This is a genomic window from Methanococcoides sp. LMO-2, from assembly GCF_038432375.1.
In the GTDB taxonomy this organism is placed as follows: domain Archaea; phylum Halobacteriota; class Methanosarcinia; order Methanosarcinales; family Methanosarcinaceae; genus Methanococcoides; species Methanococcoides cohabitans.
This window is the reverse complement of the sequence record NZ_JBCAUS010000007.1, coordinates 228163-285833: the sequence shown is the minus strand read 5'-3', so window position 1 is coordinate 285833 and position 57671 is coordinate 228163. Positions and strand designations below refer to the sequence as shown.

50 protein-coding genes and 1 tRNA gene (2 of these 51 only partly in view) are annotated in these 57671 nt (G+C 44.6%); 30 read left to right on the top strand and 21 right to left on the bottom strand.

Annotation, left to right across the window (positions count from 1 at the left end; all coding sequences use genetic code 11):
• A protein-coding gene (locus WOA13_RS11360; protein WP_342128007.1) for a stage II sporulation protein M crosses the window boundary here: on the top strand, nucleotides 1-706 show its 3' portion. Its footprint begins 362 nt before the window's first position; 706 of the gene's 1068 nt are visible here — the last part of the coding sequence; its start codon lies beyond the left edge, outside the window; the stop codon is at nucleotides 704-706.
• A 47-nt stretch (nucleotides 707-753) separates the two neighbouring features.
• Here the strand turns inward: WOA13_RS11360 and WOA13_RS11355 are convergent, their stop codons facing one another.
• Nucleotides 754-1782 carry a methionine synthase gene (locus tag WOA13_RS11355; RefSeq protein WP_342128006.1) on the bottom strand — a complete coding sequence of 343 codons (1029 nt, stop codon included), beginning with the start codon at nucleotides 1780-1782 and terminating at the stop codon, nucleotides 754-756.
• A 194-nt stretch (nucleotides 1783-1976) separates the two neighbouring features.
• Here WOA13_RS11355 and WOA13_RS11350 point away from each other — a divergent pair, with 194 nt between their 5' ends.
• Complete coding sequence (locus tag WOA13_RS11350) at nucleotides 1977-3002, top strand: CobW family GTP-binding protein (RefSeq protein ID WP_342128036.1); 1026 nt, start codon at nucleotides 1977-1979, stop codon at nucleotides 3000-3002.
• Nucleotides 3003-3089: 87 nt separating this feature from the next.
• On the opposite strand, the gene WOA13_RS11345 is transcribed toward WOA13_RS11350, so the two are convergent.
• From WOA13_RS11345 to WOA13_RS11320, 6 genes are all read right to left on the bottom strand, one after another.
• The gene (locus tag WOA13_RS11345) at nucleotides 3090-3497 is read right to left on the bottom strand and encodes an inorganic diphosphatase (RefSeq protein ID WP_342128005.1); all 408 of its coding nucleotides are present in this window, start codon (nucleotides 3495-3497) and stop codon (nucleotides 3090-3092) included.
• A gap of 77 nt (nucleotides 3498-3574) precedes the next feature.
• On the bottom strand, nucleotides 3575-3856 hold the full coding sequence (locus WOA13_RS11340) for a DUF1294 domain-containing protein (protein WP_342128004.1): 282 nt from the start codon (nucleotides 3854-3856) through the stop codon (nucleotides 3575-3577).
• A gap of 44 nt (nucleotides 3857-3900) precedes the next feature.
• Nucleotides 3901-5604, bottom strand: a complete 1704-nt coding sequence (gene argS, locus WOA13_RS11335) for an arginine--tRNA ligase (RefSeq protein WP_342128003.1) — start codon at nucleotides 5602-5604, stop codon at nucleotides 3901-3903.
• Between the two features lie 24 nt (nucleotides 5605-5628).
• Nucleotides 5629-6873, bottom strand: a complete 1245-nt coding sequence (prf1, locus tag WOA13_RS11330; RefSeq protein WP_048204315.1) for a peptide chain release factor aRF-1 — start codon at nucleotides 6871-6873, stop codon at nucleotides 5629-5631.
• 177 nt (nucleotides 6874-7050) lie between these two features.
• Nucleotides 7051-8001, bottom strand: a complete 951-nt coding sequence (gene twy1, locus WOA13_RS11325) for a 4-demethylwyosine synthase TYW1 (protein WP_342128002.1) — start codon at nucleotides 7999-8001, stop codon at nucleotides 7051-7053.
• A gap of 92 nt (nucleotides 8002-8093) precedes the next feature.
• Entirely contained in the window at nucleotides 8094-9806 is a 1713-nt protein-coding gene (locus WOA13_RS11320) for a DNA-directed DNA polymerase II small subunit (RefSeq protein WP_342128001.1), read from the bottom strand.
• A 162-nt stretch (nucleotides 9807-9968) separates the two neighbouring features.
• On the opposite strand from WOA13_RS11320, the gene WOA13_RS11315 reads away from it, so the two are divergent.
• Nucleotides 9969-10523: a signal peptidase I gene (locus tag WOA13_RS11315; RefSeq protein WP_342128000.1), complete on the top strand. Its 555-nt coding sequence runs from the start codon at nucleotides 9969-9971 to the stop codon at nucleotides 10521-10523.
• 79 nt (nucleotides 10524-10602) lie between these two features.
• Here WOA13_RS11315 and WOA13_RS11310 read toward each other — a convergent pair whose 3' ends face one another.
• Nucleotides 10603-11838, bottom strand: a complete 1236-nt coding sequence (locus WOA13_RS11310; protein ID WP_342127999.1) for an ORC1-type DNA replication protein — start codon at nucleotides 11836-11838, stop codon at nucleotides 10603-10605.
• Between the two features lie 785 nt (nucleotides 11839-12623).
• On the opposite strand from WOA13_RS11310, the gene mfnA reads away from it, so the two are divergent.
• The 3 genes from mfnA (at nucleotide 12624) to WOA13_RS11295 (ending at nucleotide 16565) form a co-directional block, all read left to right on the top strand.
• Nucleotides 12624-13760 carry a tyrosine decarboxylase MfnA gene (gene mfnA / locus WOA13_RS11305; RefSeq protein WP_342127998.1) on the top strand — a complete coding sequence of 379 codons (1137 nt, stop codon included), beginning with the start codon at nucleotides 12624-12626 and terminating at the stop codon, nucleotides 13758-13760.
• A 298-nt stretch (nucleotides 13761-14058) separates the two neighbouring features.
• Nucleotides 14059-15162, top strand: a complete 1104-nt coding sequence (locus WOA13_RS11300) for a CBS domain-containing protein (RefSeq protein WP_342127997.1) — start codon at nucleotides 14059-14061, stop codon at nucleotides 15160-15162.
• Between the two features lie 8 nt (nucleotides 15163-15170).
• Nucleotides 15171-16565, top strand: a complete 1395-nt coding sequence (locus WOA13_RS11295; protein ID WP_342127995.1) for a TraB/GumN family protein — start codon at nucleotides 15171-15173, stop codon at nucleotides 16563-16565.
• Nucleotides 16566-16631: 66 nt separating this feature from the next.
• On the opposite strand, the gene WOA13_RS11290 is transcribed toward WOA13_RS11295, so the two are convergent.
• The 5 genes from WOA13_RS11290 to WOA13_RS11265 form a co-directional block, all read right to left on the bottom strand.
• Entirely contained in the window at nucleotides 16632-17219 is a 588-nt protein-coding gene (locus WOA13_RS11290; protein WP_342127994.1) for a transglutaminase-like domain-containing protein, read from the bottom strand.
• A gap of 125 nt (nucleotides 17220-17344) precedes the next feature.
• Nucleotides 17345-18238, bottom strand: a complete 894-nt coding sequence (gene fhcD, locus WOA13_RS11285; RefSeq protein ID WP_048206247.1) for a formylmethanofuran--tetrahydromethanopterin N-formyltransferase — start codon at nucleotides 18236-18238, stop codon at nucleotides 17345-17347.
• A gap of 123 nt (nucleotides 18239-18361) precedes the next feature.
• The gene (locus WOA13_RS11280) at nucleotides 18362-18508 is read right to left on the bottom strand and encodes a hypothetical protein (protein WP_342128040.1); all 147 of its coding nucleotides are present in this window, start codon (nucleotides 18506-18508) and stop codon (nucleotides 18362-18364) included.
• A gap of 336 nt (nucleotides 18509-18844) precedes the next feature.
• Nucleotides 18845-20557, bottom strand: coding sequence for a hypothetical protein (locus WOA13_RS11270; protein WP_342127993.1), 1713 nt, complete (start codon nucleotides 20555-20557; stop codon nucleotides 18845-18847).
• Nucleotides 20481-21359 carry an ion transporter gene (locus tag WOA13_RS11265; RefSeq protein ID WP_342127992.1) on the bottom strand — a complete coding sequence of 293 codons (879 nt, stop codon included), beginning with the start codon at nucleotides 21357-21359 and terminating at the stop codon, nucleotides 20481-20483. Before WOA13_RS11265 ends, WOA13_RS11270 begins: the two co-directional genes overlap by 77 nt.
• Nucleotides 21360-21553: 194 nt before the next feature.
• On the opposite strand from WOA13_RS11265, the gene WOA13_RS11260 reads away from it, so the two are divergent.
• The 6 genes from WOA13_RS11260 (at nucleotide 21554) to WOA13_RS11235 (ending at nucleotide 26132) form a co-directional block, all read left to right on the top strand.
• On the top strand, nucleotides 21554-22225 hold the full coding sequence (locus WOA13_RS11260) for a winged helix-turn-helix domain-containing protein/riboflavin kinase (RefSeq protein ID WP_342127991.1): 672 nt from the start codon (nucleotides 21554-21556) through the stop codon (nucleotides 22223-22225).
• Nucleotides 22226-22229: 4 nt separating this feature from the next.
• Nucleotides 22230-22949, top strand: coding sequence for a 3,4-dihydroxy-2-butanone-4-phosphate synthase (ribB, locus tag WOA13_RS11255; protein WP_342127990.1), 720 nt, complete (start codon nucleotides 22230-22232; stop codon nucleotides 22947-22949).
• Between the two features lie 81 nt (nucleotides 22950-23030).
• Nucleotides 23031-23105: transfer RNA gene (locus WOA13_RS11250), tRNA-Pro, on the top strand.
• 332 nt (nucleotides 23106-23437) lie between these two features.
• The gene (locus tag WOA13_RS11245) at nucleotides 23438-24283 is read left to right on the top strand and encodes a metallophosphoesterase family protein (protein WP_342127989.1); all 846 of its coding nucleotides are present in this window, start codon (nucleotides 23438-23440) and stop codon (nucleotides 24281-24283) included.
• A gap of 170 nt (nucleotides 24284-24453) precedes the next feature.
• The gene (locus WOA13_RS11240; protein ID WP_342127988.1) at nucleotides 24454-25335 is read left to right on the top strand and encodes an ABC transporter ATP-binding protein; all 882 of its coding nucleotides are present in this window, start codon (nucleotides 24454-24456) and stop codon (nucleotides 25333-25335) included.
• A gap of 5 nt (nucleotides 25336-25340) precedes the next feature.
• A complete protein-coding gene (locus tag WOA13_RS11235) occupies nucleotides 25341-26132 on the top strand; it encodes an ABC transporter permease (protein WP_048206242.1) in 792 nt (263 codons plus the stop codon).
• Between the two features lie 34 nt (nucleotides 26133-26166).
• On the opposite strand, the gene WOA13_RS11230 is transcribed toward WOA13_RS11235, so the two are convergent.
• Nucleotides 26167-26364: a hypothetical protein gene (locus tag WOA13_RS11230; protein WP_342127987.1), complete on the bottom strand. Its 198-nt coding sequence runs from the start codon at nucleotides 26362-26364 to the stop codon at nucleotides 26167-26169.
• 103 nt (nucleotides 26365-26467) lie between these two features.
• Here WOA13_RS11230 and WOA13_RS11225 point away from each other — a divergent pair, with 103 nt between their 5' ends.
• Nucleotides 26468-27025 carry a flavodoxin family protein gene (locus tag WOA13_RS11225; protein ID WP_342127986.1) on the top strand — a complete coding sequence of 186 codons (558 nt, stop codon included), beginning with the start codon at nucleotides 26468-26470 and terminating at the stop codon, nucleotides 27023-27025.
• A 285-nt stretch (nucleotides 27026-27310) separates the two neighbouring features.
• Here the strand turns inward: WOA13_RS11225 and WOA13_RS11220 are convergent, their stop codons facing one another.
• Nucleotides 27311-27880: a hypothetical protein gene (locus WOA13_RS11220; RefSeq protein ID WP_342127985.1), complete on the bottom strand. Its 570-nt coding sequence runs from the start codon at nucleotides 27878-27880 to the stop codon at nucleotides 27311-27313.
• A 161-nt stretch (nucleotides 27881-28041) separates the two neighbouring features.
• Here WOA13_RS11220 and WOA13_RS11215 point away from each other — a divergent pair, with 161 nt between their 5' ends.
• Nucleotides 28042-28296: a hypothetical protein gene (locus WOA13_RS11215; protein WP_342127984.1), complete on the top strand. Its 255-nt coding sequence runs from the start codon at nucleotides 28042-28044 to the stop codon at nucleotides 28294-28296.
• 41 nt (nucleotides 28297-28337) lie between these two features.
• Here the strand turns inward: WOA13_RS11215 and WOA13_RS11210 are convergent, their stop codons facing one another.
• Together WOA13_RS11210 and WOA13_RS11205 are read right to left on the bottom strand one after the other, a co-directional pair.
• Entirely contained in the window at nucleotides 28338-29753 is a 1416-nt protein-coding gene (locus tag WOA13_RS11210) for a DUF2254 domain-containing protein (protein ID WP_342127983.1), read from the bottom strand.
• 196 nt (nucleotides 29754-29949) lie between these two features.
• Nucleotides 29950-30159, bottom strand: a complete 210-nt coding sequence (locus WOA13_RS11205; RefSeq protein WP_342127982.1) for a hypothetical protein — start codon at nucleotides 30157-30159, stop codon at nucleotides 29950-29952.
• Nucleotides 30160-30348: 189 nt separating this feature from the next.
• Between WOA13_RS11205 and WOA13_RS11200 the strand changes: the two genes are divergently transcribed.
• Together WOA13_RS11200 and WOA13_RS11195 are read left to right on the top strand one after the other, a co-directional pair.
• Nucleotides 30349-34560 carry an alpha-2-macroglobulin family protein gene (locus WOA13_RS11200; RefSeq protein ID WP_342127981.1) on the top strand — a complete coding sequence of 1404 codons (4212 nt, stop codon included), beginning with the start codon at nucleotides 30349-30351 and terminating at the stop codon, nucleotides 34558-34560.
• A 412-nt stretch (nucleotides 34561-34972) separates the two neighbouring features.
• Entirely contained in the window at nucleotides 34973-35239 is a 267-nt protein-coding gene (locus tag WOA13_RS11195; protein ID WP_342127980.1) for a DUF5684 domain-containing protein, read from the top strand.
• A gap of 331 nt (nucleotides 35240-35570) precedes the next feature.
• On the opposite strand, the gene WOA13_RS11190 is transcribed toward WOA13_RS11195, so the two are convergent.
• The 3 genes from WOA13_RS11190 to WOA13_RS11180 all read right to left on the bottom strand — a co-directional run bounded on the left by WOA13_RS11190 (nucleotide 35571) and on the right by WOA13_RS11180 (nucleotide 38522).
• Nucleotides 35571-36584, bottom strand: coding sequence for a hypothetical protein (locus tag WOA13_RS11190; RefSeq protein ID WP_342127979.1), 1014 nt, complete (start codon nucleotides 36582-36584; stop codon nucleotides 35571-35573).
• Between the two features lie 238 nt (nucleotides 36585-36822).
• Nucleotides 36823-37410, bottom strand: coding sequence for a hypothetical protein (locus WOA13_RS11185; protein WP_342127978.1), 588 nt, complete (start codon nucleotides 37408-37410; stop codon nucleotides 36823-36825).
• An 11-nt stretch (nucleotides 37411-37421) separates the two neighbouring features.
• Nucleotides 37422-38522 carry a phospholipase C/P1 nuclease family protein gene (locus WOA13_RS11180; RefSeq protein WP_342127977.1) on the bottom strand — a complete coding sequence of 367 codons (1101 nt, stop codon included), beginning with the start codon at nucleotides 38520-38522 and terminating at the stop codon, nucleotides 37422-37424.
• A gap of 650 nt (nucleotides 38523-39172) precedes the next feature.
• Here WOA13_RS11180 and mutS point away from each other — a divergent pair.
• The 13 genes from mutS to WOA13_RS11115 all read left to right on the top strand — a co-directional run bounded on the left by mutS (nucleotide 39173) and on the right by WOA13_RS11115 (nucleotide 55160).
• A complete protein-coding gene (gene mutS, locus WOA13_RS11175; protein WP_342127976.1) occupies nucleotides 39173-41833 on the top strand; it encodes a DNA mismatch repair protein MutS in 2661 nt (886 codons plus the stop codon).
• Nucleotide 41834: 1 nt separating this feature from the next.
• Nucleotides 41835-43694, top strand: coding sequence for a DNA mismatch repair endonuclease MutL (gene mutL / locus WOA13_RS11170; RefSeq protein WP_342127975.1), 1860 nt, complete (start codon nucleotides 41835-41837; stop codon nucleotides 43692-43694).
• A 60-nt stretch (nucleotides 43695-43754) separates the two neighbouring features.
• The gene (locus WOA13_RS11165) at nucleotides 43755-44771 is read left to right on the top strand and encodes a cobalt-precorrin-5B (C(1))-methyltransferase (RefSeq protein ID WP_342128035.1); all 1017 of its coding nucleotides are present in this window, start codon (nucleotides 43755-43757) and stop codon (nucleotides 44769-44771) included.
• Entirely contained in the window at nucleotides 44768-45352 is a 585-nt protein-coding gene (locus tag WOA13_RS11160) for a cobalt-precorrin-7 (C(5))-methyltransferase (protein ID WP_342127974.1), read from the top strand. The genes WOA13_RS11165 and WOA13_RS11160 overlap by 4 nt, the downstream gene beginning before the upstream one ends.
• Nucleotides 45353-45570: 218 nt before the next feature.
• Complete coding sequence (locus WOA13_RS11155; RefSeq protein ID WP_342127973.1) at nucleotides 45571-46266, top strand: energy-coupling factor ABC transporter permease; 696 nt, start codon at nucleotides 45571-45573, stop codon at nucleotides 46264-46266.
• Nucleotides 46263-46565, top strand: coding sequence for an energy-coupling factor ABC transporter substrate-binding protein (locus WOA13_RS11150; protein WP_342127972.1), 303 nt, complete (start codon nucleotides 46263-46265; stop codon nucleotides 46563-46565). Before WOA13_RS11155 ends, WOA13_RS11150 begins: the two co-directional genes overlap by 4 nt.
• Nucleotides 46566-46683: 118 nt before the next feature.
• Nucleotides 46684-47466: a cobalt ECF transporter T component CbiQ gene (gene cbiQ / locus WOA13_RS11145; protein WP_342127971.1), complete on the top strand. Its 783-nt coding sequence runs from the start codon at nucleotides 46684-46686 to the stop codon at nucleotides 47464-47466.
• A 17-nt stretch (nucleotides 47467-47483) separates the two neighbouring features.
• Entirely contained in the window at nucleotides 47484-48809 is a 1326-nt protein-coding gene (locus WOA13_RS11140) for an energy-coupling factor ABC transporter ATP-binding protein (RefSeq protein WP_342128034.1), read from the top strand.
• Nucleotides 48810-49038: 229 nt separating this feature from the next.
• Complete coding sequence (locus tag WOA13_RS11135; RefSeq protein WP_342127970.1) at nucleotides 49039-49443, top strand: CBS domain-containing protein; 405 nt, start codon at nucleotides 49039-49041, stop codon at nucleotides 49441-49443.
• Nucleotides 49443-50615 carry a cation:proton antiporter gene (locus WOA13_RS11130; protein WP_342127969.1) on the top strand — a complete coding sequence of 391 codons (1173 nt, stop codon included), beginning with the start codon at nucleotides 49443-49445 and terminating at the stop codon, nucleotides 50613-50615. Before WOA13_RS11135 ends, WOA13_RS11130 begins: the two co-directional genes overlap by 1 nt.
• A 52-nt stretch (nucleotides 50616-50667) precedes the next feature.
• The gene (locus WOA13_RS11125) at nucleotides 50668-51963 is read left to right on the top strand and encodes a PAS domain-containing protein (protein ID WP_342127968.1); all 1296 of its coding nucleotides are present in this window, start codon (nucleotides 50668-50670) and stop codon (nucleotides 51961-51963) included.
• 282 nt (nucleotides 51964-52245) lie between these two features.
• Nucleotides 52246-54924: a cation-translocating P-type ATPase gene (locus tag WOA13_RS11120; protein ID WP_342127967.1), complete on the top strand. Its 2679-nt coding sequence runs from the start codon at nucleotides 52246-52248 to the stop codon at nucleotides 54922-54924.
• A 92-nt stretch (nucleotides 54925-55016) separates the two neighbouring features.
• Entirely contained in the window at nucleotides 55017-55160 is a 144-nt protein-coding gene (locus WOA13_RS11115; RefSeq protein ID WP_342127966.1) for a hypothetical protein, read from the top strand.
• Nucleotides 55161-55280: 120 nt separating this feature from the next.
• Here the strand turns inward: WOA13_RS11115 and WOA13_RS11110 are convergent, their stop codons facing one another.
• Nucleotides 55281-56060 carry an ATPase domain-containing protein gene (locus WOA13_RS11110; protein ID WP_048206221.1) on the bottom strand — a complete coding sequence of 260 codons (780 nt, stop codon included), beginning with the start codon at nucleotides 56058-56060 and terminating at the stop codon, nucleotides 55281-55283.
• Nucleotides 56061-56592: 532 nt separating this feature from the next.
• Between WOA13_RS11110 and WOA13_RS11105 the strand changes: the two genes are divergently transcribed.
• Nucleotides 56593-57671, top strand: the 5' portion of a protein-coding gene (locus WOA13_RS11105; protein ID WP_342127965.1) for an S-layer protein domain-containing protein. Its footprint extends 961 nt past the window's final position; only the first 1079 of its 2040 coding nucleotides appear in the window; its start codon is at nucleotides 56593-56595; its stop codon lies off the right edge, out of view.

The window sequence follows — 57671 nt, the reverse complement described above, 5'->3', positions numbered from 1 at the left end:
TTTCAGGGAAATAATGTTTCGATCCCGTCACCCATTCTATTGCAGGATCATATCCGGTCTGGACAAGCCTTCCCCTATATTCCTATCATTCATAAGAAAGACAGCTGCACGCATCTATCCTGAGATCAGGCAATATCAAACAACTGAAAAGAAAAAAGATCCGAATTCCATCTGGAAGAAATGCAGTTATCACGGAGATGATTACAGGGCAGTTGCATTGATGCTCCCACTCATATTCCCTGTACTGACCTTACTCCTGAACGGAATTATAGCAGGGATCGTACTCGCACTTTTCCTTTTCAACGGGATACTCTGGGGAAGCCAGACAGCAGGATTGGCAGGTATTTTCCTGGGAGCTGATTTTGCCTTCGTATATTACCTTGCTTCAATATCCCCTCACGGGATCATCGAACTGCCTGTGATCTTCATAGCCACATCCCTTGCATACAGGTTTTCGAGAATACACTCGGAAGAGATCATAAGAGGAAATCTGTTCGAAGCTGAAAGTTATGAGGATATAAAAAAGGATATCAAAGTAATAGAGAATGTCACCAGAGCTTACCTGAGATCCGTATATATGTGGAAAACATTCTCAATTATGATCTTCTTGCTCCTTATAGCTGCATATATAGAGATACAGCTGACACCCCAAATATCGGGATATGTGTTCAAGATGGTGGGTCTTTTGAGTTACAATCTGATATGATCTAAGCTTTTTTTATCTGAAAGTATGCCCTTTCAGAACGAGGTACCTCATTTACAGAAGTTCTCGATACCTCTGGCAACATTGGTTAGCAGTTGTCCTGCAATCTCCTGTGTAGGCCAGGAACCAAGACCACAGTCAGGACCAACATACTTGATGCGTTCCCCGAATATGGAATAGGCCTTTTCAAGGCGCTTTGTGATGACATCCGGAGTTTCCATTTCAGTCACTATCTCAGGCAGGTATTGTGTGTCCTTCCAGACATTGGTGTTGTACTTCTCGTTCAGCACGGATGCAAGGTTGAAGATATCGGTCCTTGCAACACCCACTCGCAGGAAAGAATCGGTATCTTCCAGAACCTTCCTGTCGATAAGATCAAGGTATGAAGGATTTGCTGCGGATTCCACACCGATGACATTGATGTTCGGTGTATCGCATGGGATCTTATAATGAAGCGGTGAGTGAAGGTGGATCTCCACATCCATATTCTGCTTGCCTGCATAGGAAGTGGCGGTGGTAAGAGCTTCCACCAGTTCAGCATCTGTGAACATTATCTGCGGATTGATACCGATACTTGGCTCATCAATGGAAACCGTCCTGATGTTGAAGTTCTTTGCAGACTTAATGGAATTACTAATGAAACGGTCAATACTCACTGCCAGCAGGTTCAGGATGTCGGTATACTGGGTTCCCCCGAATTCTTTGAGATACAATTCAAGCGGACCTGTCACACAGACACGGACATCCGGCTTCTCCCCGGTCTTATCCCTGTACTCTGCAGCGGCCTCTTCTAAGATATCAAGCTCAAGGATACGTGCTTTGTCCTCTTTGACCTTGAAAGGTTCTTCCACGCATTCCGGATCATTGATGATGGACAGGAACTGCTGGTTCATATCCTGGAACTGTGGATAGGTGGCAACCTGCACACCTGCATCAAGCTTCTGGCTAAATGCCGAACCTATGACAGAGAACAGTTTCTCATCGTTGTTCCTCTTAGAAAATGCGCTTTCCATCCACTCCTTTGTTACACCTTCCGGTAGCGGATAACTTCCAATGTCGTCAAAGATCAGGTCGCTCATAGCTACCGTATGTGCGAGTATCATTTATAATGTTAGCGAAATGTTTTCTTCGGGAATACAACAAATAAGATGAACAAAGGACCGAAGATCAAACCTGCAAGTTTTATAAGTAAAGACTCCCAAGTTCAAAGGAAGCTTAAAAGAAAGTGATTTTCATACATACAATTCTACCACCGGTGAGATAATTGAAAATAATGATCATAGGCGGCTTCCTTGGAAGCGGTAAGACCACCACATTGCTAAAACTTGGCAAACACCTGAGCGAAACAGGCCATAAGATTGCGATAATCGTGAACGAGATCGGTGAGATCGGACTGGACGGCGATACCCTCTCAAGCACAGGTATTGTTACCGAAGAACTCACAAGCGGCTGCATCTGCTGTACCCTGAAGATCAGCATGGAATACACCCTTTCTCAACTTTCAGACGATTTCCAGCCTGACGTTATCATTATCGAGCCTACCGGTATCGCATTCCCCAGGCAGATCAAGGAAGACATCGCTCTTATGAAGATCGATGACCTGAGCTTTGCACCTATCGTGAACATCGTGGACGGAACCAGGTTCAACACCGAGATCAAGCAGACACCAAAGTTCATCGTGACACAGATAGAAGATGCTGAGATCCTCTGTATCAACAAGGTCGACATTGCAGAGAAAGAAAAGGTCGCAGAGGTCAGGAATTTCCTGGAGGAGATCAATCCCGAAGCAGAGGTCATCGAATTCTCCGCAAAGGAAGCCGACGAGAAGTTCCAGAGGCTCATCGACCTGCTGGCAGGCAAGAGCAAGGAAAGGGAAGCAAGGGAAGCCATCAACTCCATCGAAGCCTCCGAGGTCAGCTCCTATTCCGGCGAACTGGTCATCAAGGACTGTGAACTGGAAGAGCAAAAAGCGGAGAAGTACGCAACAGATGTACTGACTTCCATCAGCAAGCAGGTCAGGCTGATCAATCCCAACTTCGTGGGTCACATAAAGATTGCCATGGAATACCCCGGAACCCTCATGAAGGCCAGCATCACCTCTTCTGAGAGCGTTCCTAACATCGAGTTCTTTGAAACCAAAGGCAAAGATTGTAGCCTGAAGTTCCTCTCAGCGGTCACGAATGTGGAAAAAGAAGATCTTGTAAAGATCGTTGAGGGTACTATAAAGGAACACCTTTTGCAGGAAGAGATACCTTTCAGCAACAAGGTCAAGAATCTCCAGACCATCAACATCCTTTAAGGATAAGAAAGATCAAAGGAATTTTTGTGGAAAAGGAAGACCTTTTCCCTACTCTTTTTTGCAGAATAACAGCTCAATGAAAAGTTCTCACTCTTGTTCGAACAGTTCAATGCCTTCGAACCTGCATTCTGCAATTCTTCTTTCAAAGGTCAGATAACGGAACCTTTTGAACAGTGCATACATCCTGAAATACAATCCGAACAGCCTTTCGGAATACGGGTCCCCGAGATAGAACACTTTTTTATCGTCCTGGACCGAGTCATCCACAAACCTTACCACACCACCCGGACTGATCAGATTTACCAGGGTTCCCTGAGCAAGCCGGGGCCCCAGTACGATGGCATCTTCTTCCATCCCATCGTCTCCCAAGGTATCCTCAATGAAACCATAGTTGAAGATCGTGGGTATGGGAGAAAAAAGAACCCTTTTGTACCCGTCATCCACTTTCTGGTACTTGAAAAAGCTGAACTTTGGAGTTTCTATCCGAACCTTCATTGTCGGGTAATCAATTCTTTTTTTATAAAACACTTTTTAAATTGTTTCACCAGATATCGATTCACAAATGGATGATATCAAAGCAGTACCGGCAAAACATACTCAAAGAAGAGATAACCTTCCACGACAAATATCAAAGGCATCCCGATCCTGAACGTCGTATGCCTTGTCTTATGCCTGAACTTCTGCATTCCGGCTATGGAACCAATGCTTCCACCCAGCAATGCCCAGGTGAACAACGTCTTTTCCGGTGTCCTGTATTGACCTTTAACAGCCTTCTTTTTGTCAGAGTACATCAGCCAGAAAGAATAAGCATTTACTAAAAGAAGATACAGGAGAAGGTACATGTACAATTCCATATTCCATTCTCCTTAGTTTGTATGAATTTGTTTTCGTGTTTAACTTACATTGATTCCGGTGCACCAAGTCCCAGAGTATCCAGGGTGTTGGCGAGCACTATCCTTGCACAGTCCACAAGGGCCAGACGGCCTGCACGGACATCTTCTTCCTCGGCATTGAGGACGGATACGAAGCGGTAGAACTGGTTGAACGCATCTGCAAGTTCCCTTGCATAGATGGCAAGCATGTGAGGCTTCAGTTCCCTTGCACACTGGTCAAGTACGTTGTCGAACATTGCCATCTTCTTGATGAGAGCGATCTCGCTGTCTTCCACAAGAAGTGAAGCATTGATATCTGCCTCAGCGTTCCACAGCCCTTCATCCTTTGCCTTCTGAAGGATGCTGCATGCACGTGCATGTGAATACTGTACGAAAGGACCGCCCTGCTTCTCGAAGTCCAGTGCTTCCTTCCAGTCGAAGACCGTGGACTTCTCGGGTGAGACCTTCACGATGTCGTACCTGACAGCACCGATACCTACCATGTCCGCAACCTGCTTCTTGAACTCATCAGCCATCTCAGGGCGGCGCTTGTCCACTTCTTCCAGTGCCCGGGCCTTGACCTGATCGAGCAGCTCATCGGCGCTGATGAACTTTCCGCGCCTGGTGCTCATTGAGCCTTCAGGTAGTGAGACAAACTCGAAGATAACGACCTCAGGCTCCTTCTTGCCAATGGCGTTCAGTGTTGCACTGAGCTGGCCGGAGATCAGTTTGTGGTCTGCTCCAAAGACATCGATAATCCTGTCAGCACGCTCGCCCTTCCATTCGTGGTATGCGAGATCACGTGTGGTGTAAAGTGAAGTTCCATCGGAACGCTGGATGACAAGGGTCTTCTCGAAACCGTAATCCTTAAGGTCCACAACAAGGGCACCGTTATCGATCTCAGTACGTCCTGTGGCCTTGATCTCATCCACTATCCTTGAGACGTCACCGGACCTTATGAAACCGGACTCCTTGGGGAACTCGTCGTGAGCGACGTTCATCTTGCCAAGGGTCTCCTTGATACCTTCAACTGCACGACCTACAGCCTCGTCGAAGCGATTGATGGTCTCTTCATCGCCGCTCTCCACAAGCTGCATGAGCTTGTCAATCTCGGCAACCTTCTCAGGGTGTGCCTCAAGCTCGGCGTTGGCCTTGATGTAAACGTTTGCAATGGCATGGTCAGGCTTGGAGTCGTTGTCGAACTCGAAGCGTTCAAGGGCCCAGGATACAATTGCTATCTGGCGTCCCATGTCATTTACATAGTAGTGTAGCTCAACATCATATCCTGCACGTTTGAGGATACGACCGAGGGTATCACCGATGATGGAATTTCTTATATGACCTACGTGAAGCGGGCCGTTGGGGTTGGCGGAAGTGTGCTCAAGCAGGATCTTTCCTTCACGGAAATCGCCTCCGAATACATCCTTCTTTTCCCTGATGCCTGATACCACACCATCAATGAAACTGCGGCTGGCAGTGATGTTCAGGTAAGGGCCCATTGAATCTATCTTCCCGATATAGGAATTCTCAGGTATCACTACCTCGGAAACGATCCTGTCAGCAACATCCTTGGGGCTCTGCTTTGCAACAGATGCCAGCCTGAATGCGACCCTTGAAGAAAGGTCTGCATGCTGGGAGGGGCCAAGCTCCAGATCGTTCACTTCAAAACCTGCCGAACTGACAGCATTGTTCAGTACGGACGTAACCTGCTGTATGAAATCTAAGAACAAAATGATCACCTATGAATAACTAGATCAGATACCTGTGTTGAAACGCAGGATGGCGACGATACCACCAAAAGCATTCAAAAGCTGTGCACCCTCTTCGAAATCAGTGGAAATGAACTCTACCGTAGTACTCATCTGGTCACACATCTCGGACAGCTCATCCACGACATCGACCTTTTCCACAGACTCAAGATAGGACCCACATTTCGGGCAGTTACCAAGAGCTGTCTTTGAATCACCTGGCTTGAAATCACTGGTGGTCTTTTTCTCATAATCGCAAGAAGTACACCTGATGGTCTCCCTCTCGGCCCTTAGGTCTTCTGACACGAGCATTATATCGACAGCACCGATAATGAGATTCTCACGCACATTTTCCTCACCGTAGGTCGCTTTACCTGAATCTGATACCAGTTCCTGGAAGAACTGCTGCATGAGCTTCTTCTCTACCATCAGGTCAAGGTCTTCAAGCCTTTCACTTGCTGCATTCACAAGCTCTGATAGACCGGATTCATCGGTATATGCCACATCGAAAAGGCCGAGCATCTTCTTCTCTATCTCGTGGTGAAGGAAGTGACCGGATTCGAACTCCTCTTTTGTTGGTGAAGGACCGCCTACTAGCACGCCTTCAAAGTCCTTCTGGTCCACTGTGAGGAACACCTCACTTGCCGCATCACCTATACGCTTGTAGAAATCGTGTATTGCAATAAGCCTGAGCTGCTGGAACCTGTGGGCACTCTGTCCTCCCTTCCTCTGCTTACCCGGAACTGTGGAGGTCAGGTTTCGGTATGGTTCTATGTGTTTACCTACCAGAAGACCGATGGAAGCCTCACGCCTGTCGAGAACGAGCAGGCCATAGGTCTTTGCTTCTCTTAGCATCTCCTCTAACGGATCAAGGTAGAATGATGAATCACAGTGGTACCTGTATGTGATAATTGGCTGCGGAGGCTCAATGATGGTAGTCTCCATGTTAGTCTTGTTAGCGCCGATATCCACAGCACCTGTGAAATAGACGATACCGTTTTCCGGGACTGTCACATACCTGAGCCTGGACATGATGGACTCAATTGCACCCTGAACGTTCGTTTTTGTCAGCTTGGACTTAATGTTGGAAGCCTGACCGTGCTCTGTCTTGAGCTGTGCGACTACATCTGAAAGCTGCTTGTCAGGTGGGATGTAAAGGGAGATCAGTTCAGTACCACGACCTCGCTTGTCCCTTAACGATTCAAGTTTCTTTTTAAACTCGTATTTTTGATGTGAAGATTGGTCAGCCATTGTGGGAATACTCCATAATAAGGATCAATTGTGATTTAGATGCGCTGCATCCGGATAATTATGTTCCCCATGTGGAAACATATATGCTATTAGCTAGATGGATGTACCCTATGTGAACAAGGATATAAATATAGATTGTGACTGGTATCAGGACCGGAAATTCCGGATACCCGGACTTCAGTCAAGATAAGTAACTTTTCCGTCCTTAGAAAGCAAAGCTATGCGGCTTACTTCAACTTCATCTGCAATGGAATAACCAAGATGACCTGCAACCTCTTTAGCAAAACTGAGAACCTCTTCGTGTGAAGGCATTGCTTCACGGGGCAGGCGAGCCCTGGAAAAACCAAGATGCATGTATGCTTTGATCTCAACGTAATCCGGATCTGCTATCTCAATAAGACGTGCATAACCTTCAGGATCGATCATGTTGACTCCCTTTACAAGGGTTATGCGTATGGCCTTGCGGTTATCCTTCTTTCCAAGTATCTCCAGTGACCTGTTGATCTTGTCCCAGAGTTCAGGAGATTTCGGATTGCAGACCTTTTCATACGTTTCCCTGTCAGGAGCGTCAAGGCTCATGTACAGCTGGGAAGGCTCGATCCTTTCCATCATTTCAGGAACCGTACCGTTGCTTACAATAAAAGTGCTAAAGCCCTCTTTTTCGTACTCCTCCACAAGCTCAGGAAGGTACGGATACAGTGTCGGCTCCCCTGAAAGTGATATTGCAACGTGTTTGGGCTCGTTGGCTTCCTCCCAGCGCTCCCTTGGTGCAGAACCGCCAAATCCGGATATCAGTTTTCGCTGTGCCTTGATCGAAGACCCCACTATTTCCACTGGAGAATCCCAATTTTTTGGGAAAGATACTTCTGCCTCTGTAGGCCTCCAGCAGAACAGGCAACGCTGATTGCACCTTAACGTAGGTGTCATCTGCAAACAGCAATGTGAAGTGATACCGTAGAACCTGGACTTGTAACATTCTCCTTCGTTTTTCATGGAACGGCCAAGCCAGAGGCATGTCTTTACAGCAGAATGAGTACCTGCCAGACTGTATCCCTGCTTTTTCAGCAAGGCCTCAAAGTCTGGTATTTCAGGAATTGTCATAAGTTCTTCCTTATCTTTCGAGGACATCTGTTGCATACTTTCCTGTTGCACTATATATAGTGTTCGGAATTGAAAAAGATGTTAACAATTTTATGATGAAATGTGAATAAGGTCACCTTTCAGAAATGAAGCAGACTTGTCTTGAGAGTTGAAAGATCAACTAACGGGACCTGTGCAGGTGTTGGCATGACGTTCACCCTCTTCTGGAACTCGGTCTGTGACTGCCATGTACCTGAATTGATCGCAAGGACATTCTTGTATCTTCCAATACCGATGGTATGCACATGCCCACAATGGAGGATATCAGGCACCGGATCGATCACGAAATGGTCCTGCTTTTCCGGTGCAATGGAAACCCTGCTTCCGTATATAGGGGAAAGGTGCCTGCGCTTTAGCATCTCTATCATTGCCTTTTCCGGCTCCTGGTAGGAGACTCCGGGAACTGATGCCACCAGATCATCAATGGAACGACCGTGATACATCAGTACCTGCACACCGTCAAGGTCCACAAGTGCAGGATTTCCCACAAAGATCACCCTGTCCTCAAAAAGGGATGTGATACGCTCCGGGAAACGGGGCTGTGGCTCTGCCTGGCGTACTGCATCGTGATTTCCGGGTGATATTATAATCTGGATGTGTTCAGGTACCTGACTGAAGTACTCAGCAGCCTTTGCATACTGATCATAAATGTCAAGGATATCCAGTTCATGTTCCTGGCCAGGGAAGATACCGATGCCATCCACAAGGTCACCTGCTATAACAAGGAAACGAATGTCCTTTGAAAGCTCCCTCATCTGCTCATTGTCACTCTTTCCATTAAGGAAATCAAGGAAATTGCACCATTCCTCTTCAAGGAAGGTCGAACTGCCTATGTGGACATCGGAAGTGAAAACAGCCTTACCCCAGGTACCTTCTCTCCTGTGTGAGATGTTCGGAAGGTCAGGGAGAATTATCTTCTTAGCAACAATAAGACTACCGTCATTTGTCAGAGAACCTGTCACGCCGATGACCTCGTCCAGAATGATCTTACTGGCCTCCTCAAAAAGGTCCTTCTCTGCCTGATGCACAAGCACCAGAAAAGAACCCGTAGGATCTTCCAGCTGAAGCATCTTGTGCCCGTTGGCAGTGCTCCTTACCTCGGATACCATGCCGATGATAGAGACCTCACTATAATCACCGCCTCCACTTCGCCTCAAACCTCCGCCATGCTTGCGATTCTTGTTGAGGCTCTCTATCGGCCTGGCGGTGATCCTGCCGCGTATAAGATCACTGAGCTTGCTGTACCTGTTCCTGAAATACTGGACGAATTCCATGTATTCCCCCACGCAGGTGGACATGTCCGTAATATCAGACATGATGTTGATATTATTGCCAGCACCATTCCCATTCGTACCCGCTCCGGTGGACCTGTCAATTCCTCCACCGGACCCATACCCGACCGGGAACGAAGAAGAATATTTTTTGGAGCGGGGAGAAGCCGGGGAATTCATCACAGATGTGGTTCCGGGTGTGATCGTTGAAGATGATGCAACAGGGTCTGAGGTCTTTTCCTCAGAAATACCCTGCGAACTAACCGTAATCTGTGGACTAGCCTCCGTAAGTTGTTCCGGAGATTTTCCTGAGCCGTCTTTCAGGGTAGTTCCACATTCAGATTCAAAAGATAGTACGTCAATATGTTCTGCTTCAATGACGAAGATCGACTCATCCACGTGTTCAAGGACGTAGCAGACCAGGTCCTCTGGTAAGCTGTGAGATACTATAAGATCTGCAGCCTCAGGGCTGATCTGATAGCCGGCTTCCAAAAAGGCTTCCTGAACATCGATCTCTCTCATTTTCGGACCTGATCAAAATTTTTATTGAATTTTATTGAGCTTTGTCGGATTATCTCAGTGTTGTATCAAACAAAACTACTACTATAAAATAAATAGGCTACGTACCGAACGATCAAATACCAAATTTTTTAACTAATCAGTTTCTAATGTTCCCACGATAATATGGATATAAAAGCCTCATTCCACACATTCAGAACAAGTGATAAGTTCTGGATATCTTTGTCAAGGGATATTCTTTCTGTAATTCTGGCCGTTATGGCATTTGCGGTCGTCTCACAGGCTGTATTCGGAATGTGGACACCAATGGTTGCTGTGGAATCAGGAAGCATGGAACCTCACATGAAGATAGGGGACATTATTTTTATTCAAAGCATTGACAGGACACAGATAATATCCAATCAGGATGCTTCACCGGACTACACATCATTCAAAATGGAAGGGGATGTTATTCTCTACCGCCCTTACGGACAGGAAGGAGTAACGCCGATCATACACAGGGCCATGTACTACGTCGAAGCCGGTGATCCCATGTGGGATGATGGTCCAATCGCACCACACAGTGGTTACATAACCAAAGGCGATAATGAAAGAACGAATATGTACTTCGACCAGCAGGGTCAGATAAGTTATCTCCAGCCTGTAAAGGAAGAATGGATCATTGGAGTAGCAAGGTACAGGATACCATATGCAGGATATCTCAGGCTTATGCTTTCATAATTCTTCCTGAAGGACAATACCCTTCGGGAAAACTTTCAAACTCTCTTTTTCTCTTTCTTTTAAAAAAAGTGTTGATGCATCAAAGATGCATCTGTGCTGTGATCACCGGCTTGAAACCTGCAAGCATTCCCAGCCTGTAATCCTCAAGGAGGACACGTCGTGTGCTTTCGATAGGTACGCTCAGGACGATCTCCTTTGTCCTCCCATAGCGTCCTTTGCTTACCACCACTGCATTGAGGATACCAAGCATGTCCAGTTCCGAGATCAGGTCAGTGACCCTCCTTTGTGTAAGGACATCCATATCCACATTCACACATAACTGGCGATATACATTGTAAACCTCACCTGTTGTGACGTTCCTGTAGCCATTGTTCCTCAGGAGCATGACACTATAAAGTGCCAGCTTTGATTGCGTTGGCAGTGTTCTGACAACTTCCACGATACGATCGATCTCGATCTTTTCCTGAGCCCTTCTGACATGAGGTTCACCAACATGAGTCTCATTTTCACGCTCGGCAAGTTCTCCGGCAACCCTTAGAAGGTCAAGTGCACGCCTTGCATCACCATGCTCCTGGGCTGCAAAGGCAGAACAAAGAGGAATTACCATTTCATCAAGTACATTTTCCTTGTATGCAATGGATGCTCTCTGCCTGAGAATATCACTGATCTGCTCAGCATCGTAAGGAGGGAAGATGATCTCTTCTTCACCAAGGGAACTCTTTACCCTCGGATCGAGGAACTCAGTAAATTTCAGGTCATTTGAAATGCCTATCATACTGACCTTCGCATTTACAAGATCTGTATTGATACGTGAAAGGTTATAGAGGACATCATCTCCTTTCTTGACAAGTTTGTCTATCTCATCAAGAATAATTATGATAACCTGTTTTCTTGCATCAATAGCCTCTTTGAACTTTGTGAACACCTGGTCTGTAGGCCAACCGGTCATTGGTATATCCTCACCAAAGTGTTTTGCAAGATTTGCCAATAACCTATACTGAGTGTCAATTACCTCACAGTTAAGGTACAGAACAGAACATTCAATGTTGATATCCTCACTCTTTCTTTCAAGTTCAATACCAACATAACGTGCAACAGCCGTTTTACCGGTACCTGTTTTACCATAGATAAGAATGTTAGATGGTGTATCTCCCCTTAGAGCTGAAACAAGAATAGTAGCAAGAGTGTTTACCTGTTCAGTCCTGTGTGGCAAGGATGCAGGTGTATATGAAGGTCTCAAAACCTCTTTGTTCTTGAAAAGAGACTCGTTTTGTAATAAGTCTTCAAATAATCCATCTAATGATTTATTCTCCATTTTCAACCTTCCATGAATCTGATGTGATGAAATAATAAGGAATATATCTATTACAACCAGACATAAAATGCATTTAAAATGCAAAATGAATGTTATTCGATACGGATCCCTTTGTGATATTGTATTATTAGTTATGATATTCTAGCAAAGACACAAACTCACTTTCGAATAATTCAATGAAATAATCAACACAAATGAATATTCAGAAAGTGAACCCTTTAATTCTCCACACGATGCAATGGAAGTGTACCTTATTAACCCTTATGGTTACAACCCCTTTGTTTCCATTGGAGCTTTAAATAGGGACAGAAAATTATTACAAAAAACACAATTAGTCGAAATAATATGATTTGATATAACAACATTTTTTATATAAATAATAGGCTAATTTGTTTCATATGGAGCAAAGACCCCTTCATTTCGTTTGGAGATTATATAAAGGGGGGTGACCCTATGATTTCAACTGGAGTGCAGAAAAAAAATATGAGAACATATTTTTAATATTAATAAAAAAATAGAGGGTGGTCCTAGTATCAAAGTAATAGTTAATAAAGGTTTCTCTAAACAAAAAAAGTAGAATCAAAAATTCAGTAAAATATTCCAGTCGAAACAATGGGGTGACCCTCATGATCATATTAAATATGTAAAAAAGTAGAGCTGATAAAAAATAAAATTAAATAAAAAATAAAATTTAGTAAAATTTAGAACTATAACATTTTTTAAGCCACAAAAAAGTTGAACAAAATTGTTTTAAACAGGTTCTATGTTCTATTAAGCGAGAATTCATGGAAGAAACCGGAATATCCAGAGAACATATACTTTCAATTTTGAAAAACGCAAAATCAGAAGATACAAGTTATGATCGTGTCTTAAGTTCCATGTGTACTTATCCACATGAAATTGCAGTTTTAGCCCATACTCAATTCATTGAAGCAAACATGGGAGACCCCGGTCTTTTCCCGGGAACATATGGTCTTGAAAAAGAAGTCCTGAAAATGTTTGGTTCCCTTTTACATCACAATAACAGTCCTGAAAAATGCGGTTATTTAACGACCGGTGGTACTGAATCCAATATACAGGCAATAAGGTCTATGGTAAATGCCAGGCGTGACATTAACCATCCTAATGTTGTAATGCCGGAATCTGCACATTTCTCTTTTGACAAGGTTGCAGACCTTTCAGGGATCGAAATAAGAAAAGCTTCCCTTGACAATACTCTTAAGGTTGATCTTAATTCAGTAGTCTCACTGATAGATGATAACACAATAGGTCTTGTTGGTATCGCAGGAACAACCGAATTCGGCCAGATAGATCCAATTGAAAGTCTTTCGGAAATTGCTCTTGACAGAGATTTTTTCCTTCATGTTGATGGTGCATTTGGCGGTTTCATCCTTCCTTTCATGGATATGGAATACCATTATGATTTCGAAGTTGAAGGAGTAACTTCAATGACGATCGATCCTCACAAGATGGGTTTAAGCACCATTCCTTCAGGAGGTTTGTTATTCAGGGAACCTGAATACCTGGATGATCTTGAGATCCATACTCCCTATCTAAGTATCAATAAACAGTATTCATTAACCGGCACAAGAAGTGGTGCATCCGTGGCTTCCACATATGCTGTGATGAAACATCTCGGGCGTGAAGGCTACAGAAGTGTGGTAGATCAATGTATGGAACAGACCAGAGAGATCGTTTCAGGTGCTAAAGCACTGGGAATTGAAACTGTCATTGATCCTGTCATGAACATAGTAGCTCTTAACGTCCCTCAGGCCGATGATGTCAGAAAAAAATTGCTGGATGATTTTGGCTGGCATGTTTCCATAACAAGGAATCCTCGTGCTCTACGCCTGGTAATCATGCCTCACATTGATAATAATACAATAGAACTTTTCCTTGCTGATCTTGAAAAACTGGTCTGAGACTTATCTGACCTTCTTTTGATCTGCTAATTTTAAAAAAAGAAGTGCACGGATTGAGGGGATGGATCGATGGCACCTAGCCTTGAAACTTGTAAAGGCGTGTACCTATCGAATCCGTGACTAATGCTACCTATGTTGTGAGTATATATACCATTAAGCCAAGTGGGGTGAAAGTATTATTTCAGGGAAACTGATAGAAATTCATGTCACCATCCGGAGACCAAGAGAAGATGTATATTAGCAAGGCCTTGATTATTGACCGGATATACTATATATAATAAAGCTGAAATTTGAATCTATGGCAAATTCTTTTAAAATTGGTACTATTATAGGTATTCCCATCAAGATACACATAACGTTTCTTATAGTGCTTCCTCTATTTGCATTTATTTTTGCCATGAACCCGGCACCATATGGATTTAATGATGTGGTTCCGGCAACATTGGGATACTTACTTTCGTTTTTGACAACTGTCCTTCTTTTTGCCTGCGTCCTGCTTCATGAGCTGGGACATTCCTATCTTGCAAAGAAGTATGGTGTCAATATTACAGATATCACATTATTCCTGATAGGCGGCGTCTCTTCCATGGAAGAAATCCCAAGGGATCCCATGCAGGAGGCAAAGATGGCCTTTGCAGGACCTCTGGTCAGTTTCATCATCGGTGGTTCACTGCTACTTATCAATTTTGTAGTGGCTGGTGTTATTACCGGTTTTGCTGATTCATTGATATTCAGGATGATGCAGTTACTTGGTTCGATCAATATCGTTCTCGGTATGTTCAACCTGCTACCGGCCTTCCCGATGGATGGTGGACGCATACTTCGTGCATGGTTTGCAAGAAGGATGACATATATACAGGCAACCCACGCAGCAGCAGGTGTTGGAAAAATGTTCGCTTTCCTGCTTGGCCTGCTTGGTCTGCTGTCAAACCCCTGGAACCCCTGGCTGATCCTTATCGCTATCTTCGTTTACATGGGTGCATCAGGTGAGGATAGGTCCACAGCTGTTACTGTAACCCTTGAAAAGGTGCCAGTTAGTGATGTCATGAGCAAAGATATTGTTTCCGTAGAACCGTCACTGACAATAGAAGACCTTACCCATTTCATGTTCGAGAAAAAACATATGGGTTATCCTGTCATAGAACACAACACTTTAAAAGGTATCATTACATTTACAGATGTACGCAAAGTTATGCCTCTGGACAGGTACAGTGTACTGGTGTCCGATGTTATGTCAAAGGATATTGTGACAATATCAAAAGAGGCGACCGCCGCAGATGCTTTCAAGCTGCTGACCTCCAACAATATTGGGAGGTTACTGGTGGTCGATGAAAATGGATCAGTGAGCGGTATCCTTTCGAGGACCGACCTGATGCATACTATGATGTTATTGAGCGAGTGATATAGAAAATGGACAGTATGACTTACAAAACAGCAGAAGAGAAACCTGATGAAGTTGTCATTACGGATTCTCAGAATGCTGCTTCTAATTATAATTACGATACAGTATCCGGTTCGGCCTATTCAGGCCATGGGGATGCAACTTTTTCACAAACTTCTTCCCTTGCTCCTATGGTAAAGCAGCCGGATGCTCTTCAAACCACTCCCCAGCCTTCCCAGATAATAATAGTGGGAACAGCTCACGTTTCGGAAAAGAGCGTCAACGAGGTAATTGATACTATCGAGCGTGAGAAACCTGACATAGTTGCTGTGGAACTTTGTAAGGGCAGGTATGATTCACTGAAAGGTAATGTCAAGGATTCAGAGGTACCTATCAAGGACATCCTGAGTGGCGGGAAGATCTACTACTTCCTTGTACACCTGTTGCTTGCCTATGTGCAGAAGAAGATCGGTGATGAGATGGGCGTCCAGCCTGGTGCTGAGATGATAACAGCCATCGAGGCTGCAGAGGCCAGTGGTGCGAAGATAGCTCTTGTTGATCGTGATATCCAGCTTACACTTCAGCGTTTCTGGAGCAAGATGGGATTCTTCGAGAAACTGAACATTGTTGTGACCCTCATCGCTTCTGCTTTAGGGATCGGCTCGTCAAAGAGCATTGATATTGACAATATAACCAATCAGGATATGGTGACCATGCTCACCGATGAGCTGCGTGATGCATCCCCGAATGCTGCAGCTGTTCTCATCGATGAGAGGGATGCCTACATTGCAGGAAACCTTATCAGGACTGCCAGAGGAGGCAACAAGAAGATCGTTGCAGTACTTGGCGCTGGACACAAGACCGGAGTTGAGAAATATCTCAAGGACCCGAAGTCCATACCTCCGATGTCCTCACTTACCGAGCTCCCGCAGAAGCGCTTCAATTTCATGAAGATCATCGGAATTGGTATCGTGGGCATAGCACTTGCAACATTCCTGCTACTGATAATGTCAGGCACACCAATTGAGCTCTTACTGCTGGCCTTTGGCTGGTGGTTCATCATAAACGGTATCTTAAGTTCCATCGGAGCCGCTCTTGCAAAAGGGCATCCGTATTCGGTGATCACTGCTTTCCTTGTGGCATGGCTGACATCCCTGAATCCGATGATGGCAGCGGGATGGTTCGCAGGACTTATGGAGGCCAAGCAGAGGAACCCTACAACTGCAGACCTGAAGGAAATGGTCAAACTGGAAAGCTTCAAAGAGCTTCAGGAGAATAATTTCTTCCGCGTGATCATGGTTGCAGCACTTGCAAATATCGGAAGCACCATCGGTACATTCATAGGTGTTTATGTGATGATGCAGGTAGCGGGTATCGATCCAAGGGAAGTTATCAATACAGGTCTTATGGCGATAGGTCTTTGAAGTGGCCTGTTGCCTTATTATTTTTTATTACTTTCCAGGTCTGTATTTTTGTGATCGATCCATCACTTATGACCAGTCTCGTATCAATGGGATATCAGGAAGATTCTCCCATACGTTTTCATAATTGTCGTATTTTGTCAGTAATTCAACAATAACAGGTAACGGGTCTGCCCAGATCTCTGGTAGATCAGCTTCGCCCTTGATCTTTATTTCGTATGCGATTGATTCTTCCGGTGGGTTGTACTTCGTGTCGATACTTTTTTTGTTGCCCCTTGCGTCGATGCGAAGCCATCCGATCTCAGGCAGGAAGACAGCGTTCAGTCCGTGAAGGCAGAAGGGTTCCCCATCTTCATCCCTGCTCAGGCGCTGGTAACAAAAGCCGGTGGGAATGTCGTTGGCCCTTAATAAGGCTGCCAGAAGATGGCTTTTGGCATAACAGTATCCGGTTCCTGCTGAAAGCACTTCGGAAGCTTTCAGCGTGATGGGGTTCATGCAGTGGTCATGGCTGTGATATATCTCGTCCCTTACCCATTCAAAGCATTTACCTGTTATTTCAACAGGATCGTCAAGATCGGATGCAAGCTCTTTTGCCAGTTTTTCAACTTCCGGGTGTTTCCAGTCGATTATCTCAGTGTGACGGAGGTACTCCTGCATGCTCTCACCTTTTTGTGAATAATTGTTATTGATGTGTCTGGTAAAGACGTTGTGTGTTGAAATTAATTAAATCCGGTTAAAATTGAAAATAAGATACAAAAAGAGAAAAGAAAAAAATGGCGACCTTAGAAAAGGTCGTGAAGGTTGAACTTGTGTGGTCCGAGGTTTCCGCCGTAGTTACCTGCGGTAATCTTCTTGACACCTGGGACATTTACAGCTGCTTCGACACCTGCTGCCATTGCCTCGTTGATAGCGTCTGCATCTACACCGTTGATGACGATCTCATAGACACAGTTGACGTCTGCAGGGATCTCTGAACCTTCTACTGTGTCCTTGATGCTTGGGCAGAACTTCTCGTTAGCTGTTGCCTTGAGGAACTTGTACTTGTTTGCTCCTGCCTTGGAACCACTTGCGACGATTCCGCCTGGGAATGGTGTGACTACACCCTCGACAGCCTGGATAGAATCAACTGCATTCTCTGCTGCGGTAAGAGCGTTCATCTGTGAGTCTGCGAAAATGAAGAAGTTTCCACCTGCAATAGCTTCGATAGCACCAAGGGAATCCTCCACAAGGAAGTCACCCTCCATCATTGGGATCACGTGCATCTTGCGGCCGCCGACCTCGGTCTGGGACTCTGTTCCGTCTGCGAAGTACCTGAGCTTGTTCCCGGTGTCGAACTGCTTCTCTGCATCAGGGAAACCGTTGAACACTGCTGTTGTTGGTGCTGTGAGGACACACTGGCCAATGCGCTCAAGGAGCTGACCTTCAAGTGACTTGTATCCGAAGGTGTAGATCTGGATGTAAACACCTGGTCTGCCGTCTGGTGTTTCACTACCGTCTACGAACATTTCAATGCCAGCTTCAGCAGGGCATCCAATGACGGATGTTCCGAACCCGGTTGCTTCCTGAGCTGCAACTGTTGCCCAGCGCATTGTTGCGGCTGTGATCAGTACACGTGCCATCTTGATTGGGAAGGCCTCTGCGAACGTATCTTCGATCTCTACTCCGTTAAGTTCCATTAATACACCTACATAATTGATTATTTAGTATGGTTTAGAAGACTATTACAATACATATATGTTATGTCCATAGCGATTAACATATTATTAGGTCAAATGTCAGATCTTTGCATTTCAAAGAACTCATTCTTTCTTTTTTCCACAGCTGGAACAAGCTCCCCCATGCACACAAATAGTTCCCCCGCATTCAGGACAGGTCCATCTCATCTTTTCATTTGCAACAAATTCTTTTAAACCGAATTTTTTGATATATTCGAGATTTTCGATCATGCTCATATGGTATTTGGTTCGATATCTCTCATCTAATTGTCTCAATCTGCGACAGGGGAACTTTTTACACTCAAAACAGAATTGTGCCCTGCCGTTTTCAAAAGTAGGACAATGCCTGATCTGTTTGCATTTGGAGTTAGTAGCATCTAATCCTCTGCAACTGGGACACTTGTTCTTATCCCTCAGGTAAGCCGTGCAGATGCCACAGTTCATCCCGCACGGGGCTATAAGTGAAATGTCGTTCGAGGATTCCATGATATATTATCTTATTTTCAAAGATATACGCCTTATGTTAGGTATCAGAAAATCCGTAATCTGAGAAGTGTCAGGTAGAAGTCAGTAAGCTTCCCCACCATATTTTTCTAAAAAGATCTTGTAAAGCTTCTCCTCGCCTGTCCTGTATTCCCCAATGTCCATTACAGCATCCTGTACCAGAATGGCGGCTTCATCGTACTTCTCCATTCCCGAAAAGGCAGATCCAACTGCACTTACAGCTGCTGTGAGCTCAGAACGCATGGAAGAGACACATATCTCCTGAAGTGAAATAATGACCTGGTGTACGATCTCATCAGCTATCTTGTCAGGATTTCCATCAGAACTTCCTTTGAGAGCTGTGATCCCGACCTCTTCAAGCTCCTTTATGCTTCTCAGGGTCTCATTTTCCAGATGTTCCCGTGAGGCTGCTATTCCCAGGTCGCTCATTGCCCATGTTGTTTCCAGCAGGTCCCTACCGGCCATGAACTTACCCATTCTCCTGAAGGAGTCCATAAGTTTCCTGAAGGATTCCTGCCTTTCACTGCCTTCCAGTCTCAGGGTTCTGGTACCGATATCACGCATTGTGAGTACGATCGGCCTGAGGTAGTTTGTCTGTTCCTTATTCACTGCTATTCTTGCAAGTTCAACCAGTTCTTCCTTCACAGCTGTCATTGTGGAAGAGTCACCTGAGAATGCAGCATGATCAGCTATCTCTTTGAGCAGGACAAGTCCTTTCTCTACAGTAGCTTCCTGCTTATGGTTAGCAGCCGTCCGCGTGACAGCGCCTGTAGCTTCAACAAAATAGTGCTGTACGTCTGTTTTGTTCTTTCTTTTTGAAGCTGCGAAAAGGGATCCGATGGTGGCAATTGATGAAACAGCACCATTCTGGCTTCCATGATCTGAAGCTGAGACGCCTATGCTTCCTATGGAACTGATAATTTCTTTTGTTGCACTGCCCTTTTTTTCCATTGCGATCAATCCCATTTCCAGCAAATGTGCATTCACATGCCTGGAAATATCTGTAGTCTCCTTTGAACCTGTCATGAAGTTCTGAGAGATTGTTGTGATCTTCCGCAGTCCTGCTGTGTATCTTTTCTCATCGTTGTTCCTGATAGCGCAACGGATGCTGTCAACTGCCGGAGACAGTGGATCATCTGCATCCTTTGAGCTTTGTTTTGAGGTGATCTCGATAACATCGTAGGCTGTGACCCTGCCCAGCATATAGTCGAACTTTCTGGAAATGGATTCATTGTAGAGGTTCTTTGTTAGGACGGAGCCGATGAAACCCAGCACTACTGCAACTGCTACCAGAAGTCCAAGTATGGGAGGTTCATGAAGTCCCAGCAGGTTAGCTACTGCAATTGTCAGGATGATGGTCCCGATCATGAATGAGAGCGTGTGGCCGAAAACTTTCTTTTTTGAGCTTTGCCACATTGTTGTTGCCCAGAGGGATCCAAAAAGGACGAGAAGAATACTGTCATTGGCTATATCCGGTGTAACCTTGCCTGTGAGCAGTGCGGCTATTACCGATATCTGGATCGAGAATGCTCCTATCGCAAGATCCGGACCGATACCTGTAAGGTCCATCTTCAGGTTATGACGGATAGCGATATCAGAAAAAAGAAAGGCTGCTGTCAGACCGATCACCATTAAGGTATCGATCGTTGTGCTCAGTAGTATCTCCATGTTATCAACATCCTTTATCTTAAAGTGATTTTCAAAGCTTTGCTCCACAGTATTTACAGTAGTAAGCATCAGTATCGTGGCCCTGCAATCCACAGTTGTTGCACACAATGTTCAATGCAACATCCTTTGTTTCTTCAGCGATCTCTACGGGCATGGCTGCCATGCTACGGTTTATGATCGAATGGGTGACTATCCCTGTGGGAACTGCTATGATCGAATAACCGAGCAACATTACAACGGATGCCATAGCTTGTCCCAGTGCTGTAACGGGTACAAGGTCACCGTATCCTACAGTTGTCAGGGTTGTTATGGCCCAGAAGATACTTCGCGGGATGCTTGTAAATCCGTTTTGTTCCCCTTCGATGACATACATCAGGGAGCCCAGTATGATCACGAGGTTCAGGACAGTAAATGTGAAGACTGTTATTTTTTTGCTACTATCTTTAAGGGCCTGTACCAGTATTTCAGCCTCCGAAAGGTACTGGACAAGCTTCAGAACCCTGAATATTCTTAATAGTCTCAATATTCTTATTATCAGGAGGTACTGGCTTCCCGGAAGGAGCATGCTGAGGTATGTAGGAATTATTGCGAGAAGGTCTATGATTCCAAAAAAACTGGTTGCATAGCGCTTTTTGCTCTTAACAGAGATTATCCTCAGGAAATACTCAATGGTAAAAAGAGCGGTGAATATGAGTTCTGCCAGATAGAGCGTTTCATGATGAATGCTTTTGATGGAATGGACACTGTCCAGCATTACTACAACAACACTCAGGACGATGGTGGCTATCAGGGTTACGTCGAAGTATTTCCCATAGGGAGAATCGGCCTCGAAGATCAGTTTGTACAGGCTCAGACGCCAACCGTCGGTATCCGGTCTGTTCTCACCCTCTCTGCACCATCTGTATACCATCATCCTTCTCCTTAGAAACAAGGCGTTGACCTTGTGTCCCGTTGCATGTATGGCATCCGGGAACTGAAACTAAATATATCTTTATTGTTTTATAAAGCATTCTGATTTATAGCTCCTGTTCAACAAAAGGTTTATTTCCTTTCATCTCATATTTGAGATGCATCTCATATTTGAGCCGATGAAGGTACAACAAAATGCATCGCATAAATTCTTTGAAACACCTTGCCCTTCTGGGTGCACTCAAAAGACCTGTCAAGATCTCGTCCAGTGAGTTCACCAAATATACTTCCACCAGCTCCAAGACAGCTGCAAGAACATTAAAACAGCTGGAAGAGGAAGGGTTGATCAAGCGCAGCATCATCCCTGAAGGCCAGATGATCTCCATTACCAATGAGGGTCGCACGTGGCTTGAAAAGGAGTATAATGATTACAGGCACATCTTCTGTGGAGATGAAAAGAAGGTGGAGCTGTACGGTAATGTGATAACAGGTCTTGGGGAAGGCCAGTACTACATTGCTCAGGAAGGCTACCGTTCCCAGTTCGAGGAAAAGCTGGACTTTGTACCTTATCCGGGCACCCTTAATGTGAGACTTACCGATCATAGTGCAGACGTACAGAAGAACACCGGCCGGAAGGACATGATCCAGATATCCGGTTTCACCAACGGTCAGCGTACCTTCGGAAGCTGTAATTGCTACTTTGTGGAGATCGAAGGTATTCGCGCTGCAGTGGTGACACCTGAGCGTTCACATTATCCCCATGATCTGCTGGAGATCATTGCCCCGGTCCATCTCAGGGAGACCCTGAAGCTCAAGGACGGGGATGAAGTAAAGATTACAATAGAAGACCGAAGCGCATGTGAGTGATCCTATGAGTTCCAATGAAAATTACACTGATAACATCAACAAAGCATTGAAGGCCGCACAGAACGGCGAGATGTTCTTCATCTTCGATTCCGACAGCCGTGAAGGAGAGACCGATTTTGTGATCGCTGCAGGAGCAGTCACTCCTGATGACGTGCGCTGGATGCGCAGGGACGGTGGCGGACTGATCTGTGTTGCTCTCGATAGCGAATCATCCGAAAAACTTGGCCTTCCATTCATTTCCGATATCCTCCGTGATGAGGTTGAAAATTACCCTGCTCTTGGAACTACCGTCGAGAGAGGTGGAGACCTTGCATACGACAGCCGCTCCTCATTCTCCATATGGGTGAACCACAGGAGGACCAGAACAGGAATTCCTGACAATGACAGGGCACTGACCATAAACGAGCTCTCAAATATTACTGAAAAGGTCCTCGATGGCAAGAATGTGGACTTCGGTTCAGAGTTCCGTACACCCGGACACGTTGCACTTCTGCGTGCAGCTGACAGACTGGTCCATGAGCGCAGGGGACAGACCGAACTCTCAATTGCCATTGCAAAGATGGCTGATGTCACGCCTGCAATGGTGGTCTGTGAGATGCTTGACGATTCAAACGGCAAGGCCCTCTCCAAAGAAGATGCAATGGAATATGCCCGTCTGCATGACCTCGTGTTCCTTGAAGGACAGGAGATCGTAGACGCATATGAGCAGTGGGAGCAAGCTTAAAGCTTTACTTTCACCCTCTTTTTTACCTTTTTTTTCAGAAAGAATGATATACTGAAAAGTCTTATTATAGTTCGACCCCGTGGGGCCGTAGGGTAGCCTGGTCCATCCTGCAAGGCTGGGGGTCTTGCGACTTGAGTTCAAATCTCAGCGGCCCCATCAAATCCAAATTCCGACTCGGCAGTCCGCGTCCTTTTTGCTCTGCTCAAGCGGACTTTTTCGTTTTACATTTCTATTGATTTTCTATATTGAGATTAAATCGGCTCTGTAGAGATCCTCAATGTAGTGTTTAAAGACCTATTAGATACTGCATGTTTCATGTTGTGCCGGAATAGAATGAAAATGGAGTTTTGAAATCGGCTCAATTATTATATTTATCTGATTGCTGATTAAGCAATCATGTTTTACTCTATGCGAACATGATTAACATAAAGGAATAGATTATCTTTTTATTATTCTATATTTAAAGCAATTATAACAAGGAGGACTACATGAATATTTTACATATCTCTGATCTGCATTTCGGTCCTCGCCATTGGGATGGAGACGATCAGATCATGCTGGAGAAAATCAATTCATTTGATGCCGATATCGTCATCAATACCGGAGACAATACGACAGATGGCCTGGAAAATGAGTGCGCTGAAGCGGGTCGCTTTCTAAAAGCCATTAAGTGTAAAAATGTCATCTCCACTTGGGGTAATCATGACAAACGAAATATGCGATCTCATGAATTCTTCCGGAAATACATTGACAATTCTGAGATCATCTCTATCTCTGAAACGATAAAAACACGCAAGAAAAACATTTTTTTAGACCGGGAAATTACCAGAGTTGAGGATTATTTTACCGATATAAATTTCATCAAGTCCATTTCGATAAATGGAAAAACAGTATTGATTATCAGTATCGATACCAATGAACTATACAGTGATGATGGATATGTTGAAAAAGAGATCCTGAATGCTGTTTCAAAAGAAATTGAACAGATTGAATATGACCTGCCTTTGTTGATCACACATTATTCTATTTTGGGTACTGACGAGTGCCCCCTGAAAAATTCCGCAGCACTGATCGATTTTGTACAAAAACATAAAATTGAATACGTTTTTTGCGGTCATACCCACGAACTGGAAATTATGCGAACTAATGATCTATATCAAGGGCATTCCTTTACCCATTTTATGTGTGGCAGTTTGTCCTCTCGCAATCATTCCAACGATGATAACATGTTCTTGTATTATGAAAATGTGGGTAGCGATGATATGCATCTGCATCTGATACGAATCTTTTTGGAGAGAGGTAAGGTACATTTCAAACAGGAAAATGTCTTTTAAGAGAACATTGCATGTTTAGTTTGGTTGAGGATTTCTACAGAGCCATTAAATCCTTCATTTTTATAGACATAATAAGAAAAATGAGAAATCTATATCAAGTCTCATCACAATTATTTATTAAGAATAAGGATTGGTGATGTATCATTACTGCTGTTATCGTAGCTGAGGATTTGAAAAAGGTATACGGGGATTTCCTGGCTGTGGATTCTGTGGCCTTTTCTGTGGAAGAGGGAGAGGTTTTCGGCTTCCTGGGACCCAATGGTGCGGGTAAGACCACTACCATGCGGATGATACAGTGCATTTCTCCCATGACCTCGGGTAAGCTGGAGGTCTTCGGGATGGATGTTAGTAGGAAGCAGCGTGAGATCAAGTTCAATATGGGTGTTGTTCCGCAGGAGAACAATCTGGACCCAGATTTTACTGTCTATGAGAATCTGCTTGTTTTTTCACGATATTTTGACATTCCTGAAAGTGAGGCCAGAAGGAGAGTAGATGAACTTCTGGAGTTCGTGCATCTGGAGGAGAAGAAGGATACGATGACCGAGTCGCTTTCCGGGGGTATGAAGAGGCGGCTGGTGCTGGCACGGGCGCTGATCAATAAGCCCAGGTTGCTGATTCTGGATGAGCCTACGGTGGGGCTGGATCCGCAATCCAGACATTTGATGTGGGACAGGCTCAAGGGGCTCAAGAAGGAAGGTGTGACCATTGTGCTTACCACGCATTACCTTGAGGAGGCTTCTCAGTTGTGTGACCGGCTTGTGATCATGGATTATGGGAAGATACTGGTGGAAGGCAGCCCGCAGGAGATGATCGATGAGATCATAGGGCCTTCCATAGTGGAAACCGAGTCTGATCCCGGCGTGATCTCATGTCTTGAAACACATAATGCAGACTATGAGGTCCTGGGGGATGAGGTTCAGATATATACGGATAATCCGCAGGAAGTGACGGACCATCTGTTGTCGGAATGTGAGCTTACCAGTGTGACTGCAAGGGCTTCGACGCTTGAGGATGTGTTCCTGAAGCTTACGGGCAGGAAACTGAGGGAGTGAGATCGATGGGTATAGGCATGTATTTCAGGATCCCGGAGTTGACGCCGGGGGCGATCAAGGTCTGGAGGCGTAACAAGGACGTTTTCATGAAGAACGTCAAGCTCAACTTTTTGCCGCCGTTCATTGAACCTCTGCTTTACCTGTTTGCAATGGGTTTCGGGCTTGGACTGTTCATCGAGGAGATAGACGGTGTGCCCTATGCGCAGTTCATAGCTCCGGCGCTGATCTCGGTCTCTGTGATGTATGGTGCATTCTTCGAATGCAGTTACGGTTCTTATGTGAGGATGTACTATCAGAAGACCTTCGATTCCATCATTGCAACACCTTTGAGCATCGAGGATGTCATTATCGGGGAGCTGCTGTGGGGTGCTACCCGCAGCACGATAAGTGCAACATTGATGCTTCCTGTGATCGCATTGTTCGGGCTCATCAGTTTTCCACATTCACTGTTGGTCATACCGTTCGCTTTTCTTGCAGGCCTGCTCTTCGCATGCCTTGGAATGACCATTGCAGCGGTCACGCCGAACATAATGTCCATCAATTATCCGATACTGCTTTTCATTACGCCGATGTTCCTGTTCAGCGGAACGTTCTTCCCTCTTGATGTACTGCCTGAGATCATCCAGTATGTTGCACTGGCAATATTGCCACTGACCCACGTTGTGATCATAATAAGAGCACTGACCTTCGGAGCACCGGGATTGTTCCTGCTGGGAAATCTCCTGTGGATAGTGGTTGTCTGTGCAATAGGTTTCGTGGTCTCGGTGAATATGATGAAGAAAAGACTGGTTGTCTGAAAACCGGTTTTGTCAGAAGATCGAATGAGCAGGCTCATTCATCTTTTTTGTTTTTCTTCAGGTCCATGCACCTTCGGGAGTTCTCGCATCCGAGGCTGCGCCTGTAGTCCGATCGGATCTGTGATCGTGCTGTTCTTACCATGAGCTCATCGAGATCTTCATCGTCGGGAAGTTCTTGCTCATGCTCCGGCTTATCTTTCTGCTTTTGGTCCCTGTGGTTTTCTTCTGTCATTTAATTCTCACTTTTACGTACTGTGAAATAGACGTTGAATATCCTTAGATAACTTTAAAAACAATCATCAATCATATTTACTTTATTATAAGGGCGTGGAATCATGAAAGTATTGGGTATTGTAGGAAGTCCCCGTAAGAACGGGACCACGGACACGGTAGTGCAGAAAGTGCTTGAAGGTGCTGCAGAGAGCGGTGCTGAGACGGAAATTATCTACATCAATGACCTGAATTTCAAGGGCTGTCAGGGATGCGGTTTTTGTAATGTGATGCCGGAATGCAAGATCAAGGATGAAATGACAGGTGTCTACACCAAGATAGAGGAAGCAGACGGTTTCGTCTTCGGCGCCCCGATATATTTCTTGCAGTTCTCAGGCCAGATGAGGCTTTTTCTTGACCGCTGTTACGCACTTGTGGACGCTGACCTGAAACCAAGGATACCTGTCGGGAAGAAGGCCATGATCGTAAGGTCCCAGGGTGATCCTGAAAAGGCATCCTATGAGAACGTATCCGATGAGTTCGCTGACGTCCTGAAGACCTACTTGGGAATGGAGATCAAGGACGGGCTGGTCGTTGCAGGATTTGATCTTCCCCGTGACGTAGTTAAAGACACTGAACTTCTGGAAAGTGCAAAGCAGGCCGGTCTTCATCTTATGGACTGATTTTCTTTTTTGAACCACGCCTGCATGATGTGGCCACGTGGAATGATCTTCCCAGTTCTCAGCATATATTTTGAGAGCTTCAGGAGTGTAGAAAAGCGGAGTTTGAACATTGCTATCCGTCCATTCGCCGGAAGCCAGGAGTTTGACATCCTTGATTAGAAGGCCTCCGGCGGTATGAACAAATTTGGGATTCAGGATCTTTTGAGATAATAATCTGTTTTCCAATGTTAGCACCGTTAACAATGGATATATCTTTATTAGTATTTAAACCCTAAAAAGTTCCATTCAGATTTTTTTGTAAACTTTGTCGAGATAGGAAAGAATTACAGCGGATCCTATAACCCAAAGAACAATTATCAAAATATACAAAGACGTATGTCCAGTTTGAGACAATAAACCAGAAAACGCACTCATTGAGAATAATGCCAGAGTAAAGGATGCATATCCTAAAAACAACAAACGTGATTTTTTAGCATTCAAATCACTCAATTTGTTGTGTTTTGAACTGATATCCCACATCAGATCGCCAACAAGTTTTTCGTTTTGCATGTACACCGAGTCAAGAAAAGCAACAACATTCGCAACATCATCTTCTTTTTCCATGCTACGGAAAAACGTCTGGAAGATTGCCATTATTGGAATGACTATACTCAACGACAAGAACATCAAAAGCAATGTCATTATCAATATAAGAAGAGGAGATATTTCGAAATACCCAATTGCATTTATCAGCAACCCTATAATAATCGCAGATGTAGTCGCCAAGTACTTCGCCTTGTCATCAATATCGCGGCTTTTCTCAGACTCGGTTTGATACTGGTGGAGCAGATGATTATAAAGCAACTCTTCTGTCATATCAACCACTCCTTTTGCTAAACTTCTATATAAAATTATCACCAATGTTCCCAATACCTCTTGTCAGAACTCTACTAATAACACCAAGAACATTTGAAGAAAAGATAAATATTAGAACATATTTTTATTGTGTTGTATTAATTCAAAAAAGGTGAATATGTTTGGCGAAGAATAACAATATTCGAAAAGAGTTTCGAAAAGAGAACAATGCAGCACAGAGAGACATTCGAGAAATAATCGGAACCGTTGCGATGATATTGGGCTTTTTGTTAGTACTTTCGAATGCAACCACTTTTGAAATACCATATCTAAATGAAGTATCGATGGAAAATTCATTTATCATATTGGTATTTGGATTTGCCGCATCCGGTTATACAAAAATGGTCGAATCGCTCGGCCAATTCAATAAAAAATAAGTTACCAGTGTTAACAAAGCAAGTACGACAATGGCTCGAGGTCAATATATTGTTCCATTATACATGTAGTTACCATTGTCTCGTTTTTCAACAACTATTTGAATTTGAGTATCATAGATTGACAAGTGTCTGCTAACATCACTTAACATTGAAAATTGGCCATGCCTCACAGCAGCATCAATAATTCTTTTAGCGGACTCGTCACAGATATCGAACATATCTGCATTATCATTCTTTTTTGATATTGTACCAAAAAGCAAAATTAAAAATATTGCTGCTTTCGTGGTGTTCACATTTAGATGACCAATTGCTGATACCCCGGCCAATTCGATAGAAGATATAAAGTATTCGGAGAGTTCACGATTATCCTTCTTAGCAACAATTGCATAGCTAAGAGAAGTCGAATATAATATTTTAGAGGCAAGATAATCATTCTCAAATGAATTTAATACATAAGCTACATTCTCAACTACAATACCGTGTTGAGATCGTAAGAATTTTAAATCCTCCGTTTTATTATAGGCTTCAATTCCAATAGATATCGTAGATTCTGCAATTTTTGAAGCACACATGTAGTTGTTTTTTTTAATCGCAAGCTTGCTCAAATCTGCTAGGACTCCGTTGATGACGGCTAATAAATTGTTGTAATCCCCACTCCCATCTTTCTGTATTGCAATTTCATGCATAACCTGTCCCGAAAGCTGATCCACACCTTTTACAGACATATCGGTATCATGATTAAGTATCGCTGTGTGTATTATATCGACAATTGACATTATTGTTTCATTTTGAAACAACAAAACATCTTGTTGTTTTACGTCTGTCGGGAAATCGGACTCATACAAAAAACAATCAATTTTGATGTCGTCCGCCAACTGATTGATGAGCTCAGTGGGTTTCAACAGATTCAACGTTTGAATAACATAATTTTTCAAAGACAGAAACGCCTGTACTCCCAACAAACACACAACCCAAAGACTGTATTGCAAATTTGAAACGGCATCAGAATTGGAAGTTTTTAGAGCTTTTAAAATAAACACTCCGTAGATTAAAGCAAAGGAATAAATTACAACAATGCTCCAGAAATGTGGATTCTTGTCTCTTTTCATAAAGAACTCAGTTATTCGTGGAGAATATGACTGCGCGTTTTGGACTACATAGAGTGTCAATGTTACAATAATAGCAAGAATCGCGGCTTCTGCTTGAACTACTGCACTTACAAGATACTGTGCACTACTTAGATTAGAATTCCACCATCCAAGATAAGTGAGAAGCCATGATGCCAAAAGAATAATGAAAAAGGGTAGAAAATAATCCTTGAAAAATACCCAATCAAAACGATTTTTAAAATAACGAATCCTTATAGATTCAACAAATGCTCCAATGTGAACCTTTATAGATTCGACAGATGTACCAATGAAAGGGAAATGTGACACAATTCTTTCATACAAACCCATACTACTACACCTATGCAGAATCTCAAAAAGGTATAAAAATATTTATAGTTATGCTAATTTATTGCACCACAGTATAAGATGAGAACTTCTTCCTCATCAACACCGACGCAGCACCAGTCAAAGCATCAACCTGATTATCATGACCAACTTCCGGAAATTGCTCAAGCTCTGTAAAAAATGCATTTATCCAACTAGCTCATACGAGTTTTACATTCCTGTTTGCAGCCGCTGCACTAATGAGACCGGCTCTGACAACTTTGTTACCTGTAAATTTAAGGCTACGGAAACTGAAAACAGTAAGAACGTGGCGGAAAAAGTGACTGATGACACTGACACCTGAACTACCGGGTTCCTGTTCCATCCAGATTGAGACTTCAGGACTATCGACGAGAGTGGTCTGTTGCATAGTCTCCGAACTCGAATCCTTCACGTACATATAATTTTAAAGTAATACTGAGCATGCGCTCGATTACTATCCTTTCGCATAAATCTCTCCTATAACTTCGAACAGTTTCGAAGTTTAAGCTAAGTTTATACCGTATAGGCTCCAATTTTCTCTTTAGATAATAATGATCTAATTTGCGGGAGTGCTAAAATGAGACCCTTTGGAATTGTGCAAAAATCATTCATCGTATTGTTCCTGCTGTCATGTATTGTGATGGCGGGCTGTATAGGTCAGGATGAGGATGTGGATTATCCACCAGCCAACGAGGCTTTGTCCTGTGAAGAAGGAGGTACCTATTCCTCAGAGGATGAGTACCTGATACTTGTCCCGAAGGCATTCTTCTCAGGCGGTGAAAGCTCTGTGACCATGTCGTCCTTCCTTGGTGATGCGCCTGTGAGCCGTTGTGTTGAGTACACGCTTACAAGTGCTTCAGGCGAAGTGGTGCCGCTGGTAAAGGCCGCTACTTCCGATTCCGGTAACTCGGTTGCGAAGTTCGATGTCCCGGAGGTCGAGGAAGGCAGTTACACGCTTACTGCAACCCCGGTGGGTGCTGAATCCGGTTTCGAGACGACCATACAGGTGGTGCAGAACAATCCTATCTTCATAGAGACCGATAAGCCGATCTACAAGCCCGGGCAGACCATCCATGTGCGTCTTCTTTCCTTGAACAACAACCTTGTGCCTGTGGTCCAGAACACCACCGTGGAGATATCGGATGCCAAGGGTGTGAAGGTGTTCAAGGATGATCTTACCACCAACGAATACGGTGTTGCATATTTTGATCTGCCGCTGGCTTCCGAGCTGAACCTTGGTACCTGGAAGGTAAAGGCAACTTCAGGCTCATCCATGTCACAGGTGGACATCAGGGTGGAGAAATATGTGCTTCCGAAGTTCGATGTGGAAGCTTCCACCGAGAAGAGCTGGTTCCTTGTGGATGACCCGATTACAGGTACGGTCTCTGCACAGTATTTCTTCGGAAAGGATGTTGAGGGTGAAGTTGAGATCGAGGCCATGAAATATGTGGGTGTCTGGGAGGAATATGCCACCTTCAGCGGCTCACTTGAGGAGGGTTCAGTTGAGTTCGAGCTTCCACCCACAGAGTACGTTGCAGGTACCTATGGAGCCGCCGGACAGGGCAGTGTCATGCTCAATGTCACAGTAACAGACACCGGTGGGCACAGTGAGGAGACCACCGAACTGCTGACCATCGCACAGTCACCGCTGGTTCTCCAGATGATCCCTGAGTCCGATTCCATCAAGCCGGGAATGCCTCTTCAGGTACTAATAGTCACAAAGGATCCCGGAGGGGAACCACTTGAGAAGGACGTAAGTCTTGTTGTGAGCTTCCTTGACGATAACTATGATTGGGACGAGCAGAAGCAGATCGTCAGCACTGAGAACGGTGTCGCTCTTGTGACACTGGAAGTACCAGAGGATGCTCTGGAGATGGATATCTCTGTCAGCTCAGAAGGCGTCGATGTTTCCGATCACCTGAATTCCGTGTACTCCCCGAGTGCGAGCTTCCTGCATCTGAGCCAGGTAAGCGAGGGCACGCCTGAGGTTGGAGAGAACATCGTCTTCAAGGTATATTCCACCAACAAGGGAACGGTTTTCTACGATGTGTTCGCAAACGGCAGGACCGTTTATTCTGCTACCAGCGATGAGGCACAGATCAGTATTCCTGTCACTCCACAGATGAGCCCCACTGCAAAAGTGGTCGCCTACATGATCAACCCGAACAATGAGGTTTCCGCCGACAGCCTGCCATTCGATGTGCAGTTCAGCACTCAGGTGGACCTGTCTTCTGGATTCGATAAGGAAACCGTGGCTCCCGGAGACAATGTCTCAGTGGAGCTGGATGCAGGCACTCAGTCCATGATCGGTCTTTCCATAGTCGATGAATCTGTCTATGCACTGAGCGAGGGCAGGCTCAACCTGAAGCAGGTCTTCGATGAGCTTGAGCTCAGGTTCATGGAACCGCAGGTGGAAGCTCATCCAAATTATTACTGGTATCAGGAGACTGCAGGTGATGTGATTGATGATGCAGGACTGATCGTCCTAGCATCCGGTGGCCTTGATGTTCCAAAGGGTCAGACCGAAGTTGCTGAGGGTGGTTTTGTCGACCGCATGTTCGCAATGGACGACATGGAAATGGTCGAGGAAGAAGCTATGATGGAAGCTCCTGCAGCAGCTCCCATGGAACCAACTGATTCAGATGCAGGAACTCCACTTGCAGAGCCGGAAAGGGTAAGGCAGTTCTTCCCTGAGACGTGGATCTGGATGCCTGATATCATGACGGATGAAGACGGACTGGCATCCCTTGACCTGAACGCACCGGATTCCATCACCACCTGGAGGCTGCATGCAGTGTCCTCCAGTCAGGAGGGTATTGGAATTTCCGAAGCAGGCCTGACAGTGTTCCAGGATTTCTTCATAGATCCTGACCTTCCGTATGCGGTGATCCGCGGGGAAGAGTTCCCTGTACAGGTGCAGGTCTACAACTATCTTGACAAACCTCAGGACGTACAGCTGACACTTTCCGGTGCGGACTGGTTCGATCTGGTGGGCGAGGATGTTGTAAAGGTCAGTGTGGACGCCAACAGTGTGACCCATGCAAGCTTTACCATCAGGCCCACGGAAGTAGGTGTCCAGGAGGTGGAGCTGACAGGACAGACCACAGAGAAGGCCGATGCTGTTCGCAAGACAGTGATCGTCGAGGCTGAAGGTGTCACAAGGGAGATCGTGGACAATGGCATCCTCAAGGAGGGTTCCGTTGAACTGGATACCACGTTGCCTGAGGACATCGTTCCGGATTCCGAAAAGGTGCTGGTGAGCTTTACACCAAGCATTGTGGCACAGACCATCACAGGTGTGGATGACCTTCTGGGCATGCCATACGGCTGTGGTGAGCAGAACATGATGCTATTCTCAACCGATGTGGAAGTGCTGAGGTACCTCAAGGCTACCGGACAGCAGAACCCGGAGATCGAGGCCAAGGCACAGACATACATAATCACCGGTTACCAGAGGGAGCTGACCTTCAGGCATTCTGACGGTGCCTTCTCCGCATTCGGTGAAAGCGACCCCGAAGGCAGTCTTTGGCTGACGGCGTTCGTGCTTTCACAGTTCAGCGGTGCCAGGGATGTCACCACCATTGACGAGAACATTCTCAGTGAAGCAGCGGACTGGATCATCTCACACCAGAAGGAGGACGGTTCCTGGGAATCCGTGGGATTCGTTATTCACCAGGACATGATGGGTGGTCTCAGCGGTACCTATGCCCTGACAGCATACGTCACACTTGCACTGGATGAGTACGGCTATGCCACTGATGAGGTCATGGATAGTGCCCTCACATATCTTGAGGACAACCTGGATGCTCAGGATGACCCATACACTCTTGCAATTGGAACGCTTGCCCTTGAAAAGCTTGAGAGCGAGAGGGCAGAAGAGGCAAGAGAAAAACTGCTTGCAATGGCAAAGGAAGATGAGAATGGCATGTACTGGGGTTATGATGACGTGGTTCCGGAACCCTACGAGTACGGAGGCTATGGAATCTATCCTGTCTCAAGCAAGAACGTTGAGACCACAGCCTATGCAACCCTTGCCCTGATAGAGGTCAATGACCCTGCAGCAAGCTCATCCCTCAAATGGATCGCAGCACAGCGTAATTCCAACGGAGGTTTCTCAAGCACCCAGGATACCGTCATGGCTTTCAGGGCACTGATGACTGCTGCAGCAACTGCAGGAAGGGATGTGGATGCTACCATTACCGTGACCGGAGATGGAGAGGAACTCAAGAGCCTCAGGGTCACATCCGAGAACTACGATGTGGTCAACATCATCGAGGTTCCGGAGGGTGTGGAAAGTGTCAACATGACCCTCGAGGGAAGCGGTGAGCTCAACTACCAGCTTGTGAGGAAGTTCAATGTGATCCTTCCGGAGATCATTGAGCATGAGGAGATCGAGCTGGATGTTGAATACGATTCCACCGATGTTGCTGTGGATGACATTGTGAACGTCGATGTGCGCCTGAAGTACAATGGAATGCCGGGAATCCGTGGTGTTGTCGAGTCCAGTGGTATGATGATAGTGGATATTGCGGTGCCTACTGGTTTCACACCGGTATCTGCAAGCCTTGAGGAGCTCAAGGAGGATGGCACCATCACGAGGTATGAGATCGCAGGCCGCAAGGTCGTGCTCTATATCGATGAGATGATGGCCGGTGAGGAAATTGAGTTCTCAATGCAGATGAGGGCCATGTTCCCGGTCAAGGCAATGGTACAGGAGAGCAGTGCCTACTCTTACTACAATCCGGATGTGAAGGCAGAGGCAAAAGGAATGGACATCAATGTGACATGATCCTTTCCTTATTTTCTTTCAAAGCAGAAGGATGAAGTTCATCTTCCTGATGCTTTCTTTTCTCTTTTTTTGAATATTACAAGTGCTACTGTTTTTATTGAGGACACATTGAAAGCGTTGTACATCGGAGCTAAAATTTATATACAGTTGGAATGTATTCAACATGTCGAAAAATAGACCGATGCATCTATATTGTGAATACAATCTATGACTCACAAGAAGCTGAGGAAATTGAATGAAGGGAATTAGTACTGCTACTGCTGAATTTTTGAGGATGATCCTGGATATTTTTGTGAGCATATTTGAGATATTTGCAAGATAAGTAATGGACTGATAATAAATGTTTGATGAAACTTTGATTTTAATTTTTATTGTGTTAGTTTTTGGACTATATGTATACTATTCCTATTCGTTGCAAAGGATCGCAATAAAAACCAATACGGAGAATAGCTGGATAGCATGGTTACCTCTCCTTAACGTTGTACTCATGTGCAGGGTTGCAAGGAAGTCCCTGTGGTATTTCCTTGGCATGCTGATCCCATACGTCAACGTCCTTGTATTGATGTACATCTGGGGTGAAATGGCAGGCAACCTTGGCAGATCAAAATGGATAGGCGTCCTGATGATCGTACCGGTGGTAAACCTTGTAGTTCCGGGATACCTTGCTTTCTCGGAATGATACATTTTAAAAGGGTAGTGTGGATTCCCTCTCTCCGCATTACTCTTTTTTCAGGACCAATATTTCTCCACTGACTCCCTTCTCTTTCGTGAACGCTTGATATTTATATTTGGGAACCCCAAATCCATGTAGAATTGGAATCATGAAAGTTCTTCAATTTTTATATAATACGACTCATTTGTGATTGTAAATATCAATCGTTCACTAACAACATCAACTGTAACTTTTCTACTCTCAACAAATCGATCGTCTGATGATATATTATATGTATAGTCTCCTATTTCCGGCACGGATAATGGTATGTCTTCAGTATGTTTGGTTGGGCATAATACTACTCGTTGTGAAGCAGGTCTCCACTTCTATCAATAATCTCGAGTTTAATGTTATGTCCAATACTATCATGATTGTGAATTGTCATTTTTGCATCGTCAAACCAAGGGTTTGTTGTAATGTTTATAACTGCGACTACCGCAGCCAACAATATGACCATACCCAAGATGAGAACAAGTGCTACTTTAACCGGATTTTTTTCTTTGCATACTAACCTCTTGAAGTTTAGAATTGCACTGATCTTAGGATTCTTCCATAAAACTCTGCTCATCTTATTGTAATGTTTAATATACAAGATGCCGAGGACAGGCATTAACAGGAAGCCAATTCGGATAATATTTGAGGATATCTCAACCCAGAAAAATTTGATCATAATTTCATCGATCAATCCTAAACTCATCCGAATTGTCTGTATAATTACTGGGATAGCAATACAAAGAAATGGTAATAGGGCAATTAGTTTCATCTCTTTTGTAATCCTCATCCTATCATAGCCTATGGAAGGCAGCAAGTAAATAAACAGACTGAGAGGAAGAAGGATAATATAGAATATAATCAGAGGCAGCTGATTATACGGGAAGCCCATGTAGAATATATCCTCAATTATAGGATCAATTGCAATTTGTGCAAATCTCTGGATGGGGGACATCAAGGCATATATCAACGAATCAGGATGAGTCTCATAGACCATGACTTTAGCGTGTCCAATTATAGCTGCCACAGTTTGAATTATACCAACAATTAGCAAAGGTATACCGCACCAAACCCTCCTAACATCCTTCATGTTTTTTACAATGTTCTGCCCAATGGCGGCGATCGGCACAAAAAACAGAACAAATAATCCTAGCGTCACTACTAATGTATATGTATGTAGTCCATACTGGATTCCTGTTCCAATCACGACAATCATCGTTAAACCTATAACAGAAAGCCAAATATGATACAAAAAGAAAAGAAGAGCCTCTAAAGGCATCTTCTTCTTAGCTTTCGACACGAATTCACTAAACAAACTCATACAAATCTCCGAATCTTACAAGATATAATCCATAAAGCCCATGGTTACTAGAACTAAGAGATGAATTTTGATCAGGACACCTAATCCACTTTTAAATATTTTAATTTGTGTTTGTTCATATCAAAAACAATTGATGCACCGTGATCCCATCCAGTGCACCAAGCCCGGTGTGGATCTTAAGGTCCTGATTATTAGCATTGTATTTTATTAGAGGTTAAGTTTCCAATTTGATTATTATTCAGTTATCCCTCTGCATAACTTCCCAGATATACAACCCCCCTAATACCGGTCCTAACACTAACAAGAAAAAGAACATCTGAATTCCAACGAGTTCACTATTAATACCAAATGTTCCAAATAGCCCATTGTAAACAAGCACTATACCGTTTACTGCAGAAAAAAACAAAATAATCTTTAAATTTCTAGTGTAATCACATCCGACAGAACGAGCATAAATGTAGAAACTTACCGGTACGGCTACTAGCAACACTAGCAATAATGCCATCTGTAGTATCTCGCTGACCTGTCCGAAATAGTCAAATCCCAGATTTATCTTCATGTGCAGGTCGATTGCCCAAATTCCAATTATTCCAGAACAGATAATCAACGGCAGACCCATAATGTTTCTACTTTTAAATACTTTAAATCCAATAACAAACAATGGAAGCAAGTAAATAACGCGTATGACTAGGTGATAAATATCTAAAATGGGATCAGACAAGTACATGTTGGCTAAAGTCATTCCGAACATTGACCATCCTAGCCAAATCCATCCAATAAAGAAAAGAGATGCCTCCCAAGGCACCTTCTTAATTTCACTTCTCATCCAAGATTACCTCACATTATGTAGTCATATAACCCATGCGTGTATTTTGCAGTCTCCTGAACGCACTGAGCAGTATAATAGGCTACATACATATCGCTTCCAAAGTTCTGAGGGTCGTTGTACATTTCAGTCCATATATAGTCAAAATACTGACTACTGTGTTCAGCATTATCTTCGACTGCAGTTTGTGGATCAGTCACTGTATTGGATTGATAGTTGTTTCTCACATAATACTGGAAATCATATCCTGAAGTCCAATTGCCGCTCACATAATTCTCATAGTTGTAATGGTATGAATTCTCATAACCATTCCAAACAGTATCAACACCTTGATATACCACACCCGTACTGTGGAAAGGAATGCCTGGATCAGTTAAATAATGGCTTGAGTAACCAAATCTTTGGTGAGCAGTTGCTTGGTATCCATTATTTTTTGCAAAAATCGCACTGTCAGCAAACTCATCACATCTACCTGGGGCTCCTCCCACATGCAATGCTCCATCTTCATAGTGATTGTAGTATCTCAATACCGGTAGTGGATCCATTATACCATTATCAGGATCATCTGCTGCATCTTGTGCATAGCTTCTATAACTGGACCCATCACAAGCATAGTAAGCATAGTCTTGATGTGCCGAAGAAGCCCACTTCACAGAAACAGGTTCGTACCCCTCTAAAGACTCTGCAACTAACATAGGACCTATCTCACTCATAAACTTATAATCATCTTTTGTAATTTTTTCTGGATACCTATTCCAGATGTTTTCAATGCCAGCTTTATAAAGCTCTTTCTCTTTTTCAGAAACATCGAAACCATCGATATACTTAAAAGTGACAGATCTACTTTCCTCCTGAGTTCCAGCAAAAGCAAGTGCTCTATAAGGCATATTTTTAACCACATCTGGCAAAGAAGCTTGCAAAGCCAAATAACTCTCAACTTTTTGCATACCTTCTTCACCCAGTTCAGCTTCCAATTCTTCCATCTTTAACTGAGCAGCGTCTTTAATTGGGACGACTTCTTGCTCTTCGGTTGTAGCCATTGCTGATGGTATCAGACATAGACACAAGACCATGGCAATACATACCACTAATAATCCGTCTTTTCTTTTCATTTTTTTACCTCATTTCATAAACTACAGAGGCAAAGCTACGCTTATATAGTACAAACAACAAGACTAACCTGCCTCCGGGCACGGGGTTTCAGTTATTCCGTCAAGACTGGCTGAACCCCACTAACATCTTTAAGATGTATCATTATATTCCTAGCGTTATCACATTTTAAATATGTTCTGACCACATCATCGAACTGAAAGAGAACAGTTGAAAACACAAGAACATCCTATTTTTACAGTAAAATTGTGGTAGAAATCAGGAAACCGAAATAACATCCTACTTCAGTACTTCGCTAATTTTAGCTTCATAGTGAAATTATGTCATTTGATAGCTATATGTGGCTAAAACGCCTCCATATCTCATTTCAAGCTTCCAGCTCCAGATAACAGGTGAGCAATTTTTGATTAATTTTGCCCATTCTGATAACGATAAAATTGACTCGTTTATAGAAAAGATTATTTCCGTTTTCGAAGAATGCATTGATACCCATCTTTAAAGTGATCCTTATGTGCAGGAATTGATGTACATCGGGGGGTAGATTGTAGACATTTTTCGCAGGTCGAAGTGGATTGAGAATTCATCTGCAATGCAAAAACAAAAATACCAACAAACTGATAAATTCACCAGACCAATTCAGCGTGGAGCAAGAATGAATAAATTAACACCTGCAATGAAACAGTACTATGATGCCAAGCAGCAACATAGCGATGCACTGATCTTCTTCAGGATGGGGGATTTCTATGAGTCCTTCGGGGAAGATGCAAAGACAATTGCGCAGGAACTTGAAATAACGCTGACCACGCGGGGTAAGGACAGGGACGGCGAGAAGATGCCTCTTGCGGGGATCCCCTATCATGCCATCGATAACTATCTCCCGCGTCTTATCAAAAAGGGCTACAAGGTGGCCATCTGTGAACAGCTTGAGGACCCGAAGAAGGCAAAGGGTGTTGTGAAGCGCGGTGTCGTCAGAGTTGTTACACCGGGCACTGCCATTGATAGCTCAATGTTCACGGATTCTTCCAATAATTATCTCATGTCTGTTGCAGGCGGGGACGGAAACTACGGCATCTCATTCCTGGATGTTTCCACAGGTGAGTTCCTGACCACACAGTTCGCCGATTCACCTCCGTATGACAGGATCGCCAGTGAGGCTGCAAGAATGAGGCCCTCGGAATGTATCCTGCCTTCTGAATTGTATTCTAATATTCATATTATTGACAGGCTCAAAGAGCTCAGGATCGTTGTGCACGAGTTCGAGGAAGAGGCATTTGATATCCCTGCATCTGAAAAGAGACTCAAGGAGCACTTCAGGGTATCAACCCTTGAGGGAATGGGCTGTGATGGCCTGCCCTACGCAGTATCCTCTGCAGGAGCTGCCCTCGATTATGCGGTGAGCACCCAGATGAGGGAACTCGGGCATGTGAGCGAGCTGAAGACGTATTCCGACTCCGAGTTCATGGTGCTGGACTCCATCACCCTGAGAAACCTTGAGATCGTGAAGAACGTGCGCGGGGAAGGAAATGACACGTCCATACTGAAGGTCCTGGATGATACCAAAACACCAATGGGCGGCAGGCTGCTCCAGAAATGGCTCCTGAAGCCGCTTATTGATGTGGATTCCATCAACAACCGTCTTGATGCCGTGGAGGCGCTGGCGAACGATACCATGCTCCGCTTCGATATCAGATCCCATCTTTCCTTTGTGAAGGACATCGAGCGCATGATCGGGAGGATCATGTATGGTAATTCCAATGCACGTGACCTTGTTGCACTGAAACTGTCCCTTGAGGCAGTTCCCATGATAACGGAAAGCCTTGAAGGCGATGCCATCTGCGAGATGCTTAAGGACATCAGGGACGGCCTCCTCGGATTTGACCAGCTTGACAGCATCGTGGAGCTGATAGACGGTTCCATAGTGGAGGAGCCTCCGGTAAGTGTCAGGGAAGGCGGGATGATAAAAGCAGGCTATGACGAGGCCCTGGACGAGCTCAAGGAAATGTCCAGTGGGGGCAAGTCATGGATAGCATCGTTCCAGCAGAAAGAGCGTGACAGGACCGGTATCAAGTCGCTCAAGGTCGGCTACAACAAGGTGTTCGGATACTACATCGAGGTCACAAAGACGAACATCTCGCAGGTTCCTGATGATTACATACGCAAGCAGACCATGAGGAACGCGGAAAGGTTCTACACCCCCGAACTCAAGGAGTGGGAGAATGTCATCCTGTCTGCAGATGAGAAGATAACAGCGCTGGAGTATGAGATATTTTCCAATATCACTTCCACCGTTGCCTCGCATTCAGCACAGCTGCAGACCATTGCAGGCCTTATAGGGCAGCTGGACTGTGTCACGAGCCTTGCGGAGGTCTCGGTTAACAATAATTTCGTCAGGCCCAACATCACATCCGATTGCAAGATACTTATACGCGAGGGCAGGCATCCGGTGGTGGAGAGGTCGGTTCCCGGCGGTTTTGTTCCCAATGATGTGGAAATGGACTGTGTGGATAACCAGTTCCTGTTGATAACAGGACCCAACATGGCCGGTAAGTCCACTTACATGCGCCAGGTCTCACTAATTGTAATAATGGCACAGGCAGGCTCATTTGTACCTGCTTCCCACGCATCAGTGGGTATCGTGGACAGGGTGTTCACAAGGGTCGGGGCCTTCGATGACCTTGCAAGCGGGCAGAGTACTTTCATGGTGGAGATGGTGGAGCTTGCCAACATCCTGAACAACGCAACCCCGAAGAGCCTTGTCCTGCTGGATGAGATCGGCAGGGGTACCAGTACCTATGACGGTTACAGTATTGCAAAAGCTGTGGTCGAGTATATTCACAACAAAGGACGTGTGGGCGTACGCTCACTTTTTGCAACACATTACCACCAGCTTACCAATATCTCGTCCGACCTGAAAAGGGTGAGGAACTATCATATCGCAGTGAAGGAGGATGGCGATGACCTCGTGTTCCTGCGCAAGATCGTACCCGGAGCTACTGACAAGAGCTATGGTATACATGTGGCCCGGCTTGCAGGTGTGCCGCACAAGGTGACCCAGAGGGCAAGGGAAATACTGCAGGATATCGAGGATGAGAGCTCCATCAGCAAGGAGAGCAGTTCGAAGGGTGGCAAAAGGAGAAGGTCTGCACAGTACACTCAGCTCATGCTTTTCGATCCGGAAGGTTCCGCTCCTGCCGAGAAAGACCCTGTGGTGGAGGAGCTTGAGAATCTTGATATCAACAATATGACCCCCATGGATGCACTGAACAAGCTCTATGAGCTCAAGAAGAAGACGGGAGAAAAAGCGGAGGAATAACATGTCAGAAGTGAGCGGCAACAGGATCCGTGTGCTGGATGAGGCTACCATCAACAAGATAGCCGCAGGCGAGGTAGTAGAGCGCCCGGCATCGGTTGTGAAAGAGCTTCTGGATAATTCCATTGACGCGCATGCTACCGATATTCGAGTGGAAGTGAAGGGGGCCGGAACGGAACTGATCACAGTTACCGACAATGGCAAAGGAATGTCCAGGGAGGACTCCACTCTTGCATTCACAAAACACGCCACGAGCAAGATAGGTCATATCGATGACCTCGAAAAAGTGCTCACCCTGGGTTTCAGGGGCGAGGCTCTCTCTTCCATTGCAGCGGTTGCAAAGGTCTACCTGACCACTCGTGAAAAGGACAGCATCTCCGGAACGAAGGTAGTTGTCAGCGGCGGTGCCATTGAGAACGTGCTGGAGGTCGGTGCTGCTCCGGGAACCACCATCGCAGTGGAGTCACTGTTCTATAATACGCCTGCCAGGAAAAAGTACCTGAAAAGCATGCGCACCGAGCTTGCGCATATCACCGATGTCGTTACAAGACACGCTTTTGGTCATCCTGAGATCTCGTTTACTCTAATAAGCGATGGCAAGGTGCTGGTGCGCTCACCAACCTCGGGTGAGATATTCGACAGCATCGTCTACCTGCTTGGAAGCGAATCCGCGAAGAAGCTCATACCTGTGGAGTTCGAGTCGGACATCGTGAAAATAAACGGTTATATCTCAAAACCGGAACTGAGCCGCAGCGGTACGGATCAGCAGTACTTTTTCATAAATGGTCGGGGCATAGCCTCAAAGAGCATCAGCAATGCAGTGAGGCTTGGGTACTACAATTTGATCCCAAAGGGTCGCTTCCCGGTGGCTGTCCTTGATCTGGAACTGGACCTCACTGAGGTGGATGTCAATGTCCACCCTGCAAAGAGGTATGTGAGGATGAGCCATGAGCGGGAGGTATGTGATGCAGTCACTCTTGCTGTGGAAAATGCATTGAAGGTCGAACAGCTTGTACCTGAGGTAAGCCTGCCGGAAAAGAAGCTGGCACAGGCTGTTCTTGTGGAGCAGGTCGAAGAGAGCAGGGAAGAAGTTCCTGATGCGATCTACGAAGGTGGTCCTGTTGAGTTTCCTCAGGAAGAGCTTCCTGTTACTGAGAAAAAGACCCTGCCTCTGGTAAAGGAAGACGAAGAGACCTATCATTACACTGCAAGGGATACGGAAAAGCGACTTAAGCGTTCTGAAAGGACACTGGCAAATACTCCTAAGAAACCTGAAAGGGCAGCTACAGGTCTTGACAGGGCAAGGATCGTAGGGCAGGTCAATGAGCTCTATATTATAGTGGAGCTGGATGATGGCCTTGTCATAGTTGACCAGCATGCTGCGCATGAGCGGGTCATGTACGAGCAGATATGTGACATCAGCAGTTCCGGCTGGCAGGAACTGATTACACCTGTAACACTTGATCTTACCTCCAAGGAGAAGGTCCTGCTTGAGGAGTACATACCTTACCTTGAGGAGATGGGCTTTGGAATATCAGAATTCGGCCCGAACAGCTATGTTGTGACCACTGTTCCAGCACTTCTCGGAAAGATGGAGAGCACTGAGCTGGTACATGATATAATAATAGATCTGCTTTCAACAGGCAGGGTGAGGAACGATACAGGGATGTTCGATAACCTTTGCAAGACCATGGCGTGCCGTGCAGCGATAAAGGCGGGTGCAGAGTGCAGCATAGGGCAGATGGAAAGTCTCCTGAAGCAATTGGATATGGCGGATAATCCGTACACCTGTCCGCATGGTCGTCCGACCATGATATCTTTTAGTCGGGCGGAACTTGACAAACTGTTCAAGAGGACGGGATAAGTTCACCCTGTTGGTCGGTAACTTTTATAACTATAAGCTATTCAATAAATGGCAATGTCAATTATCGATCCTGTTAATAAATCAAAGATCCCGGAAGAGTGGATCAATAAATCAACAATGTCCCGCGATGAGCTTGTAGAAGGCATAAAAAGCGGGATGCTGGTGGTTCTTAGTGATGGTTCGGTTCTCAGACGAGGATATACCACAGGAACCACTGCTACCGTTGCGGCCAAGGCAGCAGTCCTTTCATTGAAGAAAGATGTGGACAGGGTCTCAGTACCCACACCTGTAGGACTTCGCGCTGTCATGGATGTCAGGGCAAAGGACGGTCATGCTGTTGCTATTAAACTGAAAAACGACCATGAGTCTGATATCACCCGTGGCCTTGAGTTCGAGGCAAAGGCAGTCGAGTCTGACAAGATCAATATCACTGCCGGAGAGGGAATAGGTATCGTCACAAGAGGCGGCCTGCAGTCCAAGAAGGGCTATCCTGCCATCAACCCAAAGCCAATGCAGCAGATCAAGGACGCTGTGGCAGAGGCCGTGGAAGAGATCGGAATCAAAGGTGTTGATGTGGAGCTATACCTGCCCAGAGGCGCTGAGATCGCAAAGCAGACCCTGAACAGCCGTATCGGCGTTGAGGGTGGCATCTCAATTCTCGGAACAACAGGTTTTGTTGAGCCCTGGAACGACCACCTTGGTGAGATGAAGAGCGATCTCGTACGCGATGCTTCAAAGGTCGTCCTGACCACCGGTCGTATCGGTATCCGCTATTCTACCATGCTTTTCCCTGACTATACGGTTGTTCTTGCCGGAAGCCGTATCTCCGAGTTCCTGGATTCAACAACCGGTGAAGTAGCCATTTGCGGCCTGCCGGGCTTGGTCCTGAAATGGGGAGATCCTGAAATGCTCAAGGACAGCGGTTATGCAACTGTCTCAGAGATGATCGAGGTGGAACCTGAAGGCGAGCACATCAAACGTGCATTTGCCAAAACAGTGGAGAAAGGCAAGGGTGCACGCATTGTGGTAGTTGACAGGGACGGAACCGTCCTCATGGACAGCGGGGAAAATAAATGATAATCGCAGGGGTCGGTGTCGGGCCGAACATGTTGACACTGGAAGCCATCGAAGCAATACGCAATGCATCGGTGGTCTATGGCTCAAAGCGCTCCCTTGAGCTTGCAGAACCTTACATTGAATGTGAGGCAAAGATCATCAAGAACTACAAGGCCCTGCACGAGCTGCCTGATGATGCGGTGGTACTTTCCACAGGCGATCCAATGTTCTCCGGGCTTGGCAAGTTTGCCGGGGAGGGTGACAGGATCATCCCGGGCATCTCTTCAATTCAGGTGGCATGTTCCCGCCTGTGTGTCAGCATGTCGAACATAGCTGCAATAACGGCGCATGGCCGTGACCCTGCACCTGCAAAGAAGGCATTTATCCAGGAGATCGAATTGGGTAAGGACATTTTCATGCTCCCTGCTGACACTTTTGGTGTTGCTGAGGTTGCTGAAGTGCTAAAGGAAATGGGTGTCGAAGCCGGACTTTACGTTTGCGAGAACTTCGGTTATCCTGAAGAGCGCATTGCAGGCGGAACAGTGGACTTACCTCCAAAGGCAGAATCAATTTTACATTGTGTTGTAGTTGTAAGGCAATAATTAGTTAACTTTGATTGTTTTACATTCCATTCCTTTCTTTTTTTGATAATATTTAAGTGGAAAACAATACTCTATTACCATATAAGCTAAAATACCTAATCTCAAGGTATTTATATAAAGTTTTCATTGTAGGAATATCTAAATCAAGTGTTATTGATTTAGGACATTCATCTAGCTAGATTCATAATTCATTATAAAATTAGGAATGGAGTGTTAAAATGCATATATTTGAGGGATTCTTACCATCACCATGGTGGCAACTGTGGTTTGTGTTCTCTATACCAATAATATTCTTTGGTATCTACAGGTTGAACAAACTTGTATCTGAAAAGCGCGAACTATTGCCTTTACTGGCAGTAGCGGGAGCATTCATCTTTGTACTTTCATCTTTGAAAATGCCATCTGTTACGGGCAGTTCATCACACCCAACAGGAACAGGAATGGCAGCAATTCTCTTCGGTCCTGCAATTGCAGCGGTCCTGAGTACAATTGTACTGCTTTACCAATCTATTTTCCTTGCACACGGCGGTCTTACAACACTGGGCGCAAATGTAGCATCAATGGGTATCATTGGCCCTGTTGTGGCATATGCTATCTATAAGGCTGGTATGAAAGCTAACATCAACTTCTATGTGGTAGTGTTCCTTGCAGCTACATTTGCAGACTGGTTCACCTATGTGGTAACTTCTCTTCAGCTTGCTTTAGCTTTCCCGGCAGAGGTCGGCGGATTTGCAGCATCACTCAAGGCGTTCATGCTTGTGTTCGCAACAACCCAGGTTCCTCTGGCTATCATGGAGGGTGCACTGACAGCTCTTATCTTCAAGTATGTGATACAGGTAAAGAGCGATGCACTTGTAGAGCTCAATGTTATTACAGAATCAGTCCTTAACAAGATCAGGGGGACCAGCCAGTGAAAGGTGAAGCAATATTTGCAGTGATCGCTATACTTTTCATAGCATCATTCTTCTATGGAATGGCAGCAAACCCGGACTCTGAGTTTGGTGGCGCTGACGGTCAGGCAGAAGACGTCATCGCTGAGATCACAGATGGTCAGTATGAAGAATGGACAGCTGATTCATGGGTCAACTCCGTAAAGTTCGAGCCTCCTGGAGGAGAGACTGAGAGTCTTCTCTTTGCACTTCAGGCAGCTATCGGTGCAATTGTCCTTGGTTACTTCTTCGGATACTACAAGGGCAAACAGCAATCTGAATAAGATTGTCCATTTTTTTCCACCTTATAGTGATCCTTATTAAGGATCACTCTTTTTTATGTTGTTGTCCTTAATGACACCATATCACATTAAAAAACGAAATTAACGGCGTGAACATAATATGACAAATATTCTTGATGACTATGCTCTGGTAAGTCCGTTAAGGTACCGAAACAACTGGCTAAAACTTTCGATCATTACTTTTGGTCTGTTGATGGGAGTATCTTCACAATCATTCATACTACCCTTTACTGTAGCTTTTTGCATGAGTTTTGCAACGGTTTACTTCGCAAAGATCCCTGTCGGTTTTTATCTGAAGCTACTGTCTGCTCCGGCTGTTTTCGTTATCTTAAGTGTTATTATCATAGCATTCTTCTTTGGTTCAGGAACTGAACTTTTTGGATTTGATGTCTTTGGTTACCGACTTGGTGTGAACACCGGTGGACTTGATATGGCATTGCTGGTATTTTCAAGGACACTCAGCGGTATGTCATGCCTGTTCTTCCTTGCTCTGACCACACCGATGGTAGAGCTTTTCTCAGTCTTGAAAGCTACAAAGCTGCCTGATTCCTTAATTGAACTTTCCATGATGATGTATCGTTACATCTTTGTTTTCCTTGAGGTCGCATGGGGTATCAAGTATGCACAGACAGTAAGGCTTGGATACAAGGACTGGAGAACCGGCCTGAATTCACTTGCCATGCTGGCAACGACCCTTTTCATAAGATCATGGGAGCAGGGAGAGAAGATCTTTATTTCCATGAGTGCACGTTGCTATGACGGAAGAATACTCTTCTTTGAGGAAAAAAGGCCCGTCAGGGCAACTGAACTTATACTTACAGGTGCCTACTTTTCCGTTATTCTGGCACTATGGTACCTGACTAATGATATATCTATATTCTAAAGGTCTCGGAGGTAAAAATTATGATACTGGAAACAAAAGGCTTGAAATATTCCTACCATGATGGGACCCAGGCCATAAAAGGCGTTGATGTAAAAATAAAAAAGGGCAAGAAGATCGCTTTTGTCGGAAAGAACGGTTCCGGTAAATCAACTCTTTTCATGTTATTGAACGGTACCCTCAAACCCAAAGAGGGAACTGTGTATTTCCACGGGAAACCCATGGAGTACGATGCAAAATCCCTGCGTGAGATAAGAAAAAGTGTGGGCATCGTCTTCCAGAACTCTGATGATCAGATATTTGCTCCTACAGTATACCAAGATGTGGGTTTTGGTCCTACGAACCTTGGTTATTCGAAAGAGGAAGTTGAGGAGAAGGTCAATAATACTCTCGAATATATCGGCATAACCGAATTCAAGGACAAACCTCCACACCATTTGAGTGGCGGGCAGAAGAAAAGGGTCGCCATTGCAGGTGTCTGCTCAATGGACCCTGAGGTCATGATCCTTGACGAACCGCTGGCTAACCTCGACCCCGTGGGAGCGGATGAGATCCTTGACCTGCTGAATGAGTTGAACCACAATGGTACCACCATGATAATTTCAACTCACGATGTGGAGCTTGCATATAGCTGGGCAGACTATGTCTATTTCATGACAGAAGGTAATCTGATAGGTGAAGGAAAACCTGAAGATGTATTCAGGGATGCTGATCTTTTGAGAAAATCATATCTCAGACAGCCTCGCACACTGGAGATATACAGTGAACTTGAAAGAAGGAACCTTGCAATCCACAACAGGTTCCCAACAAGTGTTCCTGAACTTGTGAATTCACTGAGGCCTCCTGAATTGATGTGGATAGAAGTATCCCCCGATGTAAAAGAAGGTGACATTATCAATCTCGGTGTCATGCACGGGAGCTATGCTATCAGCAGTCCTTATGAGGCAGTCAATGCAAGGGTCCTGCATATCCATCCGGACGGGCATGCCATTGCAGAAATGACAAGGCATGGTATAAAGTCAGGAGGGATTGTTATCTATGATACTGACAAGTATGACGAGGCATCCTTCCGTAAGATCGTCGCTGAAGAGGATATCGACAATATCGGTGCAATGGGTAAGAAAAGCAAAACACTTGCTGAAAATAACCTCATCGACCTTCAGATCACTTCCGGCGTCATCGATAAGTCTATACTGATGGCACTTTGTGGAAAGAGATGCCTGATACTGACCTCCGGCGGCATGGTGGAACATGCTGTGAAGCGTATCGACGAGTATGCCGAGAACAGTGGAATTGCTATTCAAATGTCCCTTTCGAACGTTGAAAAGGACGAACTGGACCTTTAAGTTCGCTTTCATCTTTTTTCTTCGATTTTTTTATTTTATTTTGGTCGTAGTGATAGCTTTGCAGATACATTTAATATTTGTAGAATAAAAGAAATAGTTTGTATGGGTATTTCCCACGCATTATAGCTTCAAGGGGGATAAAGCTGTGAAAGATGCTGGAAGTGGAGATTGTGCGAAATGCGTTCGGTCTTTTTCTGAAAGTTGTAACGAGAAGTTGATAGAACAGGTTATGACAAAAGATGTTGTAACAATCCATGAAGATGATCCGTTAGATGAGATCCTGGAAATTTTTAGCAAACATCATTTTCATACATATCCTGTGGTGAATAAAAGTTATGAAATTGTGGGCATAATCAATCAGGATGTAATGCTTCGTATCCTTCTTGTGGAGAGAACTCCAAGACTGGATCACACACATCATGCTGCAGTGGTAGCCCAGGGTGAGACAGCAAAGAACATAATGATCCCTCATCCGGTATCGATATCTTCAGATGAGCCTCTTTGTGAAGCAGCTGACATGATGCTCAAGCACAGGATGGATCGTGTTTGTGTTGTTGAAGATGGGAAACTTGTAGGTATCATATGCAAACCCGATATCCTTAAAGAGGTATACAAGTTAAGAGGTTATGAGTAATGGAAGTTCTCTTCTATATACTGATGATACTTCTTCTGGCAAAGATCTTTGGTGAACTGTTCGAAAGAGTGGGATTTCCTTCCATCCTTGGTGAATTGCTTTCCGGTGTGGTTCTTGGGATATTTCTTATACATCAGAGCTCAGAGGTCATCACATTCCTTGCTGAAATGGGGGCCATTTTCCTTTTGTTTACAGCAGGTTATAAGGAAGTTCATCTTCGCGACCTGACATCATCATCCAAAAAAGCATTAATAGCAAGTGTATGCCAGGTATTTGTAGCCTTTTTTGCAGGCTTCCTGCTGGGTATGTATTTCCAGTTCAGCACCCTCGTAAGCGTTTTTATGGGTGTGGCGTTCAGTCCTACTAGCATCGGAGTGGTTGTCAGGACACTGATCGATATGGATTACCTTTCAAGCAAACCCGGTTCCATGATGCTCACATCGTCCATCTTCGATGACATCATCGGCATATTCCTTCTCTCGATCGTAGTTACCATGGCAACATATGACCAGTTCCCTTCAGCTGTGCAGATTTTGTTCATTATGTTCAAGATCGTTGCTTTTGTGGTATTAATGCTCATTTTCAGGGTCTGGTTCTTCCCGAAACTCTTCGCATATGTACATAAAATGCATATCAGGGAGTCCATATTTGCATTTGTGATTATGGTAGCCCTGTTCTCTGCCTACCTTGCAGAGCTCTTCGGACTGCATGCTGTGATCGGAGCTTTCATTGGAGGTGTCATGATCTCGGATATCTCCCATGCAAAGATCGAGCATGTGCAAAGTAAGGTTACAGGAGTTGCGTACGGTATCTTTGTACCGATATTCTTCGCTTACATCGGTCTCTCCATGAATGTTGCCACTTTGCAAACAGTTGGCCTGTTTTCATTGGCCGTGGTTTTCCTGGCCCTTGTGGGTAAACTGGTAGGAGGTTTTGCAGGAGGTCGACTTATCGGTTTTGATAATTATGACAGCCTTATATTCGGTGTGGGAGTTATGCCAAGGGCAGGAGTAGAGCTGGTGCTGATATCCATTGGAAAGGAGCTTGGTATCATAGGTGATGAGATTTTTTCAGCCATTGTCCTGATGGTCGCAGTCTCTATTTTCGTATCACCTGTACTTTTGAAAATGGTAATACAGTCTAAAGAGAGAACAAAATCGATCAATACTTAAACTCAATAAACAAATAATAAATTGAAAAGTGTCAACTTAATGGGGATAGTACATGGAATCTAACATATCAGGTAAAAATGTTGCAAGTGGTTCTGAAAGTGCATTGGGTAAGGTACTGGACAGGAAAGAAGTGCTTGAAAGGATAATTGATAACAGTCCGGTTATTGCTTTTCTCTGGACGGCAGAAGATGTTCCCGAAGAAAAATGGCCTGTGGAATATGTTTCTGGAAATGTGAGCCTTCTTGGTTACACAGTTGAGGAGTTCGTCTCAGGCCGCCTCCACTATGCTGATATAGTCCACCCCGATGACCTGAAGATGGTGGAAGATACTCTCAGGCAGCGCTGTATACAGGGAGGAGATTTCTTCGATCAGGAATACAGGATCGTCTTAAAGTCCGGTGATGTACGCTGGGTCGATGAGAGAACCTATATCCAGCGGGATGATGCCGGGAACGTAACACATTACCAGGGTACCATCTTTGATATAACGGAGCAGAAGTTCAACGATATTGCCTTTGAGGAATCCCTGAAGAAACAGAAAGCTCTGGAAGATATCATTAACCATAGTTCCACCATGGTCTTCCTATGGAGAGCAGAAGATTTCTGGCCTGCAGATTATGCTTCTGAGAATGTTTCAAAGCTGGGATATTCAGCCGAGGATTTCATGCTCGGGCGCATCGTTTATGGGGATCTGGTCCATCCTGATGATTATGAGAGGGTCAGGGATACACTCGGAGAGAAATGTGATGATGGCAGTGACAACTACACACAGGAATACCGTGTGATAACAAAGGATGGGAAGTTATTGTGGGTAAATGAGAAGACCTTTATTCTCAGGGACAAAAATGGAGAACCTACCCACTTCCAGGGAATTGTTCAGGACATCACAAAGCAGAAAGAAAGTGAGATCGCACTCAAGGTTTCACTTGAGAAGCAGGCTGAACTGCTGGAGAGAAAACAGGCCCTTGAGACAATTGTAAATCACAGCCCAGTTATAGCTTTCCTCTGGAAGGCAGGAGCTGAGGATGAAAAAGAGCTCTGGCCGGTCGAATTCGTGTCAGATAACATTGCCCAGTTCGGATATACTGTTGATGAGTTCCTCTCGGGGGATATTTTGTATGGTAATATAGTCCATCCGGAAGACCTTCCCGAAGTGCAGATGGAACTTTCGGATATCTGTAATGAGGGTGGTAAGGTCTTTGTCAAGGAGTACAGGATAAGGACAAAGTCCGGAGAAGAGAGATGGGTTGAAGAGCAGACCTTTGTACAGCGCAATGATGAAGGTGTTGTGACCGACTATCAGGGAGTAATTCAGGACATCACGGAACGTAAGGAAAAGGGCTGCTGATTGAAAATTCGAAAGCAAAAGTTGTAGTATAGGTTTAAAGTTAAAATAAAACGAAGTCTGTCATCGACTTCGTTACTTAAAACCTCAATCTAAGGTTAAGCTGTTCCCTTTATTTTTTTCAAATTAAACAAAATTTAATATTACCAAAAATCCTTTTTTGAAGCATTTTTTTCAGGGATGATCAGAAGATCATTTAACATTGATCGCAAAGTTCTGTATTTGATCTGGTGGCAAATTAAGAAATACTATTGTTAACATATCTCCTTCTTAGTGGGTTTACTGATGGATTATGAAAATGCTGATATAGATTCTGTTCTTGAGGACCTGAAAACATCAAGGGAAGGTCTTTCAGAAGAGGATGCGGCAAAAAGGCTGCTTGAATATGGTTTCAATGAGCTTCAGGAAAGAACGAAAGTAACTCCTTTCAATGTTCTTGTCCGGCAGTTCGCTAATTTTATTGTGTGGGTTCTGCTGGCAGCAGCTATCATGTCACTAACGATAGATGAGATCGTTAATTTCTGGGTAATTATCGGCACCATAGCTTTCGTCATATTCTTGGGTTTTATACAAGAGTTCAAGGCCGAAAAAGCCATGGAAGCCCTTAAGAAAATGGTCCAGCCGGTAACCCATGTTCTAAGGAACGGTGTCGTGACAGAGGTTCCCACAAAAAACGTTGTTGTTGGTGATGTACTGGTACTTGAAACCGGTGACAAGATAGCAGCTGATGCACTTGTTTTTGAGTTGCACGGCCTCAAAGTTGATGAATCGGCGATAACAGGGGAGAGCATGTCCATAGAAAAGATTGCAGGAGACATGATCTTTTCAGGAACACAGATCGTTCATGGAAAATGTAGGGCTGTTGTAACAGCTGTGGGCATGCAGAGCAGGCTCGGAATGATAGCTGGTATGATACAGGAAAGTGAGGTAAAGACACCTCTTCAGCAAAAGATAGCAGAACTTTCCAAAAGCCTTGCTGTGATCGCTCTTGTTGCTTCAGGTCTCACTTTCATGCTTGGATACTTTACCGGTGCACCTACTGAGGAAATGATGATCATAGCCCTTGCTCTGGCGGTAGCTGCGGTTCCGGAAGGTTTGCCCCTGACCATGACGATCACGCTTGCATATGGTATGCACAGGATGGCAGAACACAACGCAATAGTAAGGAAAATGCTGGGTGTCGAGACACTGGGTTCCACAACGGTTATCTGTACTGATAAGACCGGAACCCTGACAAAGAACGAGATGACCGCTCAGAAGATATACACAGGAAACAAGTACTTTGATCTTACTGGGATAGGCTATGATCCACAAGGATCTCTGTTAAAGAATGAAGAGACTGTGGATCTGGAAAAGAATCCAACTCTTGATATGCTGCTGAAGGCAGCATCATTGTGTAATAATTCTTCCATGGTACAAAGGCAGGGAAAATGGGATGTTGTCGGTGATCCTACTGAAGTTGCATTGATCGTTGCAGCTTCAAAAGCTGATGTCTGGAAAGATGATCTTGATACTGAATATGAAAAACTTCATGAGATAATGTTCACTTCCGAAAGGAAGTTGATGACCACGATCCACAGTAGTGCTGAGGGCAGGATAGCTTTCTGCAAAGGTGCACCTGAATTTATCCTTCAAAAATGCGTATCCATTGAGAGCGATGATGGTGTAAGTGATCTAGGTGAGGGTGATGTTGAAAGGATATTGAGTGAGAACTTAGAGCTTGCAAGTTCTGCGTATCGTGTTCTTGGTATATCATACAGGAAGCTTCCCGAAGGGTTGCCTGTGGAAGAATCAGAGAGCGAACTCACATTCCTTGGACTTGTTGCCATGATAGATCCTGAACGGAAAGAAGCAAAGGATGCGATAGCCCTTTGCAACCAGGCGGGGATCAGGGTCGTTATGATAACCGGTGATAATGAGGAGACTGCAAAGGCTATCGGGAAGAAGATAGGTTTGTCTCCTGATTATAATGGTTCTGTTGAGCAGATGGGTGGAAAGCTAAGACACATCATTGATGATGGGGCCGTAACAGGAAGTGAGCTTCTGACCCTCGATGATGAGGAATTCGATTCTGTTGTAGAGGGTATCAGTGTCTATGCAAGGGTCATGCCTGAGCAAAAGCTCAGGATAGTGCAGGCATTGCAGAACCGTGGTCATGTTGTTGCAATGACCGGAGACGGGGTCAACGATGCACCGGCACTGAAGAAAGCAGATATTGGTATTTCAATGGGTATCAAAGGTACCGATGTTGCAAAGGAATCCAGTCTTATGATCCTTCAGGATGATAATTTCGAGACCATTGTTGAAGCTGTAAAACGTGGTCGTGGTATCTATGAGAACATTGAGAAGTTCACGACCTATCTGGTCTCAAGGAACTTTACCGAGGTGATACTCATCATGCTGGGCATAACGCTCCTGGGATTTGAACTGATACCACTTCTGGCATTACAGATCCTGTTCATCAATTTGTTCGGAGAGGTCATGCCAGCAATTTCACTGGGACTTGATCCCATAAGGAATGAAGTAATGTTTGAAACCCCACGCAAACGAGGAGAAAGAATACTTAAAAAGAGAAATCTGGTACTCATGGTCAGCATTGCTCTGACAATGGGTTTGGTATGTTTCCTGGTGTTCATGTTCTCAGATCCCATGGGCAATATAGAAAGGGCACGTACAATGACCTTCGCCACCATTTTGAGTATGATATTGTTCATCCCGTTCGTGTTCAGGTCATTGACAGTATCAGCGTTAAGCGTTGGAATTTTCAGCAACAAGCTGATGCTTGTAGGAGTGGCCAGTACATTTTTGCTGACACTGACAGTAATGTATGTCCCATATCTTGCTAATATATTCGAGCTTGTAGCTCTTGGGCCTGTGGAATGGGTAATTCCTGTCTCAGCAGCCTTTACAACACTTTTTATTGCTGAAGCGATAAAGAAAATAGTAGCAAGCAGCGGAATATGATTCAATTTAATATCAGAGTAAGTCTAATATATAGATGCACTCAATATAGAACATGTCTGAATGAAGATCTGGAATCCTGTGAGTGAGGTAAAATGAACTATAGATGCCCAGTTTGTGAAGGAAGGATGAACCGCTGGAGATATCCTACTATAAAGAGACACGACAATTTTGGTCGTACACTTGTTATCTACAAATGTATAGAATGTGGTCACGAAGAGACCTATCCAGATCTCTGATATTTTTGTTTTTGTATTGTTGAGATTCTCAGGCATCTTTAAGAAAAAAAGTAGAGATGCCCGAGTTATTCCTTTGATTTTTCCTGAAACTGTTTTACACCATTATGGTGTCGATAAGCTTCAGAATGGAGCAAACACCTGTTCGTGTGGGTGTATGACGAAACCCTCTGATGTGATATCGTATGGGTGCAGTTTCTTACTGTGGTCTGAACCACGCATCTTGAATATCTCGATGGTACGGGTGCGGACCGTTTCACGCATGTCGTAGTGAAGTACAAAGGTACCGTCTGTTACAAATGTCTCCACACCGAACCTTGATGGTTCTTTTTCATTGACGATCTCACATGTCATCAGTGAGGTCAGTCCTATCACTTCCAGTGTCGTACTGAGTTTGAGAAGTTCCACACGGATCTTTGCAGGATCGTGCAGGTAGAAACTGATGGAAGTTGTTGAGTCGACAAGGCATCTCTTAGCATCGATCTCTTCCTGGGTTGCAATGATCTGGTCCATCATGGAGCGGGTATCAAAAGGCCTGACATCGACATATTTTTCCTGTGAAGGAATGCCGATCTTGGTGGAGCATGCGTCGATGATGACAAGCTTGCCTTCATCTTCCAGTGCTTGCAGGTCCCATCCGAACTTCAATACGTTCTCCCTGATCTGCTCAGGTCTTTCTTCCGTTGCGACGATGATACCGTTCTCACCGTATTTTGTGATACCATTATAGATGTACTGGACGGAAAAGTTTGTCTTACCTGCACCGGATGTACCGGATACAAGGTAGGAACGGTCGCGGATAAGTCCTCCTCCGCAAAGTTCGTCAAATCCGGGAACACCGGTCTTGACCCTGTTCATTTCATCTTCCATTGATATCTCTTCAGAGGCTGACCCTTCGAACATTTATCTTTTCACTCCTCATTATATTATTGTGCACGTGGTTAAGATTTGTCAATATGGGACGAATTGAACCACTGATTATTATATGATGCTATGACAAAGTTACACTGTCATTATTATAATAATTAACACGCTGTACATATAAATTTATTGAGGATGGATTTCAATACCCCATTATTGCAGCATTGATAATTAAGATAAAAGTTTGAATGTTGTTCAAATCGACAATTTACGAATTATATTGTGCGATTATTGAAGATTTTATATTAAATCCCACGGTTTTTCTTCGACATTTACCGTTATTTGCATCGATATTTACCTGTGCATTGCGATAAATTGTCTTAAAGAGACCACAAAAGATTTAAAAGCCAATTAACTTATTAGTCAGTTGTAATCCAATATGACGGGATTAAGAGGGTGATGATGCCTCCTTCGGCAATGGACGAAACTTCGTTTTTTGTTGGGGGATTGATATACGTTAAAACGTTTATCTTGATTCTCACTCTTGTATTATTTAAAATAATGGAGGAAAATAATGAAAAGCTTTTTAGCAATCATAATGGCTGCTCTCATGGTACTGAGCTTTGTATCAGTAGCAAGTGCAGCAGACTCCGTCGAAATCAGAGGCCCAGTATTTAACGATACTGACTTTGATGCATTCGACGACACATGGGAAATAAACGCACAGAACTTTGCTGGTTTCTGGTATGATATCGATGACGGCAAGTCCAGTGAAACAATTACTATCGATGCAACAATTGCCAGTGGTTTCACAGATGGTGACAGGAAGCTTGTCGATGACACAGACGCTCTCGTTTACGAAGCAGAGATTCAGACAGAAATCGCACCTGAGTTCAATTTCAGTATTCCAGGCGATGCAAACACAGCTCTTACCTATGAGAAGATCGGTTTCCTTGCAGAGGAATACGTACCTATTGTTACAGGCGATGCATCCATGCTCACCAAACTTCTCATTGATGATGACGAGAGTTACACCATGAGGACCGGTGAGTCCCTCGAACTCGGTGAAGGCTATGCACTTACACCAAAGCAGATCGATGTCGATGGTAACAAGGTCTGGCTCGAGCTCACCAAAGACGGCGAGTTTGTCGATGACGAAGTTATCAGCACCGCTGATGCTGACAAAGCAGACAAGACCTGGTACTTTGACCAGGAAGTTCTCGGTGAAGATGATGTAATTACAGTCATTGTCCACATCGATGAAGTATTCCAGGGTCAGGTCGACAGCCTTTGTGTAGTCGAAGGTATCTGGCAGATCTCTGACGATGCAATGGAAATCGAAGTTGATGATGAATTCGGTAAGATGATCGTCGACAGCATCACAGATACAATCACAATGACTCTTGATGAGTCCATCACCCTCGATGAGGATGACACATACGAACTTATGGAAGACCTCAGCTTTGTTGTCGCAGACGATTCTGACAACCTCAGGTTCTACCTTGCTAAGACAATCACAGAGCCAGGTACCTATGAGGTTCGTGGTAGTGTTGTCGAGAATCCTGCAAACGGTGATGTAATTGTATGGACCGCAAATGGCGAGGAATACTCCTTTGCTGGCTTCTGGTATGATCTTGATGAAGATGAAACCTC

Coding starts and splice junctions, on each gene's coding strand:
- WOA13_RS11355 (WP_342128006.1), bottom strand. CDS start 1,782: ATGAGCGACCTGATCTTTGACGACATTGGAAGTTATCCGCTACCGGAA.
- WOA13_RS11350 (WP_342128036.1), top strand. CDS start 1,977: ATGATCATAGGCGGCTTCCTTGGAAGCGGTAAGACCACCACATTGCTA.
- WOA13_RS11345 (WP_342128005.1), bottom strand. CDS start 3,497: ATGAAGGTTCGGATAGAAACTCCAAAGTTCAGCTTTTTCAAGTACCAG.
- WOA13_RS11340 (WP_342128004.1), bottom strand. CDS start 3,856: ATGGAATTGTACATGTACCTTCTCCTGTATCTTCTTTTAGTAAATGCT.
- prf1 (WP_048204315.1), bottom strand. CDS start 6,873: ATGGCTGACCAATCTTCACATCAAAAATACGAGTTTAAAAAGAAACTT.
- twy1 (WP_342128002.1), bottom strand. CDS start 8,001: ATGTCCTCGAAAGATAAGGAAGAACTTATGACAATTCCTGAAATACCA.
- WOA13_RS11320 (WP_342128001.1), bottom strand. CDS start 9,806: ATGAGAGAGATCGATGTTCAGGAAGCCTTTTTGGAAGCCGGCTATCAG.
- WOA13_RS11315 (WP_342128000.1), top strand. CDS start 9,969: ATGGATATAAAAGCCTCATTCCACACATTCAGAACAAGTGATAAGTTC.
- WOA13_RS11310 (WP_342127999.1), bottom strand. CDS start 11,838: ATGGAGAATAAATCATTAGATGGATTATTTGAAGACTTATTACAAAAC.
- mfnA (WP_342127998.1), top strand. CDS start 12,624: ATGGAAGAAACCGGAATATCCAGAGAACATATACTTTCAATTTTGAAA.
- WOA13_RS11300 (WP_342127997.1), top strand. CDS start 14,059: ATGGCAAATTCTTTTAAAATTGGTACTATTATAGGTATTCCCATCAAG.
- WOA13_RS11295 (WP_342127995.1), top strand. CDS start 15,171: ATGGACAGTATGACTTACAAAACAGCAGAAGAGAAACCTGATGAAGTT.
- WOA13_RS11290 (WP_342127994.1), bottom strand. CDS start 17,219: ATGCAGGAGTACCTCCGTCACACTGAGATAATCGACTGGAAACACCCG.
- fhcD (WP_048206247.1), bottom strand. CDS start 18,238: ATGGAACTTAACGGAGTAGAGATCGAAGATACGTTCGCAGAGGCCTTC.
- WOA13_RS11280 (WP_342128040.1), bottom strand. CDS start 18,508: ATGATCGAAAATCTCGAATATATCAAAAAATTCGGTTTAAAAGAATTT.
- WOA13_RS11265 (WP_342127992.1), bottom strand. CDS start 21,359: ATGGTATACAGATGGTGCAGAGAGGGTGAGAACAGACCGGATACCGAC.
- WOA13_RS11260 (WP_342127991.1), top strand. CDS start 21,554: ATGCATCGCATAAATTCTTTGAAACACCTTGCCCTTCTGGGTGCACTC.
- ribB (WP_342127990.1), top strand. CDS start 22,230: ATGAGTTCCAATGAAAATTACACTGATAACATCAACAAAGCATTGAAG.
- WOA13_RS11245 (WP_342127989.1), top strand. CDS start 23,438: ATGAATATTTTACATATCTCTGATCTGCATTTCGGTCCTCGCCATTGG.
- WOA13_RS11235 (WP_048206242.1), top strand. CDS start 25,341: ATGGGTATAGGCATGTATTTCAGGATCCCGGAGTTGACGCCGGGGGCG.
- WOA13_RS11230 (WP_342127987.1), bottom strand. CDS start 26,364: ATGACAGAAGAAAACCACAGGGACCAAAAGCAGAAAGATAAGCCGGAG.
- WOA13_RS11225 (WP_342127986.1), top strand. CDS start 26,468: ATGAAAGTATTGGGTATTGTAGGAAGTCCCCGTAAGAACGGGACCACG.
- WOA13_RS11220 (WP_342127985.1), bottom strand. CDS start 27,880: ATGACAGAAGAGTTGCTTTATAATCATCTGCTCCACCAGTATCAAACC.
- WOA13_RS11210 (WP_342127983.1), bottom strand. CDS start 29,753: ATGGGTTTGTATGAAAGAATTGTGTCACATTTCCCTTTCATTGGTACA.
- WOA13_RS11205 (WP_342127982.1), bottom strand. CDS start 30,159: ATGCAACAGACCACTCTCGTCGATAGTCCTGAAGTCTCAATCTGGATG.
- WOA13_RS11200 (WP_342127981.1), top strand. CDS start 30,349: ATGAGACCCTTTGGAATTGTGCAAAAATCATTCATCGTATTGTTCCTG.
- WOA13_RS11190 (WP_342127979.1), bottom strand. CDS start 36,584: ATGAGTTTGTTTAGTGAATTCGTGTCGAAAGCTAAGAAGAAGATGCCT.
- WOA13_RS11185 (WP_342127978.1), bottom strand. CDS start 37,410: ATGAGAAGTGAAATTAAGAAGGTGCCTTGGGAGGCATCTCTTTTCTTT.
- WOA13_RS11180 (WP_342127977.1), bottom strand. CDS start 38,522: ATGAAAAGAAAAGACGGATTATTAGTGGTATGTATTGCCATGGTCTTG.
- mutS (WP_342127976.1), top strand. CDS start 39,173: ATGAATAAATTAACACCTGCAATGAAACAGTACTATGATGCCAAGCAG.
- mutL (WP_342127975.1), top strand. CDS start 41,835: ATGTCAGAAGTGAGCGGCAACAGGATCCGTGTGCTGGATGAGGCTACC.
- WOA13_RS11160 (WP_342127974.1), top strand. CDS start 44,768: ATGATAATCGCAGGGGTCGGTGTCGGGCCGAACATGTTGACACTGGAA.
- WOA13_RS11155 (WP_342127973.1), top strand. CDS start 45,571: ATGCATATATTTGAGGGATTCTTACCATCACCATGGTGGCAACTGTGG.
- cbiQ (WP_342127971.1), top strand. CDS start 46,684: ATGACAAATATTCTTGATGACTATGCTCTGGTAAGTCCGTTAAGGTAC.
- WOA13_RS11135 (WP_342127970.1), top strand. CDS start 49,039: ATGACAAAAGATGTTGTAACAATCCATGAAGATGATCCGTTAGATGAG.
- WOA13_RS11130 (WP_342127969.1), top strand. CDS start 49,443: ATGGAAGTTCTCTTCTATATACTGATGATACTTCTTCTGGCAAAGATC.
- WOA13_RS11125 (WP_342127968.1), top strand. CDS start 50,668: ATGGAATCTAACATATCAGGTAAAAATGTTGCAAGTGGTTCTGAAAGT.
- WOA13_RS11120 (WP_342127967.1), top strand. CDS start 52,246: ATGGATTATGAAAATGCTGATATAGATTCTGTTCTTGAGGACCTGAAA.
- WOA13_RS11115 (WP_342127966.1), top strand. CDS start 55,017: ATGAACTATAGATGCCCAGTTTGTGAAGGAAGGATGAACCGCTGGAGA.
- WOA13_RS11110 (WP_048206221.1), bottom strand. CDS start 56,060: ATGTTCGAAGGGTCAGCCTCTGAAGAGATATCAATGGAAGATGAAATG.